General features: G+C 68.9%; 12 protein-coding genes. 2 read left to right on the top strand and 10 right to left on the bottom strand.

Going from position 1 to position 44,426, the window contains the following annotated elements:
- Window positions 1-850 (top strand): hypothetical protein (locus NE234_RS43515; RefSeq protein ID WP_252787041.1); only part of this gene is annotated, 850 nt, incomplete at its 5' end.
- Window positions 851-1,024: 174 nt separating this feature from the next.
- Window positions 1,025-1,633 carry an NIPSNAP family protein gene (locus NE234_RS43520; protein WP_252787042.1) on the top strand — a complete coding sequence of 203 codons (609 nt, stop codon included), beginning with the start codon at window positions 1,025-1,027 and terminating at the stop codon, window positions 1,631-1,633.
- A gap of 147 nt (window positions 1,634-1,780) precedes the next feature.
- Here NE234_RS43520 and NE234_RS43525 read toward each other — a convergent pair whose 3' ends face one another.
- From NE234_RS43525 to NE234_RS43570, 10 genes are all read right to left on the bottom strand, one after another.
- Window positions 1,781-2,170 carry a hypothetical protein gene (locus NE234_RS43525; protein ID WP_252787043.1) on the bottom strand — a complete coding sequence of 130 codons (390 nt, stop codon included), beginning with the start codon at window positions 2,168-2,170 and terminating at the stop codon, window positions 1,781-1,783.
- Between the two features lie 632 nt (window positions 2,171-2,802).
- The gene (locus tag NE234_RS43530) at window positions 2,803-3,636 is read right to left on the bottom strand and encodes an alpha/beta fold hydrolase (protein WP_252787044.1); all 834 of its coding nucleotides are present in this window, start codon (window positions 3,634-3,636) and stop codon (window positions 2,803-2,805) included.
- 279 nt (window positions 3,637-3,915) lie between these two features.
- Complete coding sequence (locus tag NE234_RS43535; protein WP_252787045.1) at window positions 3,916-4,293, bottom strand: DUF397 domain-containing protein; 378 nt, start codon at window positions 4,291-4,293, stop codon at window positions 3,916-3,918.
- A 51-nt stretch (window positions 4,294-4,344) separates the two neighbouring features.
- Window positions 4,345-8,367: a type VII secretion protein EccCa gene (gene eccCa / locus NE234_RS43540; protein ID WP_252787046.1), complete on the bottom strand. Its 4,023-nt coding sequence runs from the start codon at window positions 8,365-8,367 to the stop codon at window positions 4,345-4,347.
- A gap of 139 nt (window positions 8,368-8,506) precedes the next feature.
- Window positions 8,507-8,947: a YbaB/EbfC family nucleoid-associated protein gene (locus NE234_RS43545; protein ID WP_252787047.1), complete on the bottom strand. Its 441-nt coding sequence runs from the start codon at window positions 8,945-8,947 to the stop codon at window positions 8,507-8,509.
- A gap of 172 nt (window positions 8,948-9,119) precedes the next feature.
- Window positions 9,120-13,721 carry a hypothetical protein gene (locus NE234_RS43550; protein ID WP_252787048.1) on the bottom strand — a complete coding sequence of 1,534 codons (4,602 nt, stop codon included), beginning with the start codon at window positions 13,719-13,721 and terminating at the stop codon, window positions 9,120-9,122.
- 32 nt (window positions 13,722-13,753) lie between these two features.
- Window positions 13,754-30,961, bottom strand: coding sequence for a lonely Cys domain-containing protein (locus NE234_RS43555; RefSeq protein ID WP_252787049.1), 17,208 nt, complete (start codon window positions 30,959-30,961; stop codon window positions 13,754-13,756).
- 16 nt (window positions 30,962-30,977) lie between these two features.
- Complete coding sequence (locus tag NE234_RS43560) at window positions 30,978-31,397, bottom strand: EsaB/YukD family protein (RefSeq protein WP_308207008.1); 420 nt, start codon at window positions 31,395-31,397, stop codon at window positions 30,978-30,980.
- Window positions 31,295-36,523 carry a hypothetical protein gene (locus tag NE234_RS43565; protein WP_252787051.1) on the bottom strand — a complete coding sequence of 1,743 codons (5,229 nt, stop codon included), beginning with the start codon at window positions 36,521-36,523 and terminating at the stop codon, window positions 31,295-31,297. The genes NE234_RS43560 and NE234_RS43565 overlap by 103 nt, the downstream gene beginning before the upstream one ends.
- 167 nt (window positions 36,524-36,690) lie before the next feature.
- Entirely contained in the window at window positions 36,691-44,271 is a 7,581-nt protein-coding gene (locus NE234_RS43570; RefSeq protein WP_252787052.1) for a hypothetical protein, read from the bottom strand.
- Between the last annotated feature and the right edge of the window lie 155 nt (window positions 44,272-44,426).

Consider the following 44,426-nt stretch of genomic DNA (forward strand, 5'->3'; position numbering starts at 1 on the left):
GCAGGCCGCCACCCTCATACAGCGCATGGAGCAACGCCCGCTGACCGGGCGCGACCTGCGCAACGTCAGTCCGGGGGTGCGGGGGGTGGTCTTCGCGGCGATCGAGGAGCAGGCTCCCCACAGCTATGTGACGTGGCGTGCGGGAAGAGCCACCATGTACGGCCGGGTGGGGGACGTACCGGACCGGACAGAGTATCGCCCGATCGCCGGAAGGGTGGAGGAGCTGGATTGGGCCGCCTGGAGTGCGATAAGGGCGGGGATCAGCCCTGAGCAGTTCATCGAGGATGTTCGTAATCGGGAGTTCGATGAACACACGGCTCGGGCTGCCTATGCTCGTGCCGACGCCGCAATCCAACAACTGCTGGCTGGGACGTATCGGCCGGGCGGGGGTGCAGGTGACCAGACGGGTGGTTTCGAGGGGCCAGAGCTGGGCGGGCCGTCCGTTTTCCGGGCGGCTCTCGATCCCAGAACGGCGAACCAGCACGATGAGCTCGATCGAGCCAATCTCGATGAAGCGGTCAGGAAACGTCAAGACACGATCCAAGATCTCGATGGCCAGATCCGTGACCTGAGCGCTGATCCGGGCGCCGATCCGGCGATCATGGAAGGGCTCCACGGCTCTTTGCGAGACGAGCAGGCGCTCCTGGAACGTCTGATCCGAGCCCGGGACACGCTGAACCTCCCAAGCACGGTGGATTCCGGCCACGACGGTGACGATACGGCCGTTCTGAACCTCCGGCCGGCCGATGCCACCGGCAGCACGGGACACGACGGAGCAGGCCACAAGCCGGCCCCCCCACGTCACCTTCAATCCCGACGACCGCCTCAACTGGTGGTCGAGCAGCCGTAGCGCCAGAACCTCCGACGGAAAGCTGATCCCTGACGATGAGCAGCACTGTGTCAGCGCCACCGTCGTGACCCGCTGACCTGGGCACCGGCGGTGGGACCCCGCCCGCAAACCGCTGATCTTTCTTGTCACAGACAGGGGCACAGGTCCCGACACTCAACCAGATGGGGAGTCCGTATGCTTTACGAGTTGGCCACACTTTCCGTGCGCCTGTGGTCGATTCCTAAATTGCTGTCCGCCCTCGATCGATACACCGCTGCCGCGCCGGGGAGGCTGCTCGGTTGCTGGGAGACAGAGATCGGGGAAATCCTCACCCGTCTTCTCGTGCTCCGTGGCTTCGCCGACGCCGAGGAACTCTCCGCCGAACGCGAGCGGCTGTTGCTAGCCGATGATCCGTTCGACATCGGCGAGCACCTGGTCGGCATGCGGCTGGAAACGTACCGGATGTTCAACTTCGTTCCCGACGTGGAGCCAGGCGAGTACGGCAGCGTGTACGAGTTCCGCACCTACGAGCTCAAGGTCGGCGGACTGGCGCCGACCATGGCCGGGTGGAAGGCCGCCGTGCCCGCCCGCACCGCCATGTACCCGCTAACCGCCGCGATGTACGGACTCGACGGCGCACCGCGAATCACCCACATCTGGCCGTTTCCGGATTTCAACGCCCGTCTCGCCATCCGCAAGGAGTCCTACGACACCGGCATCTGGCCGCCGCGCAACGGCCCGGAGAACATCGCACACGCCACCTCGACCATCGCCATCCCGACACCGATCTCTCCGCTGCGCTGATCCGAAGAACTGATTCGCGGTCGTCTTGAAACCATCCGGATCTTGACGCTGTCACTCTTTCGGCTGACTCGAAAAATCGGTGCTCAGCTGGGCGCGCGGCAGCACCCGGCGGAGCGTCAGCGGAGCCGGGTGGTGTGGCGGTGGGGGTCAGGCGGCAGTGCCGTCGCTGGCTTGGAGGATCACCTTGTGGCCAGTGAGCTGTTCGATCTGGCGCATGAGGGTCCAGGCGCGGCGTTGTTTGTTGATCCGGGAGTCGTAATGATCGGGACCGAGGTCTTGGTCGTCGGTGTCGGGATCGGCCAGCAGGTGATAGACGATCGTCAGGGCGGAGTTGCCGGTGGCGACCAGGGCACGTTTCTTGCCGCGGCGTCGGGCGATGCGTTTGTAGCGTGCGCCTAGGAAGGTGTGGGTCCGGGAGGCGCCGATCGCTATCTCGCCGAGGGTGCCGCCCAGCCAGGGGTTTCCCTTGCCGGTCGTAGCGCCTTTCTTCTTCCCGGCGGATTCGCGGGTCTTGGGAGCGAACTTGGCCCAGGACAATCACCCTCCCGAGGGATGTGACCCATAACGTTACCGAGTCACCTCGTGCCCACCCGACGACGAGCAGGGCCGCAGCGAGCCGACGAAGGTGAGTGTGACAGGTAATTGAGATTCTGTGTCACACTGACCAAGCGCCGCCCGAGCCCTTGCTTAGCGCGCCTTTTCCGACGCTCGGTGCTCGTTAACCCCCGGCACCACCAACGACCGCAGAGAGTTAAGGCTGGGGCTTCGTCCACGCTCCGGACATCCACCCGTTGATCTCGCTAAGACGGCCCCGCCACAAGCTCACTGGCAGTTCGCGGTCGCCGGCGAAGAAGACGGCGTCACGGAGGTGAACGAAGGCCGCTGGCACGGGGGGCAGTCCGTCCTTGCGGCCAGGGAGTGTTCGGGTCCCGGGACTGTCTCTCCGAGAATTAGCGCTAAGCGTGGGTGTGTCAACTTAGCTTTATCGGCCCTTGTGGGCGATCTCGCCGGTCATCTCGCGGGCGGCGAGCACGTCACGGCTTTTCGCCGAGTCATCGATCAGCACCGTGCCCACACCCTCCTCAAGACACCACACTGTGACCACACCGCGCGGGCCGATATCAGGTCGACGTGTCAGCGCAGGGGCGTCCGTGGTGTGACGAACACGTTCAGCCGCCAAGGTCGCCGATGAAGTCCGTCAGCAGCGCGGCGAACTGTTGCGGTGTCTCCTGGTGCGGCGCGTGGCCGGCGTGGGGGATCAACTGCACCTGTCCGCGCCACAGCGCAGGGATGGTGAGCTTGCGCAGGTAGTCAAGGTTGACCAGCTGCTCACCGGCGCCATGCAAGATGGCCAGCGGCCGGCGGAGTTCTGCGACGATCGCGACCTCGTCCGCGAACCGACCCTCGCCGACGCTGGAGCCCAGCCCTGCGCGCGCCGCGCCGTCGGTGGCCAGGATGTCGGATACGAACTCGCTGGTTGCCAGCGCCGAGCCGGGCGCGGTGAAGCTTTCGGCAAATGACCGCGCCTCGGACTCGCTGAGGCTCGCGCTGCCGATGGCGTTCATCACCGGGTTCGGCAGGAATGCCTCCGTAAACTGCGCGGCTGACGCGACCGGCGGCGCGCCGAAGATGACAAAGCCAGCCGCGTCCTGCAACGTCGGCGCGGCCTCCAGAACGATCTGGCCGCCCATGCTCCATCCGACGACGACCGCGTCGGCGGCACCGAGCGTCCGGGCGAAGTCGGCGAGCACGGCGGCGTATCCCGGCAGCGAGTAGTCGGACTGGTCCCTGGCCGGCTCGGACTGCCCGTGGCCGGGCAGGTCCAGCGCAAGGCAGCGAAACTGCCGGCCGAAATTACCTGTCAGCACTGGGAGCCAGGTTCTGGCCGAAGACGAGTTGCCGTGGACGAAGATGACCGCACGGTCGTCTTGGCTGCCCCGGCCGCCGGGGCTCTCCAGGTAGGCAATCTGCTGCCCAGCGATGTTTACGGTCAATTGCTCCACTTGCTGCCTCTCGATTCTGATGGCCGTCTTACCGGGCTGTCCGCGCCGTTGCCTACCCTAAATCCCGCGCGGATTGGTGGGCTGTCACGGGCGTCGTGACGGCCGGCCAGCCACATCCTCGATGACCAGGCCGGACAGGCCCGAAAACACCACATCGACCAGCTGATTGACCTCAAACACACCTCGGCGTGACAGGACGATACCCTCCGCTACCACCGAAAGTGCGACAGAGCCGTTAACAATGGACAGACCTAGTTGTGGCCGGCGAACCGCCGTTTCTCAGCGGAAACGCTCGTCCAGCATTTCGTACATGTCCGGAGGGAGTTCGCATTCGCCGGCCTTGATGCGGTCCAACAGTTCGCTCCATGCCTTCACGGACACGAACAGCTTCGGGCCGTCGGGATCCTTACTGTCGCGGATCGCAACGACGAGTTCACCCTCTTGCGGGCTCACCGGCACGGCGGTCATATCGTCGAACTCGCCGTCTTTGACGCCGAGGACGAAGGCCTGCCACTCATCCGGCGTGTAGTACAGCGAGGTCCCGTCAGAGGTGACCGAATCTCGCAATACGACCATACGCGCAGCGACCTTGTGCTTAACCGGCACATCCTCGCCGTCAACGAAGAGCAGTCCCAGAGTTCCGGATACCTCGTCCATGATCTCCCCTCTCACGTCCATGCTGTGACTCATCTATACGAGGGCGCAACGTCACTGTTCCAGGGCCAGCTGGACCAGCATCTTCGGGGCCGAGCGGCGTACCAGGACACCGCGGCCAGGCGGGAGCGGCCGGGCCCGCTGGTCGCCGATGACGGGCCCTTCGGAGGGGTCACCGGAGAGCACCAGGCCGTCGGTGCCGAGTTCGCTCAGCCGGCTCAGTATCGGCTCCGACATCTGGCGGCGCGTCAGCCCGGCGACCCGGCGGGCGGCCACCACGTGGAAGCCGACCTCCCGGGCCTGCGGCAGGAAGTCGACCAGGGGCGTCAGGGGCGACTGCCGGCTGGAGGACACCAGGTCGAAGTCGTCCACCACCAGGAACAGTTCGGGACCCTCCCACCAGCTGCGATCGCGCAGCTGCTCGACCGTCACGTCGGCCGGGGGCAGCCGCTCGGTGAGCTTGTCGGCGAGGGCCTGGGCGACCGCCGTCGCCGCGTTGGCGTCGCCGGCGTAGGCACCGAGGTAGCCCGGAGGGACCAGGCCGAGCAGACCGCGCCGGAAGTCGAAGATGACGAACCGCACTTCGTACGCCGTGTAGCGGGCCATCATCCCCCAGATCCAGGTGCGCAGGAACTCCGTCTTGCCCGAGCCGGAGTCCCCGAACACCAGGAAGTGCGGGTCGGTGTCGGAAAGGTTCAGGTAGACCGGCCGCAGATCGTGCTCGGCGATGCCCACCGGGACACCGGGCGTCTCGTCCTCAACCGGGATCTCCATCTCCTCGACGGTCAGCCGTTCGGGCAGCATCCGGATCGCCGGCGCGGCCGCCCCCTCCCACCCATCGCCGATCTTGGTGAGCGCATCGGCCTGGGCCTCGGCGAGTTCGCCCACCGTGCCGCGGCCGTCCAGCCGGGGCAGCGCCACCTGGAACTGGGTGCCCGGCGGGGCGAGGCCGCGGCCGGGCGGCACGCTGCCGAACGCCCGGGCCACCCGGCGGTTGACCTCGGACTCCGACGGGTCGTTCAGCCGGAGCTCCAGGCGTCCGCTGATGCTGTCGCGCAGCGCGGTGCGGACGTCGCCCCAGCGGTTGGCGGTGAGGACCAGGTGCACACCGACACCGAGACCGCGGCCCGCGATGTCGTACACGGCCTCGTCGATTCCCTCCATCTCACCACGGGCGGCACCCCAGTTGTCGATCAGCAGGAACACGTCGGCGGTCCGCATCCGCTGCGGCAGCCCGCCGGCCGCACGGCGCCGCCGGAACTCGGTCGCCGAGTCGATGCCCATTCCGCGGAACTGGAGTTCGCGTTCGCCGATCAGCTGGCGGACCTCGGCGAGGACCCGCCGCGCCTGCGCCAGGTCGTGCCGGCCGGCGACCCCGCTCACGTGCGGGGAGCGTTCGAACGGCAGCAGCGAGCCGCCGCCGAAGTCGAGGCAGACGAACTGCGCCTCGTCCGGGGTATGGGTGAGCATCGCCGACAGCATCAGCGTGCGCAGCATGGTGCTCTTCCCGGACTGCGGGGCGCCGATGACCATGAGGTGGCCGGCCTGCACGAAGTCGGGCACCAGCGCCTGCTGCAGCTGCTGGAGCGGGATGTCGAGGACACCGACGGGGAACTGCAGCTGGCCGCGGGACGGCCACCACTCGGCCGTCAGGCCGCGTTCAGGACGGACCGCGACCGGGCCGATCAGGTCGTCCAGCGGGAGTGCGGGGGGCAGCGGCGGCAGCCACACCTGGTGGGCGGACTGCCCGACGGTGGCCAGGCGCTCCACGATGACCTGCATCTCGGTCGGCCCGGTGATCAGCGGGCGGGGCCGTTCCTGCTCCTGACGGTCGTGCGGCTCGGCGTCCGGGTCGGGCGGCACCCGCAGGCCGAATGGCGCCGGTCGGACGAGCGACGGCCCGGCCGGCACGTGGTCCCGTGCGGACTGGTGCGGTCCGGAGACGTGGGCGACCCGGAACCGTTCGTACACCGCGTCGGTGACCTTGAGGTAGGCCGATCCGGGGATCGGCGGCAGCTGGTAGGCGTCCGGGGTGCCGATGACGACGCGGGACTCCGCGGCGGAGAAGGTGCGCAGGCAGATGCGGTAGGACAGGTTCGCGTCCAGGCCGCGCAGCTTGCCCTCCTCCAGGCGCTGGGTGGCCAGCAGCAGGTGCATGCCCAGGGAACGGCCGACGCGGCCGATCTGGACGAACAGCTCGATGAACTCGGGCCGGCTGGAGAGCAGTTCACCGAACTCGTCGACGATGATCAGCAGGTAGGGCAGGGGTGGCAGGGGGCTGCCGTCCGGTGCGGTCTGCCCGGCCGCGCGGCGCAGCTGGTACTCGCGGACGTTGTCGATGTTGCCGGCGTCGCGCAGGATCCGCTGACGCCGCTGCTGCTCGCCCACCAGCGCGTCGCGTACCCGGTCCACCAGGGCCAGGTCGTCGATGAGGTTGGTGATCATGCCGGCCACGTGCGGCAGCTCGGTCAGGCCGGCGAAGGTGGCGCCGCCCTTGAAGTCGACCAGCACGAAGCTGAGCAGTTCCGGGGAGTGGGTGGTGGCCAGCCCGGTGACCAGGGTGCGCAGCAGCTCGCTCTTGCCGGAGCCGGTGGCGCCGACGACCAGGCCGTGCGGCCCCATGCCGCCCTGCGCGGACTCCTTGAGGTCCAGCAGCAGCGCCTGCCCGTCGGCGGTGAAGCCGAGGGGCATGCGCAGCACGGCTTCGTCCTCCACTCCGACCCAGAGCCGCTGCGGGTCGAAGGTCTCCACGTCGGCGATGCCGAGCATGCGCGGCAGCGACATCACTTGGGAGAGGATCTCCTCCTCGCCCTCCGTGGACAGCCGTAGCGGCGCCAGCTCCCGGGCGATGGACTCGCACAGGACCGGCTCCGGCCACTCGGCGAGCACGTCGGTGGGCTGCTGGGGAGGCGGAGCGCCCCGGTCGGTCGGCCGGACGTCCAGGGTGAGCGCGCCGGCGCGGTCGACGCGCACTCGTACGTCGGCGCGGGTCGGCTCGTCGTTCTCTCGCTCCACCACGCACAGCACGGTGATGGCACTGTGCGGACCGGCCGCCTGGAGGAGTTCCGCGGCCACCGGGGAGCGGGCCCAGGCGGCCCTGGGGTCGTAGCCGTCGAGGACCACCACGAGCCGGCGCCGACCGTCCGGCGCGTCCCGGCCGACCAGGCCGCGGTGGGGCGCCGGCTGCTCCGCGACCCGGTCCAGGACCGTTTGCAGGTGGTCGGCGACGTCGTCGAAGTCCTCGGCGACCAGCGGGACGACGCCGGCGTTCCCGGTGGCGTCCGGTTCGTGGGTGTGCGGCAGCCACTTGGCCCACTCCCAGTCGCCGTTTCCGGCGACGATGACCACGCCCACGTCGTCGGGGGCGTGCAGCACCCCGATCTGGCAGACCACGGCGCGGGCGACGCCGCGGGCCACCTCCACGGGGCCCAGCACACTGACCACGCCGCCGCGGGACAGGTCGACCACCGCGGGCTGGCTGCCGACGGTGGACGCGGAGGCGATCAGCCGGTCGGCCGCCTCCTTGGCCCGGGAGTCGTACTCCACCGTGGGGTCGTTGCGGGCGGACAGGCGAATCGGAGTGGACAGCGGGGCCGTGCCGACGCCGACGCACACCCGCAGGAAGTCGGCGTCGGTGATCCGGCGCTCCCAGACCCGGCGGCGCCGAGCGGCGATCGCCCACAGCCGGTACGGCGACGGGTACGTCCACGCGGCGACCACCCGCTGGGCCTCGGCGACCTCCTGGGCGGTCTTTCGGACCTCCACCAGGTGGGCGAGGTAGCGGTCACGGGCCCGCAGTTTGTCCTTGCGCGCGCTCCCGCGCATCTGCAGGCGGATGCCCACGGTGGTGCCGATGGAGAGCACCACGAAGCAGATGCCCATCAGGATGAGCACCTTGCGGCCGCCGGACATCAGATAGGCGGCCATGCTGATGCTCGACAGCAGCGGCATCAGCATGACCAGCCAGTTGGTGGAATCCCGTCCGACGGGCTGCGGCGGCGCGGCGAGCACCACCGGTTCCGTCGGGAGCTGCGGCGGCAGGACCCGGGCAGGTCGGTGGAAGATGATCCGGGACATCAACGCTCTTCGTCAGTGACGGTGGCATGAGGGAAGCGGGGATGACCCGCATCCCGGCTCTCCCACCGTAGGAGTTCGCCGTCGGCGACGGGTAGCCCCCGTTCCCGCACCCGGGGACGCCCCCCATCGGGGACGCCGATCAGCGTGTGTCGTTCAGGCCGGGGAGGCGGGGAAGGCGGGAGGGCGGGCTGCCGGGGCGCCGGTTCGGGACCTTCGGCACCACGTTCCCGCTGTACCGTGTCGGCGTCTGCTGCAGTTGGTCGATGATGTCGGCGAGGTTGCCGGTCACCTCGTTCATCCGCTCGGCGCGCTGGGCGGACAGTGCCTCGGCGGCGTCGTTCACGGCTTCCATCACCAGAGCGGACAGCCTCTCCCGGTCGTCGGGGTCGATCACCGAGCGGTCGATGTCCAGCCCGACCAGCCTGCCCTGGCCGGAGACGGTGGCCCGGACCAGGCCGTCACCGCCGTAGCCGGTGGCCTCCATCGACTGCATCGCGGCCTGGACGTCGGCCACCTCGTAATTCATCTGCTCGGCGCGGCGGGCCAGCGCCTCGAAGTGGTTCTGGGGGGTCTCCGGCATGGGGATCGGTCTCCTTCGGTGGCCGGGCCGGCCGGACGGCCGACGGTGGATCGTTCGGCGAGCAGAGATGACGCCGAGGCGAGCGAGCGCGGTTGTTGATCGCCGGCGCAGGGGCGACCCGTGGGCGGACGGCCGGTCGGGTCGCCCCATCGCATGACGTGTCCGGGGTGCTCTATGCCGCGCCGGGGATGGTGGCGAGCGGCCGGTCGATGGTGATGACGGTGACCGAGACGCACGCGGGCACGAGTTCCTTCGTTCCGTCTTCCCTGGTGATCCAGACCTTCGCGCAGAACGTGGGCGAACGCCAGAGGTCGTCGGCTCGCGCGGCTCCCCCCTGCACTACCGTGAAATCGTCGGGGTGCCAGTCCTGCGGGCTGGGCGACAGGTCCAACAGGTCGGACAGTGGCGGTAGGCCGGGCAGGTCCTGGGGATGGGCTGTTGCGGTGGGGGTCAGGACGGCCCAGTGGCTGGATCCAGTGCGGTCCGGCTTCGCGATAGTGATCGGCACGCCGGTTCCATATGTCTTGATTTCTCCCTCGGGCTCGAGAACGCGTATCTGGTAGCCGGTGTAAGGGGAGATCAGGTGCTTGATGATGTCGACCTCGGCGTCAGGGGTCGTCGTGCGGTCGGCGGCGGCGAGGGTATCGACGATGTCCTCGATGCCCGGGTCCGTCTTGTCGCTTGCCTTCCTGATCTCTTGCCAGGTCCTCCTGATCCCTTGCCAGGTCTCCTCGTCCAGCAGGTCAGGACGTTCACGGACCGCTTTCGCCAGAAATTCGCGCAGGTCGGTGTCGGTGGTGATGGGGGTGTAGCGGTCGGCCGCCAGTCTGTCTTGGGTCGCGGCCCGTACGGCGTGAAGGAAGCCGCCGGTGGCGGGTCCGATGAGCAGGCCGTTCTTGCCCATGCTCTCCAGCTGAGCGGCGGTCAAAGCAGCGGGCGCACCCGCCGGTTCCGGCTCGGTGGGCCGGATCTCGATGTCGGGCTCGATACCGGCGACCGGGCGGGGGTGCGACCCGATCGTTGCGGCCGCTTCGGGGACGAGTGCCCCCCAGCCCGCCGGTGCGGCCGAACTCGGATCGGTACGGGCCAGCACCACCCGTGGCGCCTGCGGGTCGCCGTAGGCGCGCACCCGCCCGTCGGCACCCACGACCAGCAGGTTCATGCCTGTCAGGTCGGCAAGGGCAGCTGGGGCCAGTGCGTGGACGATCGGTTCCCAATGACCCGGCCGGTCGAACGCACGCCGGATGTACCCGTCGGCTGAGCGATCGGCCAGATGGGCACTGATCTGCTCGAACACCGCCTGCCGGTGGTAAACGGACAGGTTGTTGTCCAAGTGCTCGACCACGATGCGGTCTTGGAACTCCGCGAAGACCATCGCGCCCATCGGGCCCACATAGGTCCAGGGCAGGTGTCCCGCCTCGGTTCGGGGCAGATGTCCGGTCGCCAGTTTGCGGAGCGTCGACGCGTCGCCGACCTGCTCGCCGTCGACGGTGAGCTCACCGCCGACCGCATCGATCAGCGCTTGGAACACCGCGTTCGGGCCCGTCCGCAGTGCGCCGAACCGTACCTGGTGCTCGCGCGCCCACTTGTCCTGGGCGGCGCTGATGCCCGCCGGCATGAGGTCACCGGCCGGTTCGGCGTTCAGGTCACCGTCCCAGCCGGTGGCCGGCGTGAACGGCCCCTCCAGCTGATCGGCCGCGAGCGTGAGCCCGTTGATATCGACGACCAGCCCCAGCCCCGCTCTGTCCAGCGACGCCTTGACCTCGTCGTTCCAGGCGCTCACCCGACCGCTCGGGTCGGCGGAGTCGAACTTCACCAGCCGCATTTCATCCGTGGTGTCGATCGCCACCCAGGACCGCGTACCGTCGAAGACCAAGGCCGCGCCCCCGAACGGGATCGCCTCGACCAACTCTCGCAGCGACGACGACGCCACCCACTGATCGGCCGCGATCCCCGACGGAGGCCCGCCCTGGGTGATCTGCCCAGTGGCGGCGGGCACACCCACGCCGCCGCGCTCGTCGAACAGCGCCTGGAACAGCTCGACCGCCGCGCCCAGACTCAGCCCGGAAGTGATCACACCGGCAGCGGTCCGTTCTCCCGCGCCCGGAGAAGCCGGATCGCCGAGCCCGGGGATCCTGCCGAGACCATCGACCGTTTCGCGCAGATCGTCCGGAGTCCGCGACAACACCGCACCTTGGGCTGCATCGCCGGGTGCGCGGGTGGGGGCGGACCGCGGCACCGACGCACTCGCCTGCCAGCGTTCGGCCACCCCGCGCAACCAGGACGCGACGGCCTCATCCCCACCGGCGGCCTTGGTCGCGTCGAGGGCCCGGCCCAACCTGACCAGCGCCGGGTCGGACAGGTTCGGGCTGCTCAACGGGGACCCGCCCGCGAACCGCCCCGCCGCCGGCGGCAGTGCCACCCACCGCCGCCCCCCGAGGTCTTCGTCCGTGATCGGCGCGATGAAGACCGGCCGGCCCTTCCCGTACCGGTTGACCGCACCGTCCCGCTCGACCACCCGCACGGCCAGGCCAAGCCGGTTCGCGAAGAACGGCACCACCTGCTCGGCGAGCTGTGGCCAGTACCCCGAATCAGCGGCCGACGTCGCCTCGATCGAGGCGATGATTTCATCCAGCGCCTGACCACCATTGATCCGTGCACCGATCTGTTCACTCAGCGTCCGAGCGGCCTCGTCGTCGGCCGGGTTTTCACGCTGGTAATAAAGAGCTTCGTAGATCGAGTACACCACCTGCCAGAAACCCGGATGGGCGTCGGTGAGCTGACGAATCTTGCCGGCCAGCAACGTGCGCAGATCCCCCGCACTCTTGACGAACACCCCGTCGGTGGTGGTGAAACCGCCGTCGGTGGCCTGCACCAGCGCCTCCAGCAGGCCGTCCGGACCGGCCGGGACCTCGACGAACCGGAAGTGATTATCCAGCGCCCATTTCCGCTGCGCCGTACTCGCCCCCGCCGACGCCCGGCCCACCGGCCCAACCGGTACGACCGGTTCGGTTCCGTCGACGATACGGCTGATCGGGGCGGGCGTACGCCGCCCGCCGGCCACATCGGCCGGCCGGGTGATCGCGCCCAGTGCCAGCGGCGGACCGACCGGCGCCAGCCCGATCCACTGATTCCCGGAGCCGGCCGTGCTCCCTACCAGCTGTGCGACGGTGACCGGTTGTCCTCCCTCGCGGAAGGACACCTGCCGCCCGTCGGCATGCAGGATGGTGACGCTCACCCCCAGGTAATGGTGCACCAGCACCTGCAGCATCGGATCGGTCAAGAAGCCACCCTCAACACCAGCGATGAGCTCTGTCCAGGCCCGGCCATCCGCCATGCGCTGGAAGGCGTCTCGCTGCCCCTCAGAACCGGCGGTTCCTACGTACTGGTCCTCTACGTACTGGTCCGTAATGTCCATCCAACGCAGCGAACCGGGCCGGGCGGGGTCATCCTGCATCGCCCGCGCCAACTGCGTCCGCAGCCCGCGCAGCCCACCCAGCAGCGCCTCTACCCCAGCGACGCGGCCGACGGCCTCCAGCGCATCGAAGGGATCGCTGCTTCCGCGCGGCCCGACAAAGACCATCCCGGTCTTGGCCGCCCATTCCACCTGCTGCGGCGACAACCCATCCAGCACCGGATCGTCCGTCGCCGCCGGTGCTCCCATCCAGCGCGGCTTGCCGCCCGAGTCGGAACCTTGGGCAAGCACCAACGTCGGGCCCGACCCATAAGCGCTTATCCGCCCATCAGGGTGCAGCACCAGCAGGCTCTTCCCGAGGAACTGGCTGATCAACGGCGGGGCGACGCTGTCCTCCAGTTCCGGCCAAGTCCCCGTCAGACCAGTGATACTGCGGAGAATGTAATCCCACGCAGCGGGTTGCCGGCCTTCCTCGTCTCTCAACGAGCGTTCGACAAGCCCTTGCTCTTTGGCCGGCGACAAAGGGCCATCGAGCATGCTTCGCATCCTGGCCTTGTACGCCGACGCCCACGCCTCCTTCACGCCAGGCCAGGCCAAGCCCTCTTCTGCAGAATCGTTCCGCATCCAACGGCCCAGCAGAGAACGTAGCTCCGCTGGATCATGGACTACCCGGCCCTCTGCGATGACCGAACCACCGGACGCCGCGAGTACCGCCGCGTACAGCGATTCGGCGCCCAGCGCCGCAACATCCCGTCGGGCCGACTCTTGCCCTTCGACGAACCGGAAGCCCCAGGACTGCGCCCAACGCGCCTGCTCCCACCTGATCCCCCCGGGCAGCCCGAAATTCGACCGGGCACTTCCACGGTCCGAGCCGCCGTCATCGGCAGCGAACGTCTCCTCCCGCACCGGTAGCGTGTTCGGCGTTTCTGGGGTTTCGGGTATCAGAACTCTTCCAACGAATCGGCTGTACGCCCCGTCCCCGCCCTTGACCTGACCACCGCCGATGGGGGACGGGCCGCCGGCTTCCCCGGCCTCCACGGCGGTTGACGCGATGCGGGAGTCGGACGTGTCGGTGCCAGACGCCGCCGACAGCGGGATCGTGTCGAAATTCAGGGCTGGAAGCCCCCCAGTCTGCGCCGCCACAGGCTGCTGGACTGTGGCGACCTCTGTGGCGACCTCTGTGGCCGCGCCGGTAACGCCGGCCATGGGGTCGCTGACGCCCGGAAGGTCGGTTGATGGCGACACGAACCGCCTCCGCCCATCAGGGAGCGTCTGCTTTACCACTGCAGCGGCTTGCAGGCATGCGCTGATGCTTTGGCTCGACTTACGCCACACGTATCGCTCCATTTTGCTGTTCATTTTTCGGAAATCGTTACGCCACGCCGGAGCGCTCACTCGACGACCGCCACCTCAACGCAGTGCTCGCTGCGACTTATGCTGCTCTTGCGCCAATCGATAGTGCCCACTACCTCGTCCCCGTGATCTCCCTGTTCAGATCTCGAGAGGTCCTCGGTGGTCTGAGGGCCGACCGACGGACCTGTGGCGGACGGCGTCGCGGGTGCCGTCAGTCGTTCCCCGGCGGCCCGTACGGCCTGCTCCGTCCACCGTGCCTGACCGGCGGAAGTGGTGTCGTGCCGGATGGCGCGCAGGTCGTCGAGCAACTGCTCGGCTTCGGCGGCCCATCCGCGCGCGTCTTCGAGACGCCCGGTGAGCAGCGCCATCGCCGCGTCGTGGCCGTCGAGCACTCCCTGGAGCCGGTCGCGTTCGGCCTCCAGAGGCGACATCAGGTCCCGTATCCGGGCCTGCGCGGTCGGGTCCGGATCGCCGTCCAGGACGAGCCGGACCCGCTCCGTCTCCAGGCCGCCGAGCCGGTCGGTGACGCGGGTGAGTTCGGCTCGTGCGCGAGCACGGTCCCGTTCCACGGTGGCCTGCTCGGGTTCGAGCCGGGCGACCGCCTCCTGCCATCCGGCGACGGCCTCCAGTGCCCGGTCGAACAGGCCGGGCAACGACGGACGCACCGCGCCCAGGTGTGCGCGGCGTTCGGCGATCGCCGTCGTGACCGCCTGCGCGAAAGTCTGCCCGCGCTGCCAGGAGGTGCGGTAGAAACGTGCCAGGTCGACCGGGTCGAAGCCGTGGGCCACCGCGAGACGCCGGAGGTCGTCGGTCCAGAGTCCGGCTCGCGTCGCCTGGTCGGCGGTCAGGACGGCGTCATCGAAGGTGGCGGGGTCGAAGGCGTAGACGCGCCCGGCCGGGTCCGCCCAGTGGCTGCGTACGGCGCCGTCGGGCTGATGAACGTCCAGCCGGAGGTGCGCGCCGAGTTCGTGTGCGACGTCCCGGGCGACGAACACCGGGTCCAGGGCGAACATCGCGGCTTCGGGCGGCAGCGCGGCCGGGGCGCCGGCCCTGTTGTCCCGGCGCAGCGCGTGGACCCGGTGGACCTCCGCGATGACGTCGGTGATCTCCTCCTCGACGGAGTGGGGCAGGCCGTCGGTCAGCCGGTCGTCGGTCCTGGTGAGCCGTTCCTCGTACTCGCCGAGCATCATGAGAGCGCCGGGGTCGAGTTCGTAGGCCGAGCGCAGATCGGCCGTCATGGTCCGCACCGCCCACTCGAGCGTCGCACGGTACTGCCGGGTCTGCGCGTCCGGACCGACGGTGAGCACAATCGGGCGGTCGCCGCCGGCCTGTTCGCGGATCTGGGTGACCATGCTGTGGTGGGCGCGCGAGGCGGTGTAATCCTGGTACGCCGCGTCGGCCAGCAGCGCGGGCAGGTCGAAGCGGGGCGCGGTGTCCAGCCCCTGCCACGCCTCTGGGTCCACCCGCCTCCGCAACACCTCTTCGGCCTGCTTCCGGTTCTCGGCCAGGTCGGCGAGCAGTTGCCGGTACTGGGCCTCGAAGATCTCCACGTACACGTCGCCGGTGACCGGGTCGCTGCGGAGCGGGCCGCCCTTATTGTGGGCCTTGCGGAACAGGTGGTGCCGGGTCTTCTGCGCCTCCAGCCAGAACTGGCCGCGCATACGGACCAGCAGCGTCGAGCCGAGTTCCTTGGCGTGCTGCTCGCGGCGGTAGTTCACGGTGCCGGCGCTGTTCTGGTTCACCGACGTGACCCGGCTACCCGCGTCGGTGGGTCCCCAGCTGCGGTCCGGATGCTGATGGTCGAGGGCACCGCTGCCGCCGACGGCGTAGTCAGCGGTGACCCGGGCCTGGTCGGAGCTGTTGTTCGCGGTCGTGCCGCTCTGGTGCTTGATGTACCGGCCGGTGCCGGTACCGCCGTCGGCCATGAGCCCGATGACCTGCGCGTCGAACAGGTCACCCTGCAGCCACATCGTGGCGCGTTCGCTGGAGTGACCGGGGATGAACAGGTTGTCGGCCACCTTGTACTTCTCGCCACCGATGGCGTTGCGCAGGTGGTTGGTCAGATGCGACCGCGACAACAGGGTCGGCAACGACAGGCTGGAGCGCGTCTTCGGATCGTTCGCCCGGGCACCGAGGGCCTTTTCGTACCAGTGCGGGCCGAACATCGTGCCCATCAGCTGGCGGGCGGCGGGCAGCAGGCCGTCCAGTACGACGCCGGTGACGTAGGCGTTGCCGGGCAGCTTGCCCAGCGGGACGAGGTCACGGACGTTCTGCGGGCCGCGGAGCCTGCCCGCCTCCGCCAGCGCGTGCGGCACTTGGAGGTCCAGCGTGCCGGCCACCGTGGTCTTGGCCACCGCGCCGTGCCGGGTCCAGGTGTCGAGGCCGGACAGCAGCAGGTTGTTCAGCGGCCGGCCGGACATCTTCAGCCGCCGGACCGTGACCGTCAGCTCGTGGGTGAACCGCACCGCGTAGTGGTTCGCCCAGTCGTAGACGGTCTGCTCCGACACCGCGTTCTCCGCGCGGGTCGTGCCGCGGTGGTGCCCCACGGAGGTCCTCAGGTCGGCCGGGCCGCTGGCGTGCGCGCCGCCCGAAGACAGCTTCGCGAACATCCACGACTGCGAGCCGTCCCGGGACGTGGACTTCGACGTGGGAACGTACCCGTGGGAGTAGACCTCGATGCCGGTGTTCCACCGGTAGTCGTGCACGTCCGGCGGTGAGGTCAGCGCGTCGGTCAGGTTGACCTCGATGATGTCGGTCAGGAACCAGCCGACCGGGTTGACCAGGTAGAGGGAGTAGCCGCCCTTGGCCAGGAACTCCTCCCACATGGCCTGGTCGCGGCCCTCGGCCAGGATCGCCTGCAACGCATCGACGCCGCCCTGCATCCGGCCGACGCGGCGGCCCTTGCCGTTCCAGATCTCCGCGCCGGCCGCCAGCAGACCGGGCGCGACCCGCTCGATCTCCTCCCGGACGATGTCGTAGGTGGTCAGCCCATCGGGATACTTCAGCTCATAGACGCCCGAGTGGCCCAGGAACCGGCCACCCGGATCGTCGCGGGTCAGGTACTCCGGCAGCTCCATCAAGTGGTACGGCCGCCGCGGGTTCCCCAGCTTCTGCCCGAACCTGTCGTTGAACCGGTCTCGGACCTCGAGCGAGGTGATCGGCGTTCCGCCGAGCGTGTGCAGCTCGGCCAGCGTCCCGACCAGCGAGGGACGGTTGATCTTGATCCCGGCCGGCAGGTCGGGGACCTCGTCGTGCCAGCGCATGAGGGTCTGGGCGACCACGTCGCCGCTGAGCCGCAATCTGCCGTTCCGCCAGTCGTTGAGCACTTCGGCGAGCCGCGGGTCGGTGAGCGGCGCGCGGCCCTCGGCGTACGCGACGACGTCGGCGGGCATCCGGGGGTGCAGGTACGGGTCGTACGGATCGCGCAGGCTGTGCCCGAACGCCGTGTTGAACTGCTCCCTGACCTGCGCGTCCAGCACCGGAGCGGCACCCGTCGTGTGCATCCGCACCAGCGAGCGCCCCAATTTCCCCCGCGAGACCCGTACGTCCTTCGGCAGGCCGGGCGCCTCGCTCTTCCAGCGCATGAGGATCTTCGCCGCCAGGTCACCGCTCAGCTTGAGCCTGCCGGTGTGCCAGCGCAGCATCGCGTCCTTGAGCTGACCATTCGAAATCGGCAGGCGGCCCTCGGCGTACTGGGTCAGCGCCTCCGGCTCGGGCAGCAGGAACACCATGGTCCGGGGATCCATGTGCTCGGTGTGGTGCGCCGAACTGCCGGGAAGCAGCTTGGCGTGCTTTTCCCGGCGGCTGGAGACCGCGAAGTCCACCGTGGTCTCGAAGGAGTACACGCGGTTGAAGTTGAGCTGCAGGAGCTCCTTGCCGCCGGTGCGCCCGGAGGTCTGCGACCGATTGTGCTGCCAGTGCCGGTTCAGGTCGGTCTCACCGGTGAGGTTCGCGAGCCCGGCCGTGTCGCCGGCGGCGACGTCCAGCTGGTCCCAGCTCCAGCCGACCGAGCCGGAGTCGGTGAGGCTGCTCTGGCCCAGGAACAGCTTGATCAGGCCCAGCACGAACTTGTCACCGGTCGCGCCGGTGAACCTCGTCGGGCCCAGGTCGCCCCGGATGTCCATCGCACCGAACGTGTCGCGGAAGATGCCCGGCTCGAACGGACGGTCGGTGGTGTACTCGCGGTTCAGGATCTCCTTCAGATGCGCCCGCATCTCGATCGTGCTCGTGAAGGTGTCCCGCGCCGCAGACGCCGTACCGGCCGGATCGGTCATCCGCCCCAGCGCCGAGACCGCGTCCCGGACACCGGTGGTGTCCACGAAGTAGACGACACCCTGTTCCAGGACCCCGGCCGGCGTCGGCCCGTCCGTTACCGGGCCTTCCTCGGTGCCGAGCGGCAGCAGGTACGCCAGAGCGGTCTGGTTCTCGACCTTGATCGGGTCCGGGTCGCGGACGCCCTTGCGGACCCGGCCCTGCACACCGGAGTGCTGGTACTCGACGGTGATCTCATAGTCGCTGGTCAGCGCGAACTCGTCGACCTTGCCGGGGTACTCCAGCAGCTCGGGACGGTTGTTGAGGAAGCCCACCGCGTCGGAGGCACCGACGCTCCGCTGCAACTCGACGCCCATCATCGCCGTCTTGAGCGCCTGGAAGAGCCCCTTGAACTTGAAACCCCACGCGACCTGCCGCGAGTGGCCGACGGACGTACCCGCGCTGTCCATGCCCATCGCCAGGTTCACCGTGTGGAACTCGTCCGTACTGCGCTTGAACTCCGGCGGGTGCTCGGGGTTCTTCCGCGCCTTGATGGTGACCTTCGCCGAATCGACGTCCCAGTCCACGCCCATGCCACCGCGGCGCTTGCGGAGCGTGAAGGTCATGCCGTCCTGGTGGATCTGGTCATAGTGGGAGTCCAGGCCACGGCTGGAGACCATCTTGTCGAACAGCTCTTCGTTGTCCACCAGGCTGTCGAGCTTGTTGCCGTGCCCGTACCACCTGTACCCCTCGAACGGGTCGGCCCCGTCCGCGGGCAGGAACCCGGTCCCGGACAGCTCGGCCGTGAGCACGTCCCGGACCCGCTCGACGGTCTCCTCGGCCACCATGACCAGGCCCATCCCGACGCCCTTGCCCTCCGCCACGTAGTGCGGCACGGGCTTGGTGTCCGGGTCCTTCCGGCCCCGGCCGGTGCCCCGGATCGCGTCCGGCTCGTACGGCACGGTGCCGCCCTGGGCCGGCGGGTTCTTCAGCGCCTCCCGGTCGACCGACAGACCGTGCTCGTACGCGGCCGCCTCCGGCACCCGGACCAGCGCCCTGCCGGGGACCGGGCCGGTCGTCCTCGGCGCCCGCTCGCCCTCGTCACCGCGGACGCTGACCGTCGCCCGATGCGTGAACGACATGGCGTACGCGTTGGTGTGCGAGGTGTCGCGCGGCACCAGCACGTGCAGGCCGGTCCGCCCCGCCGAGATCCCGTCGGTGTTCGACGAGCCGTAGCGCAGGTAGGTGGCGATGGCCAGGCCGGCCCTTTTCAGCCTCCGGAGCGGTGCCCCCAGGTCGACCTCGACGTTCGGGAACGTCAGACCGCTGCTGTTGCCGATGTTGTGGCCGCCGCTCCAGCCGTCGATGGCGGTCCGCACGTTCTCGATGTGCGACTTGTCGCTGCTCGCACCGACCCGCGGGGCATCGGCCAGCCGCTCGGACCGCACCGCCACCGCCGCCACCGGCCGCCCATGCTCGCTGTGCAGCCAGAACCGGTACCCGCGAGCGGTGTTGACCGCCGCGTCCAGGTGCATGTCCAGGTTCCACAGCTCCTGCAGCAACTCCTGACGGATCGAACTGCCCATCGGCAGCCGCAGCCCCTCCTCCCGCAAGAGCGCCGCGATCTCGTCGAACAACCGCGGAAGGTTCGTCAGACCAGAGGCCGAGAAGTACGACGGCAGCTTCTTGACCTTGACCGCCTCACCGGTCGCGATCACCTGGTCCGACGGGGCCTTCTCCAGATAGTGGTCCGGAATCCAGAGGAACAGGCGCTCGTCGGTCGGGTCGTCCAGCCGCTGGACGGGCGTCTGCGCCCAGGTCTTCTCCGGGTCCGTACGCACCTTGAACGACCACTTCGCCGTGTAGGCGATCAGCTTGTGCTCGGTGCGGTTGTCCTCGACGTGACCGCCCTCGGCATCGGCGATGTGCGTGTCGGACCGGTTCGACTGGTTGGCCGTCCCGGAAAGCGAACCGCCGAACCGCAGGGTCACACCCGGCGCCAGGGGGACACCGAAGTTCAACGAGAGCGCGCCACGAGTCGCACCCAGCTGCCCGCTCTGCGACTGGGCGTGCGCACCGGTCGCGAACACCGAGTTGATGGTGCCGACCGCCTGGTGCTCCCCCTCCACCGCAGGCAGGGTGGACGGCGTGAGCGTGGCACCGGCCGGGTTCTGTTCCTCGTGCGGATCGGTGGCATCGAGGGTGAACAGCACCTCGGCGTTCCCGATCGGCACCTGCAGACCGCTGTCGCCCGTCTCTCCGGCCGCGTCGTGCATGCCGAGGTACCGGTAATTGGACAGCAACCGGTGCGTCAGCAGGGCCAGCTCGTTCTCGGTGAACTCCGCCCCGGCCTCGCCCAGCGCCTCCCGGACCCGCCGCAGCAGCGCCGGCATCTGCGGCAGGCCCACACGTGGCACGCCGATCGAACGGATCATCGGATCCGCGTCGATCAGCGTCGCCCCCTCCTCCAGCGGAGCGGATGCCTCCGGCGGAACAGACGGCTCCGGCAGCCCGGGCAGTTCCAGCGGCTGCTCCCCGCCTTCCGGCGTCGCGGAGGTGAACGAGGCCGGCTCAGGGCTCGGCTCCGCGTCCGAGACGAGGCCGTCGCGGCGCCCCCGGCCGAACAGCGCCGGGACGATCGGCTCGCCCTCCACCGGGCCCAGGGGGGAGAACACGCGGAACCACTCGTCCCCAGGACTCGAGCCCGCCGCGGTGTCACCTGAGCGACGCGAGGTCACGTCACCGGTGACCGGATCGAACTCCACCCGATACGGAGTGGCCACGACCGGTCGGTCCAACACGCGCGACAACGGCTGGGCCACACCCGCGCCACCGTTGATCAGCAAGTACGGGTTCAGGCCCGGCGCCATCTGGGTGATCACCGCCGCCGTCGCCTCCACCGTGACCTCGCGCTCGCCGGCCATCACCCGGCCGTCCCGCACGGTCCCGAAGACGAACACACTCCCCTCGGGCAGCACGCCGGCCAGACCCCTCATCCTGGCGATGAGGGGCTCCAGCCCGGTTTCATCCGGTGCTCCAGGCAGCAGGACCGCCACCGGACGGCCGTCGACATCGACCACGCGCGTCTGCTCGAGCACGTCCTCGATCGGCATGCGCTGCGGCACCGTCGCCGCCGGAGCCGTCGTCGCGCCATCGTCGCGGCGGCTTTGCACACCCTGCGGGGGCGACTGCTCGACCTCGGGCCGGGGGGCGAGCTCAAGCTCGGAGTCGAGTTCGGTCTCGGTCGGTTCGTCGGCGAAGCGGACCTTTTTGGGAACTCGCGTCTGCGTCCCGACCGGGTCGGCGGGCCGCGACGGGTTGTCCTCGGCCTCGGCCTCCGGCTCAGGGCTCGGCTCCGCATCCGAGACGAGGCCGTCTCGACGCCCCTGGCCGAACAGCGCCGGGACGATCGGCATATTCGACGGTCCATACGAAGCGGGATGGCGCTCCGACTGCGCCGAATTCGAGTGACCGACGCCGCCGTCCGTCAACGGGATACGGATGGCCATGCCACTCTGCTCGAGCGGCACCATGTACATGGCTGCCGTATCCGCCACGAGCCCGTACCGCCCGGTCTCCGGGTCCAGAGAGGCCAGGGCATCCAGGAGGCTGTTCTCATTGGCGACCTGACCGATCCAGCCGTTGTCCCCTCGCAGGTAGGCGCCCGTCGGTGTGTGGATGAAGTCATCTCCAAACCGCACCCACCCCTGCGGCGACAACTCCCCGCCGCCCGGAAGCCTGATCCTGCCCGTGTCACCGACCTCATAGCTGAGCAGCGCGGAACGGGACGGAGCCGGGCGCACGTAGGTGAACCACCGCTCCGCGGATTTACCCTTACCACCGACCACCGGCACCTCATCGGCCGGCACCTCGGTAAGGCCGCCATGACGAGGTGCCATGACGGTGAGCGGACGGCCGATCGGCCACCCCGCAGCCAACGGATCCAACCCATGATCCGGCGACCCCCCACGCAGACCACCGTGCCTCGACCGCCGCTCTCCGCCCCGCCGGTTCAGCCGCTGAGCACCATCCACCACCGCACCGAACGCCGGCGCCGCATGGTCCACGCCCGGTATCTCGGCTAGGAACCGGGCCAGCCCCAGGCCTGCCGAAGCCGCGGCACGGGCCGACTCCAGCACGTGGGGCAACGCCGTCCCAAACGGCGGCTGGGGCACTCCCCGGACAGCGTAGAAGCGGGCCACGATCGCCTCCAGCCGGCGCCAGGTGAGCAGCGAGGTGTCGCCGTCGACGGCCCGCAGCCTCTCCAACCCCGCGAAACCCTGCATCAGACCGGTGTACGTCTCCTGGCTCGGGCGGAACTCCTGTCCGTACACCAGGCGCAACGCACGCACCCACCGCAGGACCCGCTTCGGTCCCCGCGGATCCGCAGCCAGCGTCCCGCCCAGCTGGTACGCCTGGGCGGCCAGTTCCTCATCATTCGGCTCAGGCCGGAACGTCAGCCAGTAGGCGTCGTCGGGGCGATCAATGTTGCTCGTGACCAGCAGCAACCGGGCCGGCAGCCCCCGGGCGGGATCAGCCGGCCGGTAGAGGGTGGAAACGTTGGCGCCGGCCAGAGGCCTGCCCAAGGCGTTGGACATCCGCTGGCCGCCCGCCGGCGTCTTCAGCGGGTCGATCGGCTCCGGGCCCTCCGGGAACGCGGCGACATGGCAGCCGTCCGCCAAGGCCAGGTCCTCCGGCCCGAGCGCCTGCATGCTGGGACGCCGCTTGAAGTACCGGGCCATCTCCTCCAGGTAGGCGGCACCGCTCGATCCATCGGCGAGGGGCACCTTGGCCGCGGTGCTGTTGGAGTGGAAGGCCATGACGTACTTCGGTTCGAAGGGCAGCGGCATCGGGGCGCTCTCGCGTACCACCTGCACCTTGTTGTCCGGCCCGCGCACGACTTCGGCGTAGCTGAAGTGCCGCACCTCGACCTGGCGCCCGCGGATGAAACGCTTGCGCAGCTCGTCGTGGGACATCACGACGCGGCCGAAGGTCTGCTGCTGGTCCTCGGTGACCAGGGTGGTCGAGACGATGGCGCTGTCCGGCAGCGGCCGACCGCTGTGGTCCAGCACCGCGCCCGGCTGGTCGGACGGGCGGTAGCCCGGGTCGCTGGGCACGAAGGCGGCGGACCGGCCCGCCAGAGCCATCCACACCGTCCCGGCGGCGTCGGGCGCCAGGTGCAGTCCGCTGTCCGGCGCCCAGGTCCTGACCCCCAGCCCGTCGGCCACGATCCGCGGGCCGTCCACGGTCCCGGCGCCGATGGCCTGCGACATCATGATCACCTCGGCCTGCGGCGGCCGGTGCCGGTCATGGCGCATGAGCTCGACGAACTCGTCCCAGTCGTTGAGCGCCAGCCGGGTGCCGTCCGAGCCGGCCACCATCGGGCGGTGGTGCCCTCCGTACATCGACACCGCCCACCGGTAGCCGCCCCAGGGCGACGGCCGGTCGGCCGCCAGCGGCTGCCCGTTGCGGCCCACCACCCCATAGCTGTCCAGGTTCACCCGGCGTACGGTGCCGGTCCAGTCGCGGCCCACCGGCCGCCCGTAAGCGTCGTACATCAGCAAGCCGTCGTCCAGCGCGCCCCGCCGCTCCAAGTCGTACGCGCCGATCGCGGCCAGACTCCCCGCCCGGCCGGCGCCGTCGGCCGCGGCGACCAGAGCGTACAGCTCGTTGAACCGCTGGGCGTCCAGCGGAACCTGGTCCCCCAGGTGGAGCAGCCGCTGCGCCAGCACAGCCAGGTCGGCCTGCGGCCCGGCCACCCGCTGCAGCACCGCCTGAGCGGTGTACGCCACCGAACCACCGTGTTCCGCGTACTCCTGGTACGGGAACGTGCCCGGCGCGCCGGCCCGCAGTCCGGGCAGTTCCTTCTTGGCGATCAGGTGTGCGATCGCCTCACCCTGGTCGTGGCGGATCCGGTTCCGCCACGAGCCGGGCAACTGGTCGTGGTAGCGGGCCACGGTCTTCGCGCCCACCGGCCCGTGTTTCCATCCCAACCCGGGCCGCGCCAGCACGGTGTTCACCCGCTTGAGCAGCTCCGGATCCCAACCCGGGCCCGTCCGCTCCCACTCCTCGGGCTCCGGCGCCAGGACGGTGCCGGGCTCGACCGGGGTGATGGCGTCGGTGTCCTGGTCGACGCCACCGAGCATGCCGACGGAACCATCCGGGATCGTGACGACGGCATGATGCCCCTGCGGGTCGCCCGTGCCGGTCTGGGGTTGTCCGCGCAGCAGGACCGCGGCGATCTGGGGGAGGGAGTAGCCGCCGTTGAAGATCGCGTGGAGGTCGTCGTCGATCACGGGGTGGAAGCCGTGTCGCAGGAGCAGATACGGCAACAACGCATAGACGTTGAGCCGGAGGTTTCCGTCCGCGTACGGGTGCAGGACATGCAGAGCGCGGATCGTCCGGCCGATCGCGATCAGACGACCGAGGTCCGTGGTCGCCGAGGAGACCTCGGCGCGGAATCTGTCGAAGATCTCATCGACCAAGGCCGGTGTCTCGGCGGACTCGTAAAGGGTATACGCGTACGTCTGGCCGAGAAGGTGGCGCCGGTAGACGGTCAGCGGGGCGGCGCCCTCCCCTGTGTTACTCCATGTGTAAGCCTGATCGTAGGAGGAGATGAGAGACCGGCCGCCGATGACCTCATCGACGATGTCCGGCGCGGGCCGGGCGGCTCTCAGGGGAAAGCGCCCCATACTGGTGCCGACGCCATTACGTTCGAACTCCCCTTCCACGCCCCTTGTGACCAGGTCGTGAAGGTCGTCGTAGGTGTTCCAATCAAGGTGAAGCGGGTCTTCGCGGTCGAAGACCTCGTTGAATGTACGCAGCATCGCCGCCCGGTAGCCGGGCGACTGGTGGCTGTCGTAGTAATGGCCGGGATCTGACGGGAGTTCGGCGAGTGCCGCGCCGTGATGCCGTGCTTCGATGACGTACTTCCATACGTCATCTGCTGCCACGACATCGGAGAAGCTGAGCGGGGGACGCGGCGGCGTGGGCATGGTCGCGGACGGATACAGCTCCGCCAGTTCATCGAGGGCGCTGGGCTGTGCTCGGCCCGCAGTCGTACCGGTGATCTGAACGGTCGGCGTGCCGTCCTCGTCGCCGTCCCCGCTGTCCTCGCCGCCCTCCTCGTCCGGGGGAACGATGACGATGTCCGGCACATCGACGGCCGGGCCCACGCGTTCACGGCCCGGCGCCGACGGGCCGGGATGCGACGGTGTGTCATCCCGCCGGCCCACCACCGAGTACAGCGCCGATGAGGCGTCGGGCGCCGGATCGGGCTCCTTGCCCGGAACCGGAGCAGCGGTAGGCTGCGCAGCGGCATCCGGCGGTGCAGCTGCGTTCTTCTCCAGTTTGAAACCGACGTCCTGCCCGACATGTGCGCTGAACCGCGCTGCCACGTTCGCCAGCCAACGCTCCCCCTCCCCCGGATCGACAGCCCCGCGAACCTCCTTGCTCATGTAACGACCGGACTTGTCGTTCACCACCCACTGCCCGCGCCCCTCATCCCACCGGAACTCACCCGATACACGAGAAAGACCCTGCACCGCACGGCCATCGACAGCGGAATCCGCCCCAATGCCGACGTGACCGATCCCACCCCACCGCTCATTGATGACCCCACGAACAGCCTCATCGTCCAACCCGGCCAGGCTCTGATCCCATTCACGCACCCCCGCCAACAGCTCCGGAGTCAAAACCGACCCCGGCTCCTCACTTCCGACCACCACCTGGCCATCAGGACGCACCGTATACAGCCACACCGCACCCGGATTACCCGTCAGCAACGACGACGGCACCTCCCCCAGCACCGACCACACAGGGTTCAGCCGCAAATCCCCCAAATCATCCTTCTCCGTGTCCTTCACCCGCTTCGGAGGCAACGCCGCCCCATAAGCAGCATCCAGCGGGTAATCGCGTAGCACCGCCGTCGCGTCGACCACCGACTCGATGATCCGCAGATACCGCTGCGGCATGGGCTGCGACGGGTCGAACACACCCCCCGCCATGATGCCGTCAGACTTGACCGCGCGAGACGTCACCGCCCGCCGGAACAGCGCCAACGCATCCCGATACTCATCCGACAACCCCAGATAATGCAGAACCTCATGCAGCAGGGCCACCGTGAAATCCCGCAATCCCCAATGCCGAGTACCCGGTTCCTCCAAATCCAGATCAGGAGCATCACTCGTCCGGCCCGGCCGCAGCTCAACGGCCTCCGCGTGATCCGGATCGATGACCAATTTCACCTCGACATGCAGCTGGTCCTTCGACCCCGGAAGCTCATACCCCTGATTCACATAGGCGTCCAGTCCCCGCTGCAGCGAAGTCTCCAGTTCTGCCACGTCATCGGCCGACACTCCGAACAACGGCCGCACCGGGAGAACCACAACATGGTTACGCACCCACTGGCCGTTATCCGCCTGAATCCGCTGCACATTCGCCCGGATCTGGGTGTCCGTCCCATCCAGACCCGCGACTCCCGGTGTCGAGAAAGGAACGCCCGGATCGAACCGCTCCGTGGAAACTCTCGCCACCGGTGCGTCGAACCGCCGATGCGCCCACTGATCCGGACTCGCGGGAGAGGCGACGCGTCTGCCCGGCTCCGCTACCGGTCTCACCTGTGCGTCCTCCGGCGCCGATACGTCGACGGCGGCATCGGCGACCGCACCCGAGGTGCCCGGCATCGACCACGTCGGCGCCGCAGACTCGATCGTCACCGGCGTATCGAATTGCGCGAGCAGATCCGGCAGCGAAACCTTCTGCAGGAAGTTCGGCCATACCCCGACGTGATAGCGTTCCAGCTGTCCTTCGGTATCGACATCCTCCATCTCATCATCGGAGTCCTCGCCCGATTCACCCGGCGGCTCATGTTCCCAGTGGCTCAGAACCTCCTGATGCCCTTGGCCGTCATGAGCGTCGAGGGCAAGCGCGACATGGGCAAATTGATTGAAGAACACCAGGTGGCCTGGCGGGATTGCGGGCTCCACGAGGCCCGTGTCCGGATCGAATCGGTGCTGGGTGATCGGCGGAGCCACAATGTGCTCAAAAAGCGTCCGGTAGTAGAGATCGCGGGCACCCGCGTCGGCAATATTGTCATCGGCGCCGTAGTCGAGCGCGTCAAAGTATGCGTCTTCCGCCGCCTCGCCCGCCCGCTGGTGAATGCCTTCCAGCCATGCCTTGTCGACAGCACCGGACCAGTACGCGGTGAACAGCAACGCCTCCCAGCAATTCAGCGTACTCGCCCACTTCGGCGCCGGACCGTTACCGCGAAGCCACCGACCGAAATCGTTGGTCACCCCCTTCCCGGTTTCTTCGGAGATGCGCCATCCGTCGTCGTCTACTTCGGGTTTGGAAGACCCCCTCCACCAGTAGAAACCGACCGATCCCTCCGCGGCCCGCATCACCCGGGTCATCCAATCCCGCTTCGCCGCCGGATTCACTGGATACAGGTCCTCGGGGGCGACACCCGCCGCCGGCCTCAGATCCGGTGGCGCACCAGGCCCTGGGCGAATCGGCAGCTCGTGAGTCCAATCCGTCCCCTGGCCGTAACGCGCAGAGCCGGAAGGCGTCTGCCGCCCCAGATCATCCAGGCCCTGGACCGCACGATCCGCGTACCGTTGGAAGTCCCGGATCTCTCGACGACCGGTCTGTCCGCGGCGCGGGTCGAGGTGCTCCAGGACGGCCTCGCGTACCGCCTCGACCGCCGCCAGTGCGGCCGGGGCGTACCCACCTCCGAACCGCATGACGCCGTGCAGGGCCAGGGCGGCGTCGGCGAGCAGGTTCGTGGTCACGTGCTCCCGGAAGATCGGAGCGCGGAGCGGCTCGGTGGCCTGACGTGCGGCGACATCCAGGAAATCGCGGACCTGGGACACCACGTCGGGGTGGGCCGGCCGGTGAGCGCTGACCGCACGCACCGCCGCGGACAAGGCCTCGACATGGGCGAGGCCCTGCGGGGTGGCGCCGTTACGCTTCATCCGCTGGGCCACGAAGTACTCTTCGCGCGCGATCCCGGCGTACGTCGCGGCCAGTTCGTCCCCCTCATCGAGGGAAATTCGACGCTGCCTGGTGAGATTGCGCATCTCCAGACGGACCGCAGCCCGCCTGAATCTGCTGCTCAGCCTCGGAAATGCGGTCCGGACGCCCAACGCCTGGTGCTGGCCGACGTCGAGTCGCCGCCCCGGCGGCAGCAGCAGGGTGCTGACGTAGTCGCTCAAAGTCAGGTCGGGCTGATACTGCAGCGGATAGTCGAAGACATGCCGCACTGGACGTCCCGCCGCACGCCGTCGGTGCTTGTAGTCCGCTATCTCGTCGGCGAGCCGGGTGCGGATCAGGTCCCACACTTTCTCGCTGATCGCCGCAGCGTGGCTTTCGAAGAAGTCCTGAAGGTCTTGGGGCAGTCCTTCGCGGATGGCCCCGAACGAGTCACGCAGCGTGCCGAATACCTTGTTCTTGGGGAGGCCGCCCTCATCGCTCAGATAGGCCGCGGCCACCGCGAGGGCATGCGTGGCCAACAGCGTCATGGCCCCCCGCACCGCGGCGACCCCGGGCACGAACTCCATCGCCAGACCGGCGAACGGGCCGACCTCGCCGCCTAGGCGGTCCTCCAGGTACGACCGCACAATGCGCCTGGCGAACGTGAAAGCATCGGGCAGATACTTCCTTGCCGAAGCCGCCGCATGCGGTGCCACGGACAGCAAATAGTCCGGAATCCGCGTCACCGGAACGTCCAAGGTGAACTGCGCCATAACTCTGTCCGTCCGCCAGGGCGGCCGGATGACGGTGATGTGCTCGGCCAGCCTCCCGTCGTACTCCCAGCGGTCCTCCTCCCAGAACAACTCCTTCAAAGGCGTGCCTCGAAAGGCCGGCCCCCCGGCGCCGCTCCGCAAAGGCACAGCCCCGCCCAGCCGCTCGATGATCTCCCGGACGGCACGCTTGACGTCCTCGGAGGAAGGCAGATCATCCTCCAGACCCGGGATGACCCCCTCCGGATCGATGACCATCTCAATGATCTTGACGTCTAGGCGGGTCACCCGCCCCCGCCCCGACGCACGCGCCTCATCCTCCGTCGCGAAATAACGACCGCCGGCGGTGTGCACCTGCCAGCTGTCGGTCATCAGAAGGATCCCGTGGTACCGGTCGCGGACCAGCACCACGTCCCTGTTCTCGGGGAACGTCCGGCCGTCATGGATATGCACAAGGAAGCCGGTCTCCAGCTCCCGGCCCAGCGCCTCGTACGCCTGTTCGGTCGACGGAGTCAGCAAGGCGTCTCTCGTGCTCGCCGCCTGCGTCAAGCCGCCAGCCGACGGCACCGCCTGCCCCGCCGCATCCACCACGATCGCCCGCGTATCGACCCCCGGTACCAGGGGACCGTCCTCGAACGCCCGTACCCGCGAGCCCGGTCGTTCCTGGGTCTCGACCCAGAACAGCTGACCATCCTCATTCAGCAACGCATAGCCGTGACGAGGCCCAGTCGGCGGCGACGTCAACACAAGCGCGTACGCACCAGGCCCCAGATCCCGCACCTGCCCCGCGACACCGGCCAGCGAACTGTCCACCGGCCGCCACGCACCACCCGTCGCCGCCGCCAGCGCCGCCTCCGGCGTACTCGAGCCGACCGTGAAGTCATCACGAGCCACCGCCGTGGCGCCGGGCCGAGCACGCCACAAAGCCTCCAAACGCGGGACACAGTCCCCGGCCAACGCCTCATACGGCGGCAACACCCGCGACAGCCACTCCTCCAACCGCTCCCGCGGATCCAACACCCCCTCGCCCTCATCGACTACGGCGGCCTCGCCGGGCGACTCCGTCGCCGGCTGCTTCGAGTCGCCCTGCTCCGGTGTGAGCGCTCCCGGCGACGGTGTGGGCGGGGCGGGGTGTCGTGGGCCCTCGTCCGGCCGGTTCACCACCTGATGGATAGGTGCCGCCGCGACCGTCTCCGCGTCGCCTTCGCCGACCGACGGCGGCGCGGCGGCGAACCCATGTGCCCCCGGAACACTCGCCGCCGGCGGCAGATCCGACGGCGCGGGCGGGGCAGCGTGGCCTGACGGCTCCTCCTGGGCGAGCTGGAGCAACTCCAACGCCGCCGCCCGCTCCGACGTCGACATCTCCGTAAGAGCGAGCGGCCGACCCTGCGCATCAAGAGAGAACACATGAGCACCGACCGGCGGAGAGCCTCCCCGCGTGCCGAACCGCTCAGTAAGCCAGTCGCTCACCTTCTTGGTACCGGCCGTAATCGTGTAGCCGGCGTTCTCGTGCTGATTAGGATCGACCAGCACAAGACCCGCATCACCGCTGTGATAAACGACGATCCCGTGACTCATCCAGCCACGACGATCGAACCAGACATGAGCGTGCGCACCAGGCTCCGCCCGCACCAGAGAAACAACAAGATCTTCCCACGCGGTCACACTCGGCCATCGGGCTTCCGGCAACGGTGTCGAAGACCACCGAGCCGACAAACCAGTGAGCACCGACCAGGAATACCCATTCGGTCCAGCCGGCAGGCCCACATCGCCGGGCCGAGACTCGTCAGCCCTCCTGGCCTCCTCGGCGACCGCAGCGGCATGGTCCTCGATCTGCCGCGCCGACAACACACCGCCCGCGGCGGACCGTCTGCCGACCACCTCACCGGACCGGCCGGGCACCTCCCCACTGACCGCCTCATCCACAACCGGCACGACACCGGTGTGCATCACGGCAGGGAACGCCGTCAGGCGGGCCATTTCCCCCCGCCAGGCGTTCATCCCTGACGCCGGCACCAATCCAGCGACGCCCTGGCCCCCGACCGCGCCGATGGTGGGCCGCGAAATGACCGGCCCCCGGGTCCCGTCCTCGAGCTCCAGCGTGATCGTCCCATTGGCATGGCGCCGCCCCCGCGTGACCTGTACACACGCCGCCGCCCCAGAACCGGTCCTACCGTGGCCGGCCGTACTGTGCCGCGACGAGCGCCACCCGATTCGCCCGCCCTCCGCCGATGCGCCGGCCACGATCGACATTGCTTACCAGACCTTCTCAGGCCGCCCGGCGGCTTCGGTGCCCGCGCACCACCGGCTTCTCGAATTCGTGCGCCGTCACGTCGCGCAGGTAGAGCACCTGGCCGTCGACGATGCCCAGCTGGTTCAGCGAGCGCTCGGGCGCGTACGGCTCGCCGGTGGGCAGGGCCAGCGACCAGGCGGCCGGCATGACGTCGGCCTCCGGCCGGGCGCACAACTCGGCCGGCGTGTTGACGTAGCTGGTGATCGGCGCGTCGGCGGGTACCGCGAGGTCGACCTGGCATCGCTCACCCACGGCAGTGATCCGGCAGTGCTCATCCACGAAAGACGCACCCCTTAAGGTTCGCGATCGAGCCCGGCCATTCTTGCCGTGGGGAACCGCGGCATCCAGTCCCCGTTCCGGTGTCCCCGCGAGCCCCGCTCGGCATCGCGGGCACACTCAAGGCAATGGGGGATGGCCACATGAAGCACTGAAAGGGCGGCGACCTGAACGCATGCCGTTATCCCGTTCTCATCGGGTGTGCTGTGACTGCTGCCCTGCCACCGGATAGCGGCGGCCTCGATCACCGGAGCGTCGGCGGGGCGGGGGCGGAACAGGTGCGGCAGGGCGTTCTCCAGGTCATCGGCCAGCCGGTAGCCGCCGTCCGGGCCCTGTTCCAGGGGCAGCATCCCGTACATGCCGCCGGAGACGGGCACCCGGAGAGTCCCGCGGGGGCCGTTCAGGATGAGGGCGACGTCGAATCTGTAGTGCCGGTACCGGCGGGTGGCCTCTTTGTTCTTCTCGTCGGTGCCGCCGAGCTCCCCTTCCTGCTCCTCTGCCTCGTCCCGGCCGTACTCGAACGCGCCGATCCCCAGTTGTTTGGCGTCGCCGACCTCACCGCCGCCCTCCGGGCCGAACCGGACGCGGAAGCCCTTGGACTTGCCGGTCTTCTTCTTCTCGGCCTCGCTCTCCTGGGTGTAGATCCGGCCCTTGAACGACGTGCCGTCCAGCGGCCCGATCGGCTCGGCTCTGGTGATCTCCAGGCCGGCGATCGTCTTCCGCGAGCCGACCGGGACCTCGTAGACGTTCTTCAGCAGCTCCTTGATGTACGGGCGGATCAGCTCGTGGCTGGTGAAGTGCAGGTACCGCAGGCCCGCGATGGTGGTGAAGTCCAGACCGGGGACGTTCCAGGCGCCGGGGGCGCTCAGGTCGTCAGGGAGCCGGTACGGCGACGCGGGCAGCGCCGCCCAGCGCTCGACCGCGGCGGCGAACGGGACGCCCCAGGGGTGCAGGTTCCGCGTGAGGGCGTCGATCGCCTGTTCAGGCTGTCCCTCCCACGGCGGGCGGGCGTCCCAGGCCGGGGTGTCGCCGAGGGCGGGCTTCAGGCCCACGGGCGGCGCGTCGAGGATCGCGATGCTCTGCGGGACCAGCAGCCGGACGTCACCGGTCACTCCATCGGGGGCGTCCGGCTCGATCACCGTGTGCCAGACGAACGACCGGTGGGAGTACCACCGGTCCCCGGCCTTCGGATCGGCCGCCAGCCGGCCCAGGCCGATCACCGCCTCCCGCAGGCCGCGCACCGGTACGTTCAGCAGCTCGGGCAGCTCGGTGTTGAGCCCGACCTCGATCCTGAACGCCAGCGGGTGCTCGAACTCCAGGGAGCCCTCGCGGGTGCCGGCCCGGTAGATCTCCAGGGTCTTCTCGTGCGCCTCGGTCCCGTGGGAGGACTCGGCGGTGAAGTCGACACCGGCCTCCACACCGCCGTGACCGTCCCCGTGGCCCTTGCGCCCGACCCGCCCGCGGACGTCGGCTCCGCCGCCGTAGGTGAACGCGGCCGACCTCTCGCGGGACTCCTCGCGCTGGCCCTCATCGCGCAGGGTGAGCTTCACCTCCGGCCGCGGCGCCTGTGACGTGGCGGTCCCGACCGCGGCGGTCACCCGGACGAACACGTACCGCGTGCCGCCGAACGGCTGCGGTACCGGGATCCAGCGGGTGACTCCGGATCCGGTCAGCAGGCGCCAGTTGTTGCGCAGCGCGTCGCTGGAGAACGCCGCGTCGAGCTCCTGGGCGAGAAGGTTGGGGCGGTCCTCTCCCTCGAAGAACTCCTTCAGCACTCCATGGTGGCGGAGCTGCTGCTTGATCTTGTCGAGGACCTGGTCGGCGTTCATGGTCTCGGGATAGGACATCCCGGGCAGCAGGCCGGGCGGAACGTGGCGCGTCGGCACCTGAGGCACCGGCCGCGTCACGCCGGGCGCGGTCAGGCCCAGATCGAAGATCCGCCGCTGGGGGATCAGCAGGTCCATCGCGTCCGTCGCCCGGAGATACCGGGTCGTCTTCGACCGGTACCCCCGTCTCCACCGGATCAGCGTCACCTCGAAGACCGGGTCCGTGCGGTAGGTGTGCGTCGTGCCCCCGTAGGTCGCGCGCGAGATGCCGATGTTGCCGCGCGTCTTGCTCTGCTCCTTCTTCCACGTGAATCCGGCGTGATCCTGGATGGTGACCTGGACGCGGCCGCCCATGCTCCCCTCGTGCTCGCCGCCGGCGGAGTGCCCGGTCTCCGGCCCGTCTTCTGGGCTGACGACCTGTTTCCCGGCCTCGGACCCCATGCGCAGCTGAGGGCCGGCCGCGAAGCTGGAGCCGCCCTTCAGCTTGTGCTCGCCGCCGTACTTGTGGACGCGGGTGCCCTGGGCGTACTGCTCGATCTCCGTGCTCCCGCTCGCCCCGGCGTGACGCGGCCGGTAGCCGCGCAGCCGGATGCGGAAGGCCTGTTTCAGGCCGTCCCTTCCCCGCGGCAGGCTGACGGTGCGGCCCTTCTTCCCGGTCGACACGGGGAAGTACTGCGCGAGCTTGTCCGGCTTGTTGAGGTCCTTGATCGCGGACGGCCAGTTCGTACGGTCGTCGGCCCAGCGGGCCGGCAGGCCGTTGGCCTCCGCGTACAGCCGGGCCGCCAGGCGCGGCAGCTCCGGGATCACGAAGAACGACGGATAAACGCCCGACGCGCCCCCGGCCTCCAGGTCGACGAAGTCTTCGTCCGGCCACGCCGCCGGCGTGCTGACCGTACCGGCGTTCTGGAGTTCGACGGCGGTGAGCGGGGTGGCCGGGCGGTGCTCCTCGGGGACGACGATCCGGGCGGTGACGTCTTCGGGCCGGTCGATCCACCAGGTGATCCGGCTGCGCTTGGCGGGGCGCACCGACACCTGGTAGATGACGTTGTAGTCGTGCTCGTCGACCTGGCCGGTGGTCTCGGTGCGCCGGTAGGACTTGGCGCTCCCCCCGAACTCCCTCTTGGCGGTGTAGGAGTACTCGCCGTGCGCGCTCCAGGCGCCGAGCACGAAACGCATCCAGGGCCAGGTGAACCGCACACCCCCGCCCCAGCCCAGCTCCGCTCCGATCTCGGTGTTGCGGTGGCCGGCCGTCGCCGCGGCCAGCAGCGCACGCCCGTTCACGGTCATCGGATAGGTGTCTCCGCCGATCCGCTCCCTCAGCTGTGCCTGGACCGAGATCTCGTACGCGCGCCCGCCCACGTGGACCGTATGATCCACTCCGGCCATCACGGCGGGCAGGTCCGCCTCCAGCGCCGGCCTGCTGAAGTAGGTGACCAGATCCAGGTCCGCCTGCGACCAGTCCACCTTCTTCCCACCCGAGACCGCGTCGTGCTCGTGCTGGAGGACCGCGCGGATCTGCTGGTGCACGAGCTCGGAGCCGGGCAGCAGAGCCGGCATGCCGAAGCCGACGCCCCGGCGCGCCGCCAGCGCCAGCGGCTCACGGTGCGCGGGGTCGACCTGAATCGGACGGTCGAGATTCCGCGGCCGCCGGAACGCCGACGGTGGTGGCATCGAATCCGCCGGAGCCCGTACGGCGCCGGTCATCCGCTTCTCGAAGTCGGCGGCCTCCGGTTTCGGCACACTGGTCTCCGCCTCCACGACCGTGCTGACCGGGTCGATGGGGTGCGTCGCCGAACGGATGTCGACATCGACGCGCAGACCCGTCCGGTACCGGGACTGCTTCCCGCCGCGGTTCAGCACCGCGTGGCCGAGCCCCTGCTCGGACAGCCCATGGCCGGCGCCACGCGAGAAGGGCGCCATGAAGGACGGCCCGCGCACGAAACCCTTGCCCGTGCCGTGCTGCGCGTGTTCGACGTCGGGCAGGTGCGCCCCAGGGTCGGCGTCGAGACCGGCGACGCTGAAGTAGAAGCCCGTCGCCGCCTTGCTCTCCCCTTCCTGTCCCGGTTTGACCGTCAAGCCGACCCCGGAATCCTCCCGGACGGTCACCTCGCTGTCGCCGATGTACTGCAGCCGCTCGATCTGCGCGCTGAACGAGAAATGCCCTTCGAACCGGCTAAGCGGCCCCGTCGGAACCGTCACCTTCTTCGTCGGAACCCCGCTGCTGAGGACCACGCGGCTCCGGTTACGCGTCGACTTCTCGTTCACGTACTCGGTGACCTCGCCCATCACCGTACGGACGGACTCGGCCGGCAGGCCGGCGCCCAGGAGACGCAGCTGCACGTCCGCGACGACGGGGATCAGGTCGACCGCGTTGATCGCCTCGGTCGCCTGCGACGGGCGCCGCACGCCTGCGGCCGCACCGGTCGGGGGCATCGTTCCCTCCGGCCGCGGCGCGTCCGGGGCCGTGAAGGGCGCGGGGAAGTCGACGTCGAAACGCTGGGGCAGCACCACGTCGTTCGGGCGCTCCACACCGTCGACGAATACCCGTATCGCCAGACCCGACCGGAAACGGGTGTTCTCCGCCACGAACAGTTTGCGGCCCGCGATCACCTGCCGGTCGTGGCCTTCCTCCTTCTTCACCGACGCGTCCGCGGTCACCGCCGGCAGCCCGGGTACCACCGCCGACGCGACCCGCGAACCGATGCCGAGGAACGACAGGAGGAGCGCGTCGAAGCCGCGCGTGACCGATCCGCCCGACTTGCCGCCCGAGGACATCGAGGCGAAGGAGACCCCGTAACTGCGAACGTCGCCGGTCGGCTGCTCGCCCGGGCTCGCGTCCCGCAGAACCGGGCGGATCCACACGAGATGGCCGCCGGCCACGAAGAAGCGGCCGTTCTGCAGGAGCGTCTCCCACTTCTCGATGTTCTTCTCGGCGCTCTTCCCCCCGGTGTCGTCGGTCCCGAGGACCTCACGCAGCCCGTTCTGGATCCCCGCGCTCAGCTCCGGACCGTCGTCCGCGCGCCGGACCCTGCTGCCGACCTCATGGGCCCAACGCTGGGCGTCCTCGGTCGACCACGGGTCGACGCCGGTGATCGATGCCTCGCCCAAGGCGTCCTTGTCGAGATACCACGGAGCCCGCGGCCCAGCCGGCCGTTCCGCCACCGACGACGTAAGGCCGTCCGCGGCCACGGGCGCCGACGCGCCGGCCGGACCGGCGGCGGACGGAGCGGGCACGACCGACAACGCCGGAGCGAGCTGCGCGGGGGCCTGCAACATCGCGATCGCGGCCTGGCCGACGGAACGCATCGCGACATGCGCCGGAACGACTTTGACCTGCACACACGCCTTGGTGCCGTTCTCCTCGGGGACACTCCGGCTGCTGCCCCGCCACCCGGAGGCGTCCGCCGGAGATCCCGTCACGGTCACACCGGCACGAGGAACCGCCCGGCCACGCGAAGAAGAGGTCATTCTGGCGCGCACTGCTTCCACCCGCTCCACAAAGATCGACGCACGTCATGCCAGACTCACCTTCCTTCTTCCGAAGCACATCAAGACGACCGCGGCCTCAACGCCAGATGACGGCGCCCTCAACGCCAGACGACGACTTCGACGCAATCCCCCTCACTGCGGCTGGACTTCCGCCACCCGGAGTCGTCGAGCTCGACCGCCACGGGCCCTCCGGCCGCGGGCGGGGCGGGATGCCGTGGGCCCTCGTCCGGCTGGTTCATCACCTGATAGCTCGGTGCCGCCGCGACCGCCTCCGCGTCGCCTTCGAGATCCGGTGCGGGCAGTTGCCGGGCGACGGGCCCACCCGTGTCGGCCTGGGGTTGTCCGATGACGATGCCCGGCACATCTGCGGCCGGACGCGTGACGGTATTCGCCGCAGAACCGGATTCTGGCGACACGGCCTCGACGGGCGATTCCACCTTTTCCTCGGCCGACTCCCAGAATGCCCGGAAATCCGAATATCGGTCGTCTTCCCGCCCCGGCGGATCGGCCTCCGCTATCTTGGCGTTCCTGCCGTAGATATCCACCAGAAGCTCGTGCAGGTCCTTATCATGCCGCCGAGCCGCGTGGTAACCGCTGAGACGCCCATCGTCCGTGACCACATAGGGGCTATCGGTGACATGCGCCTCCACATAAAAGCTCGTGAGCGCCGCGAAGTAATCACCTGGGTCCTTGGCAGGTTCATTGGGCGCGCGCAACGGACCGTCGGGCCACACCGCATTCGACTGCTGCAGCTTTTCATCGTAGAAATCTCGGATTTTGTCCTTCTTCTCGTCATCCAGACCATAGGCGTGAAGCAACTGTGCGAACACATTCACGGCATCGGAATAGCCGGATGGAGAAGGCACACCGAACGGAGACGTCCCGCCGAGAAGATCCTCCTCGGAAACCGCGGCCAGCGTGCCGGTACGGATACTGCGCTCCCGGTCGGCGGGCCTGCCTTCGACAAGCTCCGTCCCCGCGAACTCACGCCAAGGCCCGAGCGAGGTCAACGACTCGGCCCGCGGGATGATGAACACCCGGCCACCCGCGTTGATCACGTTCTCCGCGATCTCCGGCTCGTTGCTCAGCATCGTCGTGATGATCGAACGCAACCGCTGCCCGGCCGTCGCCGGCCGCTCCACCCCCGGCGGCATCTGAACCATCAAATCCGCCACCGCGGCCGCGAACTCCGCCCGAGGCAACGACACGCGCATCCGGTGCACGAAATCCCGATCCGAAGCCAGCGCCTCCCGCTGATCCGCGGACAAGTACTGAAACTGCGGTCGATGCGTGGCCTTGGTGCTGCTGGCCGGGTCAGCCACGACGACAAGTCCACCGAGATGCGTGGCCAGCGCATCGGCGAAGTCGTCGAAGCCGACCTCATCTTCCCAGGAGTCATACATCCAGTCATCGCCGGGCGCCTCAGCATTGAGAGGCACCAGCGTCACGGAATCACCCAGCTTGTAGCCCGTGTTACGAGCCACCCAGCGCGCCGTCTGCTCCGAACGTCGCGCAAGACCGTCGAAGGTGAACGTAGAAGCCGCAGGGTCGAACTCACCGAAAATCACCCAAGGATCATCATCCCTCGGCAACTCTACGACATCCTCACCCGGCTCCCCGCCGAATTCCCGGAAGGCCTGGTACATGCGGTTCTCCGCCTGCGTCTGCCAGAGAGGATTGGCGCGGATACCTTCGGGAACCGGACCGTAAATCCTCTTCAGTAGATCAACGATCGCGATATTCTTCTCATATCGAATGACCCAGTCCGCACCGTTGTTCTTCGGCCAGCGAGTCTTGAAGTCGATTCCTGCATTCGTGCCCAGATAGGCGCTCGTCAGTTCCGCAAAGTACTCCTTCTCATTCTTAGCCGAATAGTTGTAGGCACTGCCCCCCTCGGGAGTGGTCAATGGCCCATTCGGCCATTGCACCTCGAATCCCGACTTCGCTTTTTGCAGCTCACTCTCATAATGCTGCTTGATGAGGTTTTTATCCTCATCACCGAGCCCGTAGTTGTGGATCAGGTGAGCGATCTCGTGCGTAACCACAGAAAGGCCGGTTGGCCACTGATCGCCCACCGCAGCGATCTCGCCGAGAAGATTTTCCTCCCCCACCGCAGCAGACCCCGTGCCTTTCGTAAGGCCGCGCGCGTTTTCGATTGCGTGCCCTTCCACGGCGAGACGCCAGGTGTGCCCGAGCGAGGCCAACGACGCGGTCCGCGGGATGATGAACACCTTGCCACCCGCAGTGATCACGTTCTCCGCCACATTCGGGTTGTGGCTCAGCATCCGCGTCAAGATCGCGTGCAACCGCTGCCGGGCCGTCGCGGGCTGCTCGACCCCCGACGGCACCCGGATCATCAGCTGCGCGACCGCGGACGCGAACTCCACCGGAGACAGCGACAGACGCAGCCCATGTACGAACTCACGGTCCGAAGCCAGCACCCTCCGATCGTTGGCGGACATGAACTGCAGCTCCGACATCCGCTCACCCGGAGACAGACCCGCCAGCCGCCTCGCCTTCTCCGCGGATGACACAGGCCGGCTCGTCACGGGCTCCGGCGGGGCGGACGAGTCGCCCTGCTTCGGTGTGAGCGCCCCCGACGACGGTGCGGGTGGGGCGGGATGTCGTGCGCCCTCGTCCGGCCGGTTCACCACCTGATAGATCGGTGCCGCCGCGACCGTCTCCGCGTCACCTGCGCCCACCGACGACACGGCGGCGGCGAACCCGTGTGCCCCGGGCGCGGTCAACGGGAAGTCCCGCAGCACCACACTCGCGTTGACCGCCGACTCGATGTCCCGCAAGTACCGGGCCGGCATCGGCTGCGACGGGTCGAAGACACCCCCCGCCATGATCCCGCCGGTCCTGACCGCCGAAGACCGCACCAACCGACGGAACAGCGACAACTCATCCCGGTACTCGTCCCGCAAGCCCAGATAGTGGAACACCTCGTGCAACAGCGCGACGGTGAAGTCGTCCGTCCCCCAGTGCCGTGCATCCGGCCCGCCCAACCCCAGGCCGGGAGCGTCGGCCGTCCGACCCGGCCGGATCTCAACAGCCTCCCGATGGCCGGGGTCGACGACCAGCTTCACCGCGAAGAACGCCTGCTCCTTCGAAACCGGCAGCGCATACCCCTGGTTCGCATACCGATCGATCATCCGGTTCAACGACCGCTGTATCTCAGCGACGTCGTCCGCACTCACCCCGAACATCGGCTTCACCGGCACGACGACGACATGGTTACGAACCCACACCCCGTTCGCCGCCTGAATCCGCTGGACGTTGATCCGAATCTGCGTCGCCCAACCCGAAACCCGTGGAGTCCCCTCCGCCACGCTGAAATCGGCCTTGGCCTCGAAACTCTCCGTCTCCACATGCAGCACCGGCGCGGCAAGCCGCCGGGCCAGCCAGTCCGCACTCGCCGGCTCCTCGACCCTCGCAGCGGGTCCCCCCACCGGCTCCGCCACACCCGTAGGCCGAAGACCACGCCCAGGCCCCGACGACCACGCCGGCTCCGCCGACACAATGGGCCTGGGCCGGCTGAACTGCGGAAGAGTGAGAATCTCCTCCAGCGTCGTCTTCTGCAGAAACCCCGAACCCGTCGAGGGCGGATCGTAAGGACCAGACGTCCGCCGCCCCGGCTCATCCTCGGGAAAATTCCAATGACTCAACACCTCATGACGCCCCCGCGCATCACGCGTTCCCAACGCCAGCACGACGTGGGCGCCCCCATTGATGATCACCAGATGCCCAGCGGGCAGATCCGGCGTCACCAAGCCGGACCGAACATCACGCCGGTGCCGCACCGGCTCGCCGACGGTCAGGGACCGCATCAGCGTGTCGCCATAACTCTCAACCCCCCGCAGCACCGCGGCCATGGCATCCCGCCCGCCGTTCAGCGCCACGCGATACGTCTCACTCGCCGCCTCAGACGCCTCACCATGGATCCGCCTCAACCAGTCCCGGTCGACCGCGCCAGACCAGTGCGCCGTATAGAGGATGGCCTCCCAGCAGTTCATCCGCCCGAGCTCCGTCGGCGCAGGCCCCTCCCCGCGGACCCACCGCGCGAAGTCATTGGGCGTACCGTTCCCCGACGTCGCACGAATCTGGAATCCACGGCTATCGTCGGGCAACGCCGGCAACACCCACCGATAGAACCCGACCGACCCCACCGCCACCCGCAACACCCGACGCGTCCAGTTCCGCACCCGAGCCCGATCAAGCGGATAGACATCCGACGCCGCAACACTCCCCGCCGGCCGCAGATCCGACGGCGCGGACGGGGCAGCATGGGACGGCAGACCCGTACGGACACGGCCGTCTCCAGGCTCGCCGGTGGCGACGGCCTCGTCCGGCGCGACGGTATCCGCCACGGCCGCCTCGTGGAAGCGCTCGCCGGTCTGCTCCAGCCATGCGGGGTCGTCCTGGGCGAAGCGGTGGCCGGCGGCCAGTTGCTCGAACGCCCGCTCCGCGGCGTGCGATGCCAGCGCCGCTTCGGTGAGCGGAGCCGCTACGTCGTCGGCTTCGGCGTGCTGTGCGGGGCCGGCGACGGTCGGACGGGGACGAATGCCCTCGGGGATCAGAAGATTGGTCAGCGCGCCGGCCGACCGAGGGCCGCGTAGGTACTCCGCGGCGACCAGGACGACGATCTCATCGGGGCGCGACACGGCACCCCTCGGGTTCTCCCTCGGGCGCACCTGCCGGATACGGTCCTCGACCAGCTTGGCCGCCTGGCCCAGCGCCTCCCGACGGCGCTTCGCGCTGATCGCCGGGTCAAGGAGCCGATTCCAGGCATGATCCGGGTCCGAACGCCGGGATGCGGGGAGTTCGCCTGGTCGGTGCGTAGTCCAGCCGGTCCCGATCGACAGACCGCTGGAACGAGGCACCACGACCGTGCCGCCGAGATGGGTGGCGACGAGATCCGCGAAGGAGGGCCCGCCCCCCGGCCCCGGCATCCCCACTCCGGGGATGTTGAGAATGACCGGACGACCTGGCCCGTACGTCGTGTTGCCCTCGATCCACCGCGCCGTCTGCTCCGGGTCCAGGTCTTGGTCGCTACCCGGGATGCGCACGGTGAACGACTCGCGATGGTATTCGCCCTCCACGACCGGGCCCTTCGGCAGGCGGGTCGTTCCGCCGCCGGCCCCGGAAGCGGCCGGTTCCTGCGTGGACGGCTCCGCCGCCGAACTCCGCGTCGGCGGCTGCTCCGCGACCAGGGTGTGCGCGAGGTTCTCCCCGGCCTGCTCTCCGGAACGGGCGATCTCTGCGGCGACCAGGAGCCGCCACTCACGCGGCGCTCGGGGGCGAGGTTGCCCGGTACGCGGCCGGGTGATCGCCTCGCGGATGATCGTGTCCGTCCGGTTCAGCAGCCCTTCCCGCTGCGCCGTCGGCAGCCGGTCCAGCGTCGCGCGGGCACGGTCGACGGGGGTTCCGGCCTCCTCCGGCCGGTCCACCGACGGCGGGGAGACGGTCTCGGCGTGGCCGCCTTCCGGGCCCGGTTCCGAAGGGTGATCGCCTGCGAGGGCGGCCCCGTGCGACGTCTCCTCGCCACCAGGAGTGGGCGCCGGGCTCTCGGCCGCCTTCTGCGGAGCCGTCGTCGATCGCCAGATGCCGACCGGCCGACCGGTCACACGCTCGGCGGTCGCCTGATCGCGCAGGAAGGCCCCGGAGTCGGGCAGGGTGCGGACCCGACTGACGAGGTCACCGTCCGGTCCAAAGGTGTACCAGCCGTCGTGCGGCGCATCGCCGATCCGCAGTTCGTCGTCCGGATCCCGCAGCAGCGTCCCGGCCGCCAGATCACCGGTCGGAATCGGGGAGAAATCACCCCAGGGCCCGGTCACCGGCGCGTCGAGAAGCGGCGCGACAGCGAACGCGAACGCGGACGCATCACCGGCCAACAGGACGACCGGAACGCCCGGCTCGTACTCCGGCCGCTCCTGAAGCCACGCGACGAATTCATCAGGAGTCATCGGGGCGGACTCACCGTCGACGACGATGTGGTCCTCATAGTCGATCGACTCGACACGACCGGCCACGACGATCCGATCGCCGCCCGACGCCGAGCGGCTCGCCGGACCCGCCGGACTCATCGGGGTTACCGGACTCAATCGGCTCAGGGGAGTTCGCGAGGTCCGCGGGCTCAAAGGACTCACCGGGCTCAGCGAAGGAGTTTCATCGGCGGGAGTCGGTCCGTCGTCCGGTCGGCCATACGAACCCGCTTGGGAGTCGTTCTGGACGGTTCCCGGGGTATCGGCCGCGGGGGTCGCTACGGTCACCGGAGGCAGGGCACCCGGTCGGTGCGTGGTCCAGCCGCCGCCGGAGCGAGGCGTCAGGGCGTCCCCGCCGGGATGGGTGGCGACGAGGTCCGCGCCACCGGGCCTTTCCCCATCCGCAGTGCTGCCGGGGTTCACCTCCTCCCCGACACCGGATTTCTCCTCCTGGCCGCCCGTCACCGGCTCGGCCCCGCCACCAGGCCGTACGTCGCGCCGCGGAGTCATCTCATCGACCCGCTGATCGAGGAACTGATCGATCCGCTTGTTCAGGTCCCCGTGCAGCTCCGTCACGGCCGCATGACCACCGGACTCATGCGCCTGCGCGAAGCTCCTCCCCCACTCCGCCGCCTCATCCGCCGGCAGACCCTCATCCAACGCTCGCTTCTCAGCCGCCGCACCGACCTCAGCCGGCGACCTGTTGATCGCCGACATATCAACACCGGTGGAAGCCTTCGCACCCACCGAGTTCGAGGTCTTGGTCGCCGAGTTGGAAGACGTCAGGCCCTCACCCGCACCATGGGAGGTATCGGCCGGTCGATCCGTCTTGAACGCCTCATCGATGATCCACTGAGCCTTGCCGTTCCCAGCGCCCGACGCCGTCGGCCTGTCCACCACGGCCGTGGGAGGACCACCCTTGACCGGCACCGCCTCACCCGCCGCCGACGGCTCACCCGACGCACCACCACCACCAGCACGACCCGACGAGGAGCCACCGTGCGACACCGCACCGGACGAATGACCCGGCTGCCCCGACGAACCGCCCGGCTCGCCCTTCGTCCCCTCAACCGACGACGGATCCACCGGCCGAGAACCAGACCTCCTCACAACATCATAGAAAAAGGACCACCGCTCATTAGGCGCCAGCGCACCGAACTCATCCTGCAGCTCGGCAATCAGACTCCGATCACCGGACAAATGAGCCTCATAAAACTTATTACCCCAACGCGCCGCCTCATCAGGCGACAACCCCCACGCCTCACCGAGCTTCTCATACGCCGCCGCCGACCGAGACGCCGAATACTCGGCATCAAACATCTTGCCCGGCTGCGCGGCATCCCGCGAATCACGGAACTCACCGATCCGCCTAATCAGATCCCCGTGCAACTCCGCCACGGCCGCATGACCACCGGACTCATGCGCCTGCGCGAAGCTCCTCCCCCACTCCGCCGCCTCATCCACCGGCAGACCCTCATCCAACGCTCGCTTCTCAGCCGCCGCACCGACCTCAGCACCCGAAAGACCGCCACCGGGGTTCAGTTCCTTCTCGCCACCGGAGTTCTCCACCCGGCCATCCGGTACCGACTCAGCCCCAGCAGTAAGCCACTCGTTCCGCTTCGCCATCGCGTCATCGACCCGCGGATCGAGGAACTGATCGATCCGCTTGTTCAGGTCCCCGTGCAACTTCGTCACGGCCGCATGACCACCGGACTCATGCGCCTGCGCGAAGCTCCTCCCCCACTCCGCCGCCTCATCCGCCGGCAGACCCTCATCCAACGCTCGCTTCTCAGCCGCCGCACCGACCTCAGCCGGCGACCTGTTGATCGCCGACATATCAACACCGGTGG

Source organism: Actinoallomurus rhizosphaericola, from assembly GCF_024055675.1.
Taxonomy (GTDB): Bacteria; Actinomycetota; Actinomycetes; order Streptosporangiales; family Streptosporangiaceae; genus Actinoallomurus; species Actinoallomurus soli.

Bases quoted from the DNA above. Each gene is read 5' to 3' on its own strand.
- NE234_RS43550 (WP_252787048.1), bottom strand. From the start codon at position 13,721: ATGAACAGCAAAATGGAGCGATACGTGTGGCGTAAGTCGAGCCAAAGC.
- NE234_RS43535 (WP_252787045.1), bottom strand. From the start codon at position 4,293: ATGGACGAGGTATCCGGAACTCTGGGACTGCTCTTCGTTGACGGCGAG.
- eccCa (WP_252787046.1), bottom strand. From the start codon at position 8,367: ATGTCCCGGATCATCTTCCACCGACCTGCCCGGGTCCTGCCGCCGCAG.
- NE234_RS43520 (WP_252787042.1), top strand. From the start codon at position 1,025: ATGCTTTACGAGTTGGCCACACTTTCCGTGCGCCTGTGGTCGATTCCT.
- NE234_RS43555 (WP_252787049.1), bottom strand. From the start codon at position 30,961: ATGTCGATCGTGGCCGGCGCATCGGCGGAGGGCGGGCGAATCGGGTGG.
- NE234_RS43545 (WP_252787047.1), bottom strand. From the start codon at position 8,947: ATGCCGGAGACCCCCCAGAACCACTTCGAGGCGCTGGCCCGCCGCGCC.